This is a genomic window from Bacillus sp. GW823-FHT06B01, assembly GCF_058952315.1.
Genome location: NZ_JBXAHR010000002.1, coordinates 337832 through 395502 on the forward strand (window position 1 = coordinate 337832; position 57671 = coordinate 395502).

Genomic DNA, 57671 nt, shown 5'->3' on the forward strand with positions numbered 1-57671 from the left:
CGATAACCAAGGCGGAAACGATAACCAAGGCGGAAACGATAACCAAGGCGGAAACGATAACCAAGGCGGAAACGATAACCAAGGCGGAAACGATAATCAAGGTGGAAACAACAACCAAGGCAACAACACAACCATTGATCCAAAAGCCCTTAAAGATGGTGAATACAGTATTGGCTTTAAAGTTTTAAAAGATAAAACAGAAGAAATTTCAATGATGAACACATATACAAAGAGTCCAGCTGTACTAAAAGTGAAAGATGGCAAGAAGTATGTATCGTTTACATTAACGAATAGTGCATGGATTACAAAATTTGAGTTTGAGAAGAATGGTTCTTTTGTTAACGCAAAAGTCTTAAGTGAGAATAAAGAGAAAAATACAAAAGTAGTAGAGTTAGAAGTAGATGATTTATCGAAAAAATTAAATGCAAAAGTAAAAGTAGATATTGATGCAATGAATTATCACCATTTCTACGATGTTCAATTTGTATTTGATGAAAATAGTATTAAAGCTTTAGGTAATCAAGGCGGAAATGATAACCAAGGTGGAAACGACAACCAAGGTGGAAACGACAACCAAGGCGGAAACGATAACCAAGGTGGAAACGACAACCAAGGCGGAAGTGACAACCAAGGCGGAAATAATCAACCAAAAGTAATAGTTGATCCGAAAAATTTAGTGGATGGTCAATATGATATTCCGTTTAAAGTGTTAAAAGATAAAACAAATGAGCTTTCAAAGATGCATGACTATACTGTACATCCAGCAAAATTAATCGTTAAAGATGGTAAAAAGTACATTGAGATGACGTTAAAAAATAGTGCATGGATTACAAAATTCCAAACGGAAAATAACAGTCTTTTTGCTGATGCGAAAGTAGTAAGCAAAGATACAAATGCAAATACGAGAGTAGTGCAATTTGAAGTAAGTGATTTATTTGCAAAATTAAATGCAAAAGTAAAAGTTGATATCAACGAAATGAACTACCATCATTTCTACGATGTCCAAATTCAATTTGATACAAATAATATTGGTGCGTTAGGAACGATTAAAGAGGATCCAAAAAAAGATCCGAAAAAAGATCCGAACAATCCAGTAATTACACCGAAAGTAGATAATGTGAAAAAAGTAGATAATCCTGATTTTAACCGAAATGCAGATGATAAGAAGAAAAAAGAAGATCAAAAAAATGATTCAAAAAAAGAGAAAAACTCAAAAACGGCAGATACAGCACAACTAGGTTTATACATGGTGCTATTGCTTGGGTCACTTGCTTTACTAGTTCGTAAATATAGAGCAGGAAGATTGTAATTTTTGGAGTCTTGATGCATGTTCGCATGCATCAAGACTTGTTTCATATTATTTGGAAAGGAGTGGTGATTGAGAGTGAAGAAAATTGCTAGTGTACTAATGGCTATCATTCTATTAGTGAGTATAGCTGGATGCTCGGCGCCTAAAAAAGAAGCAGCAAAACAGGTAAAGAGTGAGAGTAAAGAGAGAATTGTTGCAACGACAGTTGCTGTTACTGAAATTATGGATGCGTTAGAAGTAGATTTAGTTGGTATTCCAACAAGTACGAAAGATTTACCAAAGAGATATAAAGGTTTACCTGAAGTCGGGAATCCGATGAGTCCTGATATGGAAAAGGTAAAATCGTTAAAGCCGTCAGAAGTATTATCCGTGACAACACTTGAATATGAATTAAAGCCAGTTTTTGATGGTGTGGGCACGAAAGCAAACTTTTTAGATTTAACAAGCTTGAAAAATATGCAAAATTCCATTAGCGATTTAGGTAAGCAATATGGACGTGAAAAGCAGGCTGAAGCAGTTGTAACGAAGTTAGATAACAAGGTTACAGAGATTAAAACAGCAGTAAAGGGAAAGAAAGAACCGACAGTGCTTATTTTATTAGGTGTACCAGGGAGTTATTTAGTAGCAACAGAGCATTCTTATATTGGAGATTTAGTGAAACAACTAGGTGGTAAAAATATTGTGCAAGGTGAACAAGTAGAGTATTTAGCTTCTAATACAGAGTATTTGAAAAAAGCTGATCCGGATATTATTTTACGAGCAGCTCATGGTATGCCTGAAGAAGTTGTGAAAATGTTTGATAAAGAATTTAAAACAAATGATATTTGGAAGCACTTCGCTGCAGTTAAAAATAACCGTGTTTACGATTTAGAAGAGCGTTTATTTGGAACAACAGGTAATTTAGCAGCAATGGAAGCTTTAGATGAATTGAAAAAAATGATGTATCCGTGATGCATTTTAATATAAAGGAAGAGTGGAATGAATAAAAAAACTTGGAGTTTCCTCATTGTTACTGCATTGCTTATTGTTATGACATCATTGTCAGCGATGAAAGGGAGTTTAGAAATAGGTATTGTTGAGCTTGTGCAAGGGATATTTACAGGGGGGAATGAAGATGTTGAAGTGATTAAAGATTTACGTTTCCCACGTATTATTATTGCACTATTTACTGGAGCAGCTCTGGCCGTTTCAGGTGTGCTTTTTCAAGCTGTTATGAAAAATCCACTTGCTGATGCTGGGGTAATCGGGATATCTTCTGGGGCAAGTTTTATGACACTTGTTATTATTACGTTATTCCCGCAATTCTTTTTCTGGACACCCGTATTCGCCTTTTTAGGTGGTGCGTTTGCATGTTATCTCGTTTATGCATTTTCATGGAAGTCAGGGTTAAGTCCGCTTCGCATTATTTTAGTTGGTATAGCTATTAATGCAATGTTCACTGGATTAAATGAATCGTTCATTACGATTTGCGGATACTTCATTAAGAGTATTAAGCAAACGACGACTTCTAACATAACGATGAAGACGTGGGGCGATGTAGAAATAATGGTTACATATGGAACAATTGGTCTTATTCTTGCTCTGTTTGTAGGAGCTTGGTGTAACTTATTATCGCTACAAGATAAGACTGCGAAAAACTTAGGTTTGCACGTGACGAGAGTTCGTCTTATTATTTCTGCTATTGCAGTACTTTTAGCAGCAGTATCAACAGCAATTGCAGGTGTTATTGCTTTCGTAGGATTACTCGTTCCGCACATTTCAAGACAACTAGTCGGTTCGGATCATAAAGTATTAATTCCATTTTCTGCTCTTGCAGGAGCGTTATTAATTTTGACGGCGGATACGATTGGAAGGTTAATTGTGCCACCTAACGAAATTCCAGCGGCGACGATTATGGCAGTGATTGGTGGCCCATTCTTAATATTCTTGCTTAGAAAGAGTGATAAAGTTCATGGAAATTAAAAATGTAACCTTTTCGTATGATAATGTAACGGATCGATTAAAGTCGGTTAGTAGTGAAATAGAAATTGGTAAAATTACAACAATTATTGGTCCAAACGGTTGCGGGAAATCGACATTACTTGGCGTCATGTCAAGAAATCACGACCCTCGTAGCGGAGAGATAATACTGGATGGAAAGGCGATTAGTCAATATAAACCGAAAGAGTTTGCTAGAAAGTTAGCCGTTGTCCATCAACAAAATGAAGCACCGGCAGATATGACGGTAGAGAAATTAACAAGTTATGGTCGTATGCCTCATAAAAATATTTTTTCCTCGCAAACTGATGAAGATAGAGAAGCAATCGAAGGGGCTTTAGCATGTACGAATTTACTAAGTAAACGTGATAAAGAGATTCATGCTTTATCTGGTGGAGAAAGACAACGTGTTTGGATTGCTATGACGTTAGCTCAGAAAACACCAATGCTCTTTTTAGATGAACCGACCACCTATTTAGATATTTATTATCAACTTGAAATATTAGAGCTAGTAAAAGAGTTAAATGAAGTACATGGATTGACAATCGTTATGGTATTACATGATATCAATCAGGCGATTCGCTATAGTGATCATATCATCGTTATGAAAGACGGCGAAATTGTTACGAAAGGTAAGCCGAAAGATGTTGTGACAGAAAGTATGATAAAGACGATATACGGTGTAGATGTCGTTGTAAAGCAAGATGAAGATACAGGGTTGTATATGGTCCCAATGGGTATTTAAATATGCGAACAATCCGTTTTGAGGTGATGATTTGAGTAGTAAAAAAGAACGGAAGCAGAATTCTTTTTTTCAACGAATACTTACAGTTGTTTTTTTAGGTACCTTTTTCTATTCAGTATATGAATTAGGTGATATTTTCATGGATTACTATGAAAATCGTAAAGTAATGGCCGAAGCACAAAACATTTATGAAAAGAGTCCGATGGAAGAGCAATCACAAGACGGGGAAGTACGTAAACAGTTCAAAGCTCTGCAGCAAATTAACCAAGAAATAGTTGGATGGATTACGATGGATGATACACAAATTAATTATCCAATCGTTCAGGCGAAAGACAATGATTACTATTTATTTCGTAATTATAAAGGTGAAGATATGAGAGCAGGAAGTATTTTTATGGACTATCGTAATGATGTGAAATCTCAAAATCGAAATACTATTTTATATGGTCACCGTATGAAAGATGGTTCTATGTTTGGAAGTTTAAAGAAAATGTTAGATGAAGAGTTCTTCATGTCGCATCGTAAATTATATTACGATACATTATTTGAAGGATATGATCTTGAAGTGTTCTCGGTGTATACAACAACAACTGATTTTTATTACATTGAAACGGATTTTAGCAATGATACGGAATACACATCATTTTTGGAGAAAATTCAAGAAAAATCGCTGTACAAAACGGATACAAAATTGACAGCGAGTGATCAAATCGTAACACTTTCGACGTGTGACTATGCACTTGATCCGGAAGCAGGAAGGTTAGTCGTGCATGCGAAACTAGTAAAGAGACAGTAAAAAAAGTATAGAATATGAGAAGTGGTAACGCTTCTCATATTCTATACTTTAAAAAAGAAATATGTTTACTGTGCTGCAGCCATTGGCATACGTACAACTTCAACATTGTAGTAAGTGATCTTATTATCAAGAATATATTCTGGCATCCCGCCTTGATGTGAGTGAGCATCTTTAAATGCTGAGCTCTTCGTCCAACCTTGGAAATCTTCTTTTGCATTCCAGCGTGTGCTAATTGTTACTTCATCATAATCAACTGTATTTTGCGTTAAAAGAACTTCTAATCCTAAAAAGCCTGGCATCGTTTCGACTTGACCTACTTTATTAAAACGCTCAATTAATTTATGTCCATTTCCCTTTGTAATTTTAGCTGTATTTGTAACAATAATCATGTTTTATTCCTCCTATAAATGTAGCCTTTATTTTCGAGAACTCACATACATTAAATGATAATGAAAATCATTATCATTGTCAATGGTAAATGTGAAATAAATAAGTTTTTTTATTATTTTGGACAGTAAGATTTCCATTTCAAAATGTAGTAAATATGTGGCGGTTAAGCGAGTTGTACTAGCAAAGCGATAATATGGTATAGTGAAACGAGGTTATTTTTTAGCCTCGTTTTTTATATGCTTCCTACGAATTAGAAAGCATGCAAATGGAAAGGAAGTTATTATATGCGATCAGAAGTAACTGTAAAAATAAAACCGAAATTTATAAAAGAAATTAAAAGTGGATATCCGCTTATTTTAAAAGATGCAATTCAAAATTTAAATGATGTTCAGGAAGAAGGAACAATCATTAAAGTAGTAGATGAGAAGAACAATTTTATCGGAAAAGGTTATTATGGAAAACAAAATAAAGGATACGGCTGGATTTTAACGAGAAAAGAGAGTGAACAAATTAATCAATCTTTCTTTGAAAGTAAAATAAAATCTGCCTTACATAAACGAAAGCAATTTTACAAATCAAGTGATACGACAGCATTCCGTGTCCTAAATGGTGAAGGTGATGGCCTTGGAGGCTTAATTATCGATTATTATGACGGCTATTATGTAGTAAGTTGGTATAGTGAAGGGATTTATACTTTCAGAGATGAGATTATAGCAGCTCTTCAAAAAGTAGCAAACTTTAAAGGGATTTATGAGAAAAAGCGTTTTGATACGAAAGGGAAATACATTGAAGGCGATGATTTCGTAGCAGGAGAGCGCGGCGAGTTCCCACTTATCGTAAAAGAAAATGGTGTGAACTTTGCGGTGTATTTAAACGACGGAGCGATGGTTGGTGTATTTTTAGATCAGCGTAACGTTCGAAAACAAATTCGTGATAAATATGCGACAGGGAGAACAGTGTTGAATATGTTCTCTTATACAGGTGCTTTCTCTGTATTTGCAGCGCTTGGCGGAGCGAGCAAAACGACGAGTGTGGACCTGGCAAATCGTAGTTTAAGTAAAACGATTGAGCAGTTTAGTGTAAATGAAATAGATTATGAAGCACAAGGCATTATTGTAGAAGATGTATTTCTTTACTTCAAATATGCAGCTAAGAAAAAGATGAAATTTGATATGGTTGTACTTGATCCTCCAAGCTTTGCACGCTCAAAAAAATATACATTTAGTGCAGCGAAAGATTATAAAAACTTATTAAAAGAAACAATTGCGATTACAGAAAATAATGGAATTATTGTTGCCTCTACAAATTGTAGCGCATTTGATATGAAAAAGTTTAAAGGATTTATCGATACGGCATTTAAAGAAATGAATGGCAAATATAAAATATTAGAAGAACATTCTTTACCAGAAGATTTTCGTACCATTGATCAATTCAAAGAAGGAGACTATTTAAAAGTAGTTTTCATTGAGAAAATTAAAGGGTAATAAAGAAAAAGGAGCTCGAGTTTACTTGAGCTCCTTTTCTTATTGAACGATATTTTGTACTCTACCGACTTGCCCGTCCTGCAATCGCACTTTAATGCCATGAGGATGGGAAGGGGAGTTTGTTAAAATATCTTTTACAATTCCACGTGTTAATTTGCCTGTTCGTTGATCTTGTTTTAATACAATATCAACTTCAAGACCGGGTGCGATATTAGAACGTTTTTGTCCGTTCATTTATACACCTGTACGTCTACGCTGGTTGTTTGTTTTCTTCGTTTGTTGGTTTTGTAATTTTTTCGTTGCTTGGCTTTGATTTGTATTATTTGCACCATTTCCATTTCCTTGCTTTTTCTTTGCAAGTTGTTCACGCATTAAATCAGCTAAGCTTACTTTTTTATTTTCTGACATGATAAGTCTCCTTTATATAAAGTTAATTATGAACAATAGTAGTGAATTTTATCATATCATTGTTATGGAAGGAAGGGAAGTTGGTTTGAAAATTCATATAATTGTTTCCAGTCTGTAGTAGTTACGATACAATTGAATTGTTAACGTTTGTAAAAAGGGGATAGACATATGTCACATCATATTTTATTAGTTGAAGACGATATTTCAATTCAAGAGATGGTGGAAAAGTATTTAATAAAAGAGGGCTTTCAAGTTACAATCGCATCTGATGGAGAAGAAGGCGTGAACACATATTTAAAAGGTTCATTTGATTTGATTATCCTCGACATTATGATGCCAAAGCTAGATGGCTTAGAGGTTGTGCGAATCATTCGGGAAAAAAGTGCAGTTCCGATTTTAATGATGTCGGCAAAAGATACAGATGTTGATAAAGCTGTTGGATTAGGACTGGGAGCAGATGATTACATTTGTAAGCCATTTTCTATGATTGAATTGGCTGCACGTGTAAAAGCGGGTATTCGGAGGTCTACGAAATATTCGGCTACAGAAACAACAGAAAAGATGATTCAAATTGGTGATTTAGCAATTGATCCAATTAATTTTACGGTTGAAAAAAACGGAAAGCCCCTCAAGCTTACTTTAAAAGAATTTGAGATTTTAAAGCTATTCGTAAAGAATCAAAATCGTGTATTTACGAAAGCGCAAATATATACGTTAGTTTGGAACGAAGAGTATTACGGTGATGATAATGTTATAAATGTTCATATGAGGAGATTGCGCGAGAAAATTGAAAGTGATCCATCTAATCCAGAGTATATTAAAACGTTATGGGGCATCGGCTATAAGTTGGAAGTGATGTAATATGGTCAATTTGTTAATAGGTATTATTTTTACATTGTTATGTGTCATTTACATACAGTATAAAATGAGGAAAAACAGTAGCAAAAATTTACGATACACATACGAAAAGTTAGAAAGTATTGTAAATGAACAAACAGGCGAGAAGTTACTCGTTATGACAGATGATATACAATTGCAAAAATTATTAGTGGCAATTAATCAATTATTAGCTGCAAAACAGAAAACGAATGCAGATCATGCGAAAGTAGAAATTTCGATGAGAAAAATGCTTTCCAATATTTCACATGATTTAAAGACGCCACTAACAGTTATTCTTGGATATACAGAAATGTTAAATAAGGATAAAACGATAAATAAAGAAGAACAGCAAATATTACTTGAAAAGGTGCATGTGAAAACACTAGAAGTAATGGAACTGATTCATAAGTTTTTTGATTTAGCAAAATTAGAATCTGGTGACAAGGCAATTGAGATGACAAAAGTATATATGAATGAAGTTTGTCGCGAGAAGATTTTATCTTTTTATGATTTGGTGACGACGAAAGGGTTTCAAGTTCATATTGATATACCAGAAAGAAATATATATGCACTTGGAAATGTAGAAGTATTAGGTAGAGTATTGAATAATTTAATATCAAATGCGATTACATATGGAGACGATGGAAAGACACTCGGTATGACGTTAAGAGACGATGAAACGAGTGTGTATATAGATGTATGGGATACAGGAAAAGGAATTGATGAATCTCACATTAATAAAGTGTTTGAGCGTATGTACACACTTGAAGATTCCAGAAATAGATTGTATCAAGGAAGCGGTTTAGGATTAACGATTACGAAAAGGCTTGTGGAAGCGATGGACGGAGAAATACATCTTTCTAGTAAGCCGTATGAAAAAACAATTTTTACAGTGGTATTAAAAAAGATGCTGTTTTAGCTTGTAGAGAAGTAGATTCTACAAGCTTTTTTTCAGCGTAAGGAATTTGTAAGGAACGGGTAAGAAAAAAGAGATTTCCGTTGTCTATTATAGAAGTATAAAGTAGTGCGAAAGGAGAAAATGACATGACATATATATTAAAAACGAATCAGCTAACGAAAGTGTTTAAAGGGAAAGAAGTTATTTCTAGCGTTAACATGCATGTGAAAAAAGGAGAGATATACGGTTTCTTAGGACCGAATGGTGCAGGTAAAACAACGATTATGAAAATGATCACAAATTTAATAAAACCGACGAGCGGTGATATTGAAATTTTCGGTGAGAAGTTAAAGGATACATCTTATGAATTGTTAAAGCGCATGGGGACAATTATCGAATATCCAATCTTTTATGATAAATTAACTGCGAAGGAAAACCTAGAATTACATTGTGAATATATGGGGTATTACGATAAAAACGCAATTGATCATGCTTTGCATTTAGTGAAATTGCACGGTATAGATGATAAAAAAGTAAAAGATTTTTCATTAGGTATGAAGCAACGACTTGGTATTGCAAGGGCAATCATGACAAAGCCAGAATTACTCATTTTAGATGAACCGATTAACGGTTTAGATCCAATTGGTATTAAAGAATTACGAGACTTATTTAAAATGCTCTGCAAAGAATATGGCATTACATTATTAGTCTCTAGTCATATTTTAGGCGAGATGGAACAAATGGCGGATACAATTGGTGTAATTCAAAATGGAAAACTAATAAAAGAAGTTTCAATGAAGAGTATTAACGGAAAACAAACAGAGTACATTGAAATTACTGTTCCAGATGTGAAGCGTGCAGCTTATATTTTAGAAGATAAACTCGGTATAAAAAATTACAAAATAATGAGTGGAAATATGATTCGTGTGTATGAATTGGCGGCGACACAGCAAGCCATTTCAAAAGCACTTATTATGAACGATGTAGAAATAGAAAGTATTAATAAGAAACATAGTTCCTTAGAAGAGTATTTCTTAAATGTAATGGATGGAGAGGGCATTCATGCTTAATGGGGTGTGGCTGAACCTGGTAAGTGGATTAATCGTGCTGTTTATAAGTGGAATTTTATATTATAGGAAACCAGAGCGGAAATGGTTGCTAATTCTACTAGTGATAGGAATGTTAAGCGTAATTACTGCTGGAATTAGAATGTTAACAGCGTAGAGAGAGTTATATAAAGAATGGAGGAGTGGTTTGTATGCTTAGATTAATGAAGCTCGAGTGGAAGAAACATCAATTATCTAGTTACTTTAAAAGTGTAGCAATTTGTATTATAGCAATTTTCGTTGCAGTAAGCCTTATGGCATTAGGAATGAAAGCTGAGGGAGACGTGCTCTTCTCTGACTTCACACAGAACATGGCTTTAGCAAATATTTTTATTAGGATAACATTCATTATTTTTAGTTCGGTCATTTTATCACGTTTAGTAATTGATGAGTATAAGAACAAAACGATACAACTATCATTTATGTATCCACTGCAAAGGAAAATGTTAATGAGAGCGAAATTAACAATTGTTTTTTGTTTTTGTTTTGTGAGCACGATTATCGCTACTTTCATTATTAGTTTGCTCGTATATTTTGTGAGTCCAATGATGGGACTGATTGAAACGCCAGCTACGATAGGTGAAATAATAGCTATCGTTCCAGCTACTATTATAAGTGCATTTATGATATCTGGTATAAGTTTAATTTCTTTATTTTTTGGGATGAGAAAGAAATCGACACCGACAACGATTACTTCGGCAGTAATAATTGGTATGCTGATTAGTGGTAACGTTGGGGCTGAAAGCAATCAAGTAAGTATGTTTGATTTTATAGCTATCCCAATAGTGCTCTGTTTATTAGGGATTTTCATTAGTTATCTATCGTTTCGTAAAATCGACAAAATCGATGTGGCGTGAAGCAAGCCTAAAACAAAAACGAACTGGGGTATGAATGGTGAAAAAAATAATAGTAATTGCAATATTATTTTTGACAATTGCTAGTGTGGTTTTTGGCTTTAAGGTATTTCAGGGGAAAGATTTTAAGAAAGAAAAGTCTTTTGAGATAAATCATATAAAAGAAATAGAAGTGGACAATGAAAACTGGGATATTGAATTTAAAAGTACAGACTCTAATAAAATAGTAATTTTGGCTCAAGGTAAACGAGTAGATAAAGAGATAGATCCCGTCGAAATAGAGCAGGCAGGGAATAAAGTTATAGTTAAGCAAAAACAAAAGGCGACCAGATTTTTTAATGGTTTTACGTTTAGGAAGAAAAATAGTATATCTATAGCTATTCCGAAGAAAGAAATAGATACAATTGTATTAAATAATAAATCGGGTGATGTGAAAATAAGCGATATAGTAGTAAAAAGTATCGTGACAAAAAGCAAGTCTGGAGATGAAATGGTTATAGGACTATCAGCTGAGAAAGGCGAATTCATATCGCAAAGTGGAGAGTTAGCTGTAAAAGATAGTTCAGTACAAGAATTAAATATAAAATCTACGACTGGTGATAACTATATAACAAATGTAAGTAACGCAAATATGAACATCACTTCAACATCCGGTGAAGTATTACTGAAAGATATGAAAGAAGGAAAATCATTATTTGTAGAAACAAAGTCAGGAGATATTGGCGTACGGTATAAAGGTGTTCCGATATCTTTAAAACTTACGGCTAAAAGTAATTCGTCTGACGTAATGGTGAATGTAAATGGACTTAAGAAAGATAAAAATACAGAAAAAATAAAAGAGGGAACTATTGGTGATGCAAAAAACGAAGTGAAGATTTTAAGTAAAACAGGAGTAATTTATATTGATTAAGTCTTATGAGGAAGGAGGACTATCATGCTACGTTTAATGAAGCTAGAACTGAAGAAATTTAAGATTGGATGGTATGTGAGGGGAGCGATTATTGCAAATATCGCTATACTGGCATTACTGATCTTTACGAGCATCGTTTCTCAAATAGAAGGAGATCCAGAAATGAGAGATCCACAGATGGTTTTGTTAATGGCTAGTGCATTAGTAAGAGCAACATTTATTATTTTTGGTAGTGTGTTAATCGCAAGGTTAATAATTAGTGAATATAAAAACAAAACAATACTACTTATGTTTTCTTATCCAATTAACCGAAAGAAAATGATGGTTAGTAAGTTGGTTATTACAGCAACATTAACATTTATAACAGTTATTTTATCTAACATTTTAGTAGTAGGAATGTTCTTTGGGATAGATAGCTATTTTTCAATTCTTCCTAATTCATTCACAGTAGATCAATTGATGCAAGAAGGGATAAACCTTGTTCCTTTAGCCGTCGCAACTGCGGGAATAAGTTTAATCCCACTATATTTCGGAATGCGTAAACGTTCAGTGCCAACTACAATTGTTTCATCCCTTATCGTTGTATCAATTGCAATGAATAGCACTACGTTTTCTGTAGCAACTTTTCTTCCTCTTCAACTAGCATTGGCAGCAATTGGAGTTGTGATTGCATGTTACGGAATTAAAAATATAGAGAAGGAAGATATAACAGTATGACAAAAATAAGAAAAAAGAGTTGGCGTTACAGTAACTCTTTTTTTGTATATGTATGCTTCGTTACTACTCTGTAAATTTGGAGTGTTTGCTTAAATACGCTTGCACTCCTGGAGAAATATTAAAGTTATTAGGACTTTTATATTCGATAGTAAACTCTCCGTCTTTACTTGTCTCAAATGAGATAGCTATTCATTTTAGCATCGTAAGAAGTATTTTTGACTTCTGCATCTAGATCAAAGTATTTTGTAATATATTCTTTTGATTCCGTAACTGCTGTTTGTTTTCCCCAAGGGGTACCATAACTTGTGAAATAAAGAGATGCGCTGATAACTCCAATAATAGAAGTTAGTAAAACAGTTCCCATAACTATTTTTTTATTTTTTGTATTCAATTTGGTTGCTCCTCTTCATAATATGTATTCATTTTAACGTATTTTTCCATAAAACAACCATTTGGTAAAAATAGTTTCACATGAAACAAGTTACAGAAAAAGACAAGATGTGTAAACACCTTGTCTTTTTCTGTAGTTACATTTTAGGAGCTTCCATTCCAGCTGCAGCCCATTCTTCTTTTGCAGGACCATATACGCCAGGGACTGTTAAGCCGGCTTGTCGCATTAAAACCGTCATTTGTCCGCGATGGTGATTTTGATGATTAATAAGTGTCATTAAAAATATAGAATTCGGCATAGGACGACCAAAGAAGTCATTAATAGTAGCTAAGTCTTTATCCGTCCATTCGCCTTGAAGAGCTTCAACAAAAGCTGCATTCACTTTACGGTATTGATCAGCAATTGTTGTTGCAGAAGTTGGTACAGGATAATCTTTCGTTTCTCCTTCAAACTTAAGCCCTGTGCCAGATAGTATAACTGGAATTGCCGTCACGATATGCCAAGCAACTCTGCCTAACGTCCAGTGTCCAGGTGCAATTTCTTGTGACAAAGATTCATCTGTTAATGCATTGAGCATCTTTTGAGTAGACTCAGCCTCGTATGTCCATGATTGCAAGAAGCCTTCAATAGTTTGGTACATGTTATCCCTCCTCGTTATGTTCATAGGTTACATTCGTGAAAAAAAGATAGTTTCCTTTTGACCTTATAAGAATGAATAAAAAAGGAGACTCCCAAGAAGCTCCTTTTTAACTTTCTTCCAACTCTTCCTCACCAACCATAAGAAATAAGGTGCTCCAAGTACAGCAACATTCAAATTTGTGCTAACGATAAAGAGTTGAATAATTGTTGAGCCGAGAGCTGAAATACCGATTTCTATTAAAGCAAGGGCTGTTGAGCTAAATCCTAATTTCCATGAAAAAAGGACAATTTTAACTGCAAGTAGTCCGCCGATGAATACACCAATTGGATTGAAGTTTATATGTATATGCAAAATAGAGAAAAAGAATTTCGTTTGAGCAAGAAGGCGAAAGTACAAGCAAAAAGAGAGCAAATCGCATGTAATAATTACTAGAATGTATGGAATAAATCTGTGTTTATCCCCACTAGGTAAAGTGTTTTTTGTTATTTAGATAGGTGTTTTCTAACTTGGTGATTTTACTTAAAAGATCGAACGTAAAGGAAGTGATCAACATGTCTTCATGGAGCAATAATATAAATGGATATTGTGGGTGTAATAATCAAAATGGTGTACATGTTGATTCATGCTGTTTTAGTTGTGATGGGACAGTTCCTAAGCTGGGTCCAACAGGTCCGACGGGAGCAACGGGCCCAACAGGTGACACAGGCCCAACGGGAGCAACGGGCCCAACAGGTGACACAGGTCCAACGGGAGCGACGGGAATAACAGGTTCAACGGGTCCGACGGGAGCAACAGGAATAACAGGGGCAACAGGTCCAACAGGAGCGACGGGAATAACAGGTTCAACAGGTCCAACAGGTCCAACAGGTCCAACGGGAGCGACGGGAATAACAGGTTCAACAGGTCCAACGGGAGCGACGGGAATAACAGGTTCAACGGGTCCGACGGGAGCAACGGGAATAACAGGTTCAACGGGTCCGACGGGAGCAACGGGAATAACAGGTTCAACGGGTCCGACGGGAGCAACAGGAATAACAGGTTCAACAGGAGCGACGGGAATAACGGGTCCAACAGGAGCAACAGGTTCGACGGGAGTAACAGGAGACACAGGGGCAACTGGCACAAGTATAACTGCAACATACGCTTTTGCAAATAATACATCGGGAACAGCGATATCGGTACTTCTTGGTGGAACGAATGTCCCGCTTCCGAATAATCAAAATATTGGTCCAGGTATTACTGTTTCTGGGGGGAATACAGTATTTACGGCTGCAAATGCGGGGAATTATTATATTTCATATACGATTAATATAACGGCTTCATTATTAGTCAGTTCGCGGATTACAATTAATGGTGCACCTCTTGCTGGAACGATCAATTCTCCTGCGTTAGCAACTACATCATTTAGTGCAACAATTATTACGACTCTTGCGGCTGGAAGTGCCATTAGTTTGCAACTATTTGGTTTGTTAGCTGTTGCAACGTTATCAACAACTACACCAGGAGCTGTGTTAACGATAATAAGATTAAGCTAAATAATAACTCTCTTACTTTTTTAAGATTAGGAGAGTTTATACATATAATAAGAAGTTAATGAAGTAAAGCATAGTTATACAAAAGTCAGAATATTATGATTGTAACGTTATGGTGACTATAATATAATGAAAACAACTTCATGAATGAACATTCATTTATTTTTATGTATTTGAAGGGGGAATGAAGGTGGAAAAACCATGGTTGAAAAGTTATCCAGAAGAAATTCCAAGTGCGATTTCTTATGATATTCAGCCGCTTCATGGATATGTGGAACAGGTGGCTTCACGTTATCCAGAAAAGAAAGCGCTTCACTTTTTAGGGAAGGATATTACATTTTCAGACTTCCACGATAAGGTGAAGAGGTTTGCAAATTATCTTCAAAAACTCGGTGTGGAAAAGGGTGATCGAGTTGCTATTATGTTGCCAAACTGTCCGCAATCTGTAATTGGTTATTATGGTACATTACTTGCGGGAGGTATCGTAGTACAAACAAATCCGCTATATACAGAAAGAGAATTAGAATACCAGCTTCATGATTCGGGAGCAAAAGTAATTCTTTGTCTCGATTTAGTGTTTCCAAGAGTAACGAATGTTCAATCTGCTACAAAAATTGAACATATTATCGTAACTCGGATTGCGGACTTTTTACCCTTCCCTAAAAATTTACTTTATCCATTTGTACAAAAAAAGCAGGCAAATCTTGTTGTGGATGTGTCGGAAAGCGAAACGATTCATCTATGGAAATCAGTAGAACGAGAAAGTAATGTTAATGTTGAAGTGCCTTGTGATCCTGAAAATGATCTAGCTCTTTTACAGTACACTGGAGGAACAACTGGATTTCCGAAAGGCGTTATGTTGACGCATAAAAACCTTGTTTCGAACACTTTAATGGGAGCTCATTGGCTATATAATTGTAAAGAAGGGGAAGAAGTAATTCTTGGTGTCCTTCCGTTCTTTCATGTGTATGGGATGACAGCTGTAATGAATTTAAGTATTATGCAAGGATATAAAATGGTGCTGATTCCGAAGTTTGATATGAAAATGGTTTTTGAAGCGATAAAAAAACATAAAGTCACACTATTTCCAGGGGCACCGACCATTTATATTGCTCTATTAAATAGTCCCCTCTTAAAAGAATATGATATTTCTTCCATTCAAGCTTGTATTAGTGGATCTGCCCCGCTTCCTGTAGAAGTACAGGAAGAGTTTGAGAGAGTTACAGGTGGGAAATTGGTAGAAGGTTATGGATTAACGGAGTCGTCGCCAGTTACACATGGGAATTTTTTGTGGGAAAAACGCGTGCCAGGAAGTATTGGTGTGCCGTGGCCAGATACAGAGGCAAACATTATGTCGCTTGAAACTGGAGAGGCTTTACCTCCGGGTGAAATTGGTGAAATTGTTGTAAAGGGTCCTCAAATTATGAAAGGGTATTGGAATAAGCCAGAAGAAACAGCAGCTGTATTACAAGACGGATGGCTTCATACAGGGGATGTTGGTTACATGGATGAAGATGGATTTTTCTATGTGAAAGATCGTAAGAAAGATATGATTGTTGCGAGTGGATTTAATGTGTATCCTCGCGAAGTAGAAGAAGTATTATATGAGCATGAAAAAGTGCAAGAAGTAGTGACGATTGGAGTTCCCGATCCGTACCGGGGAGAGACAGTTAAAGCATTTGTTGTGTTAAAAGAAGGTGCGGAGTGTTCTGAGGAAGAATTAAACCAGTTTGCGCGTAAATATTTAGCGGCTTATAAAGTGCCGAAGGTATATGAGTTTAGAGATGAACTGCCGAAAACGACTGTCGGAAAAATTTTACGCCGTGTCCTAATAGATGAAGAGAAAAGAAAAAATGAGGATGAGCAAACGGGCTAAGGCCCTTTCTTTTTGAAAAAATAGGATTGACACTTTTCTAAATAGTCAGTATTATAAGAATATGAATGACTATTCATTCAGTCATCTTCTTGAAGGGGACAGTAAAGTGAAGAAAAATAGACCGAAATACAATCAAATTATTGATGCGGCAGTCATTGTGATTGCGGAGAATGGGTACCACCAAGCGCAAGTTTCTAAAATAGCAAAGCAAGCTGGGGTAGCTGATGGCACGATTTATTTATATTTTAAAAATAAAGAAGATATATTAATATCCTTATTCCAAGAGAAGATGGGAGATTTTGTCGAAACAATTCGTCAAAAAACAGCAGGAATTGAAAGCGCTGTATCGAAGTTATTCATGTTGGTAGAAACGCACTTCTTGCTGTTATCACAAAATGATCCTCTTGCTATCGTTACGCAATTAGAGCTAAGACAGTCCAATCAAGACTTACGCCTGAAAATAAATGAAGTATTAAAAGGCTACTTACAAGTTATGGATGAGATTTTGGAGACAGGTATAAAGCAAGGTGAATTCCAAGCGGATTTAAATGTTCGTGTGGCAAGACAAATGATCTTTGGAACAGTAGATGAAGTTGTGACCAATTGGGTAATGAGCGATCATAAGTATGATCTGGTCGCACTTTCAAAAACGGTACATGGGCTACTTATTGCAGCTTGTGGTTATCGTCAATAATGGGAGGGATCATGTTGAAATTCCTATCTGTAAGAGTTGAAGATCATATCGCGGTGGCGACGTTAAATCATGCGCCGGCAAACGCGATGTCTTCACAAGTTATGCATGACGTTACTGAATTAATTGATCAAGTGGAGAAGGATGATAACATTCGTGTTGTTGTTATTCACGGTGAAGGGCGCTTCTTCTCGGCGGGAGCAGATATTAAAGAATTTACATCTGTTACTGAAGCGAAGCAAGCGACAGAATTAGCGCAGCTTGGACAAGTTACGTTTGAGCGTGTTGAAAAATGTTCAAAACCAGTTATCGCGGCAATTCATGGAGCGGCACTTGGCGGCGGCCTTGAGTTTGCTATGTCTTGCCACATGCGCTTTGCAACTGAAAGTGCAAAACTTGGTTTACCTGAATTAACACTTGGATTAATTCCTGGATTTGCAGGTACACAGCGATTACCACGTTATGTTGGGAAAGCGAAAGCCTGTGAAATGATGTTAACAAGTACACCGATTACTGGTGCAGAAGCATTAAAATGGGGACTTGTTAACGGAGTTTTTGCTGAAGAAACATTTTTAGATGATACGCTTAAAGTTGCAAAACAGATTGCTGGAAAAAGCCCAGCGACGACTCGTGCTGTACTAGAGTTATTGCAAATGACGAAATCGTCTCATTATTATGAAGGTGTACAACGCGAAGCTCAAATCTTTGGTGAAGTATTTACGGGTGAAGATGGAAGAGAAGGTGTAGCAGCGTTTTTAGAAAAACGTAAGCCTTCATTTAATGGCAGGTAGTTCAATTATTTTTTTAATATAAATTAACAGAAAATTAAAATTGATAGAATCTTTCTGAAAAACAAGGGGGTAAATGGAATGAACATCTACGTACTCATGAAACGAACATTTGATACAGAAGAAAAAATCGTAATTAAAAACGGTGCAATTTACGATGGCGAAGCGGAATTCATCATCAACCCTTACGACGAATATGCGATTGAAGAAGCAATTCAAGTAAGAGACGCACAAGGTGGCGAAGTTACTGTTGTAACAGTCGGTGGCGAAGATAGTGAGAAAGAACTTCGTACGGCATTAGCGATGGGCTGCGATAAAGCTGTATTAATTAATATTGAAGATGATGTGGAAAATGGTGACCAGTTCACGACAGCAAAAGTACTTGCTGAATATTTAAAAGATAAAGATGTAGATTTAATTTTAGGCGGGAACGTTGCAATTGATGGTGCATCTGGACAAGTTGGTCCACGCGTAGCAGAAGCGTTAAATATTCCGTACGTAACGACAATTACAAAACTTGAAATTGACGGTACAAACGTGAAGATTGAGCGTGATGTTGAAGGTGATACGGAAGTGATTGAAACTTCATTACCAGTTTTAGTAACAGCACAACAAGGTTTAAATGAACCTCGTTATCCATCGCTTCCAGGTATTATGAAAGCGAAGAAAAAGCCACTAGAAGAAGTAGAATTAGATGATTTAGATTTAGAAGAAGATGATGTGGAAGCAAAGACAAAAACAATTGAAATCTATTTGCCTCCTAAGAAAGATGCAGGAAAAGTGTTACAAGGCGAGCTGCAAGATCAAGTAAAAGAACTTGTATCGTTGCTCCATACAGAAGCGAAAGTAATCTAATAAAATACGAAATTATATATGCAGGAGGGAAAATCTATGGCTCGTAAAGTATTAGTAATGGGTGAGGTTCGTGATGGATCGCTACGTAACGTTTCGTTTGAAGCGGTAGCAGCAGCAAAAACAATTGCAGAAGGCGGTGAAGTAGTAGGTCTTCTAGTTGGAGACAGCGTTGCCTCTTTTGCAAATGAATTGATTCATTACGGTGCAGATCGCGTTGTGACAGTTGAAAATGATAAATTAAAATCATATACATCTGATGGTTATGCACAAGCATTTTCAGCTGTATATGCTGAAGAAAAGCCAGAAGGTATTGTATTTGGACATACAGCACTTGGTAAAGATTTATCACCAAAATTAGCAGCGAAGCTCGAAGCTGGTCTAGTTTCTGACGTAACTGCTTTAGAAGTTGAAGGTGGAAATGTTATCTTTACTCGTCCAATTTACTCTGGTAAAGCATTTGAGAAGAAGATTGTAACGGACGGTATCTTATTTGCGACAGTACGTCCAAATAACATTGCAACGCTTGAAAAAGATGAGTCTCGCAGTGGTGACGTATCTTCTATTACAGTAGATGTGAAAGACCTACGTACAATTATTCAAGATGTCGTCCGTAAGACGGCAGAAGGTGTTGACCTTTCTGAAGCAAAAGTTATTATCGCTGGTGGACGCGGTGTGAAGAGTGAAGAAGGGTTCAAGCCATTAAAAGAGTTAGCTGACGTATTGGGCGGCGCTGTTGGAGCATCTCGTGGTGCTTGTGACGCTGAGTATTGCGATTACTCATTACAAATTGGTCAAACTGGTAAAGTTGTTACGCCAGACTTATACATTGCATGCGGTATTTCTGGTGCGATTCAGCATTTAGCTGGTATGTCTAACTCAAAAATAATCGTTGCAATTAATAAAGACCCAGAAGCAAGTATCTTCAAAGTAGCTGACTATGGTATTGTTGGCGATCTATTTGAAGTCTTACCTCTTTTAACAGAAGAGTTTAAAAAGTTAAAAGTACATTCATGATTTGAGTACCCTTGAGTTCCAAGTGAAGTACCCCTATATATAGAAAAGGTGAGAGATCCCCTGTCTCTCATCTTTTTAGTATTTAATCCGTATTTTTATATAGTATAAAGGAACACTTTTTTGTTACAATACATAACGATACATATTATTCGCCACGTATATAAGTTAATGATATACTCTTGGTAGAATATACTTGAAGGAGGAAATAAAATGGCAATTGTAAATGCAAATGACCAAAGCTTCGCAGCTGAAACTAGCGAAGGTGTTGTATTATTAGATTTCTGGGCACCTTGGTGTGGACCTTGTAAAATGATCGCTCCTGTATTAGAGGAAATTGATGCAGAATTAGGCGAAAAAGTAAAAGTAGTAAAAGTAGACGTGGATGAAAACCAAGAAACTGCTCGTCAATTCGAAGTAATGAGCATTCCAGCTCTTTTCGTATTAAAAGACGGTAAAGTAGTTGATCAAGCGTTAGGTTACAAACCGAAAGAAGCGTTAGTAGAATTAGTTTCTAAACACTTCTAAAATAAAGGGCTACCATTTGGTAGCCTTTTTTATTTTCCTTTTTTACACCTTTCCGTTACAATAAAAGAACGTATGTTGGGTGTTTTGGCATAGTATGTTTTCATGTGAAAATAAAGATGCTAAGCATGTAGAAATGGAGGGTAACGAGTGCACGAACATTTAAAAGAAAAATTGGCTATTTTACCAGATCAACCTGGTTGTTATTTAATGAAAGATAAGCAAGGAACGGTTATATATGTCGGAAAGGCAAAAGTGCTTAAAAATCGTGTGCGCTCGTACTTTACTGGTTCGCATGATGGAAAAACACTGCGGCTTGTAGGAGAAATTGTAGATTTTGAATATATTGTAACTTCCTCAAATCTAGAGGCTCTCATTTTAGAGTTAAACTTAATAAAAAAACATGATCCAAAATATAATATTCAATTAAAAGATGATAAAACATATCCTTTTATTAAAATTACAGCTGAGAAACAGCCGCGATTACTTATTACGCGAAATGTAAAAAAGGATAAGGGAAAGTATTTTGGTCCTTATCCGAATGCACAATCAGCTCATGAAACGAAAAAGCTGCTAGATCGTATGTATCCGCTTCGTAAGTGCTCAAATATGCCAGATAAAGTTTGTTTATATTATCATATGGGTCAATGTTTAGCGCCTTGTGTGAAAGAAGTGACGGAAGAACAAAACAAAGAAATTGTAGATGAAATTATTAAGTTTCTAAATGGTGGGCATAAAGAAGTTCGTTCAGAATTAGAAACAAAGATGTATGAAGCTTCAGAGAAACTAGAATTTGAACGTGCAAAAGAGTTGCGGGATCAAATTGCTCATATCGATGCGATTATGGAAAAACAAAAGATGATTATGAGTGACTTAGTGGATCGTGATGTGTTTGGGTATGCAGTTGATAAAGGATGGATGTGTGTTCAAGTTTTCTTCGTTCGAAAAGGAAAGTTAATTGAACGTGATGTTTCTATGTTTCCAATCTACGATGAACCAGAAGAGGGATTTTTAACGTTTATTGGTCAATTTTATGAGAACAGCAGTCATTTTAAGCCGAAGGAAATTGTCGTTCCAGGAAGTATAGACTCAGAGTTAGTAGAGCGCTTTTTAGAAGTTGAAGCGACACAGCCGAAACGTGGTAAGAAAAAAGATCTTGTAGAATTAGCAAATAAAAATGCGAAGATTGCTCTTGAAGAGAAATTCTACTTAATTGAACGTGATGAAGAGCGAACGATTAAGGCGGTAGATCATTTAGGGAAGCAGCTCGGGATTGAAACACCTTATCGTATTGAGGCGTTTGATAACTCAAATATTCAAGGGACAAATCCTGTTTCTGCAATGATTGCTTTTATCGATGGGAAACCAGCTAAGAAAGAATATAGGAAATATAAAATTAAAACGGTTCAAGGGCCAGATGATTATGAGTCTATGAGAGAAGTTGTGAGACGCCGTTATACAAGGGCGCTGAAAGAGAGTTTGCCTTTACCAGATTTAATCATTATTGATGGTGGAAAAGGGCATCTGGCAGCTGTAAGTGATGTTCTAGAAAACGAACTCGGTTTATATATTCCGATGGCAGGGCTTGTAAAAGATGACAAACATAAAACTTCCCATTTAATTATTGGAGATCCACCTGAACCTGTGATGCTTGAGCGAAATAGCCAAGAATTTTATTTATTGCAGCGCATTCAAGATGAAGTGCATCGATTTGCGATTACATTCCATCGTCAATTACACGGGAAATCTGTCATTCAATCAGCACTGGATGATATTCCTGGAATTGGAGATAAACGAAAAAAGATATTGTTGAAACATTTTGGTTCATTAAAGAAGATGAAAGAAGCTTCTTTAGCTGAATTTGTCGAAGCGGGTATGCCGAAAAATGTCGCAGAGACGATTTATACTTATTTAACAGATAAGAAGACGTTGTAGTTTACAACGTCTTCTATTTTCTGGTATAATTTCTGAAGATTTAAAATAAACCTAACTAAATGAAAATACAAAAAAGTCAACTAAACTTATATGTCTAGTTGACTGTAGGTAATGCTACACTTCAATGAGATCTTTTATATCCCATTTCACAAGAAATGTAATAGAGTCTGAACGTTTTTTCTTTTCTTCATAGGACTCTGCAACGACGTTTCGTTGCTTTTGAATTTGTTCAGCGATGAATCCAGCTTCTAATTGATAAGAAGAATGTCTGTTTTGTTTTTGACGTTCAGCGATGAGTGTGCCTTTAAGTTGGAACTGCATTTCACGACGCTTATGTTCAATAATGCTTAAAGTGCCCCAGCCAGCTTTTTCAAAGAACTGAATGACTTCTTCAATTGTTTCTAGTGGATATTTTCTTGCAAGGTTTCTACCAGACCAGTATAAAATACCATCTAAATCGTTACCGATTAAATCAGGTAGTAATTCTTCACGTAGCAATTCATAAGCGAAGGCGTTCAATGAAACATCTTCTAAAGATGTTGTATCGATTGTATTTTTACTCACAATATTCCCCTCTTTCTATAGGGATTATTATATAACATTTCTCATTTATAAAAACAGATTTTTCTTTGGGGAAATCTGAATATATAAGAAGGGAAAAAGAATTGGCAAATTATATGCAAATTATGTATACGTTTTCTTGACGCTTCGACAAAAATAGGGGTAAAATGAACTTGTTATCAAATTATGCTGAAATATTTCGAATAATTTTTTCAGTTTTTCTTATGCCAATAGTGAAAAAACATTATTGTTGTAAATTAATCTGAAAACAGCAGTCAAACATTCAAGGGGGTAATGGGGACATGAAAGGCCGCGAGTATACGTTTCGTAAGTGGCACTCATTAATGGGGGTCATCCCGGTTGGTGTCTTTTTGACGCAACATCTAATTGTAAACAACTTTGCAACAAGAGGAGCAGAGGCTTTTAACAAAGCTGCAGGCTTTATGGAGCTCCTTCCATTCCGGTATGCGCTAGAGATTTTCATCATCTTTTTACCGATACTGTACCATGCTATATATGGCTTATATATTGCATTTACAGCTAAGAACAATGCGGTTTCTTACGGTTATTTCCGTAACTGGATGTTCGTCTTCCAAAGAATTTCAGGTATCGTTACACTGATTTTCATTTCTTGGCACGTCTGGGAAACTCGTATTCAAGCAATGCTAGGTAAAGAGGTAAACTATGATATGATGGCAGATATTTTAAACAATCCAGCTATGTTTGCATTCTACTTAGTTGGTGTTGTTTCAACAATTTTCCACTTTGCAAATGGACTATGGACATTCTGCATAAGCTGGGGAATTACAGTATCTCCACGTTCACAAAGAATCTCTACTTATGTAACATTAGCTATTTTCTTAGGTCTATCTTATGTAGGTGTGAGTGCATTATTAGCGTTCATCGATCCACAGCTAGCAAACCAGTAAGGAGTGGGAGAGCATGAAAGGGAAACTTATAGTAGTCGGCGGTGGCTTGGCCGGCTTAATGGCAACGATTAAAGCGGCGGAAGCAGGAGTAAATGTTGAACTATTTTCTTTAGTACCAGTAAAACGTTCACATTCTGTATGTGCCCAAGGTGGAATTAACGGTGCCGTAAATACGAAAGGTGAAGGGGATTCTCCATGGATCCACTTTGACGATACAATTTATGGTGGGGACTTCTTAGCGAACCAACCGCCAGTTAAAGCAATGTGTGAAGCAGCACCTGGTATTATTCATTTAATGGACCGTATGGGTGTTATGTTCAACCGTACGGAAGAAGGACTTCTTGATTTCCGTCGTTTTGGTGGAACACAACATCACCGTACAGCATTTGCTGGTGCAACAACTGGACAGCAATTACTATACGCATTAGATGAGCAAGTACGTCGTCACGAAGTAGCAGGACTTGTAACGAAATATGAAGGTTGGGATTTCTTACGAGCTGTTGTTGATGACGAAGGTGTGTGCCGAGGAATCGTTGCACAAGACTTACAAACAATGGAGATTAAAAGTTTCCAAGCTGATGCCGTAATTATGGCAACAGGGGGCCCTGGTATCATCTTTGGAAAATCAACTAACTCTATTATTAATACAGGTACAGCAGCTTCTGCTGTATATCAACAAGGCGCATATTATGCAAACGGCGAGTTCATTCAAATTCATCCAACGGCAATTCCTGGAGACGATAAATTACGTCTTATGAGTGAATCGGCACGTGGTGAAGGTGGCCGTGTTTGGACATATAAAGATGGTAAACCATGGTACTTCCTAGAAGAAAAATATCCGGCTTACGGAAACCTTGTACCTCGTGATATTGCAACGCGTGAAATCTTTGACGTTTGCGTAGAGCAAAAACTAGGTATTAACGGTGAAAACATGGTGTACTTAGATCTTTCTCATAAAGATCCGAAAGAACTAGATATTAAACTTGGTGGAATTATTGAAATCTATGAGAAGTTTACAGGTGATGATCCTCGTAAACTACCAATGAAAATCTTCCCAGCAGTTCACTATTCAATGGGCGGACTATGGGTTGATTATAAGCAGATGACAAGTATTCCAGGTTTATTTGCAGCAGGTGAGTGTGATTATTCTATGCATGGTGGTAACCGTCTAGGTGCGAACTCACTATTATCAGCAATTTACGGTGGTATGGTAGCAGGACCGAACGCGATTGAGTATATGAAAGGTCTTTCTAAATCGTCTGATGCTGTTTCATCTACTGTATATGAGCAAAATGAATTAATCGAAACAGAGAAATTTAACAATATTTTAATGCTTGATGGTAACGAAAATGCATATGTTCTTCATAAAGAGCTTGGAGAATGGATGACAGATAACGTTACAGTAGTTCGTGAAAATAAAAAGCTACTAGAAACTGATGCGAAAATTGAAGAGTTAATGGCGCGTTACAAACGCATTAACATTAACGATACAGCGAGATGGAGTAACCAAGGTGCTTCATTTACACGCCAACTTGCAAATATGTTTGAGTTAGCACGTGTTATTACAATTGGCGCATATAACCGTAATGAGAGCCGCGGGGCGCATTACAAACCTGAATTCCCAAATCGTGATGATGCAAACTTCTTAAAAACTACGATGGCGAAATTTGAAGGAGAAGGAAATGCACCAGCATTCCATTACGAAGAAGTGGATGTTTCATTAATTAAACCACGTAAACGTGACTATTCCTCAAAACATGATGTAGCTGCTAAGGGTGAAGAGAAGGGGGATAAGCAACATGTCTGAGAAAACAATCCGCCTCATCATTACGAGACAAGATGGACCAGACGCTCAAGCGTTTGACCAAGAGTTTGAAATTCCATATCGTCCAAATATGAACATTATTTCGGCACTGATGGAAATTCGTCGTAATCCTGTTGATTCAAAAGGAAACCAAACGACTCCGATTGCATGGGATATGAACTGTTTAGAGGAAGTATGTGGCGCATGTTCGATGGTGATTAACGGAAAACCACGTCAATCATGTACAGCTCTTATTGATCAGTTAGAACAACCAATTCGCTTAAAGCCGATGAAGACATTCCCAGTTGTACGTGACTTACAAGTTGACCGTAGTCGCATGTTTAACGCTCTAAAACGCGTTAAAGCTTGGATTCCAATTGATGGTACGTATGACTTAGGACCAGGACCAAGAATGCCTGAGAAGAAACGTCAATGGGCTTATGAGCTTTCAAAATGTATGACATGTGGTGTTTGCTTAGAATCATGTCCAAACGTAAATAGTAAATCTGACTTTATTGGACCAGCACCGTTATCACAAGCTCGTTTATTCAACTCACATCCGACGGGTGAAATGCATAAAGCAGATCGCTTACGTGCAATTATGGGAGATGGAGGACTTGCAAACTGTGGTAACTCTCAAAACTGTGTGCAATCATGTCCGAAGGGTATTCCATTAACAACTTCAATTGCGGCATTAAACCGTGATACAACAATTCAATCGTTTAAAGATTTCTTTGGTAGCGACAATAACTATTAATAAATATTGCCTCTTCATGTTGAAGAGGCAATATTTATAACTTTATTTTTCTGTTTATTCTGTTTATTTTTAGAGCGAAAAGGAGAGGAAACAATGAAGAGGATTTCTTATATTGAAGACTTTGAGCGATGGGAAAGTGGTTTTTCATTTTACAATCCTGTAAAAGTTCGTTTTGGTGAAGTAGATATGTTTGGGCATGTAAATAATGTCGTTGCCTTTACCTATTTTGAAGAAGCACGTATCGCATTGTTTAAAGAACTTGGATTTATGCAAGAATGGACGCATGAATCTTCAGAAACGATGATCGTTGTTGCAGATTTACAATGTAATTTTATTAAGCAAATATATTTTGATGAACAGTTGAAGGTGTATGTAAAAGCGGGATCGGTTGGGAATTCTTCTTTAGATTTGCATTACATGGTGAAGAATGCAGAAGGAGAAGCTTGTTTAGTCGGCCGTGGAATGATGGTTCAAGCATCGAAAAAAACGGGAAAAGGCGAACCGTGGCCTGAAGAATGGAAGAAAAAATTACTACAATGATAGAGTGAAAGAAAAATAAGAGAGCAATTTGCTCTCTTATTTTTTGTCTTTCATTGCTTCTTCTAATGTTAAATGATGTTTATATATGTATGTAGCGTATGGATTACCAACGTAGCGCAAATGCCACGGTTCATATGAATATTCTGTTGTTTCTGTTTTATCTTCTAAATAACGAATGACAAAGCCAAATTCATGGGCATGTTTTGCAACCCATTTTCCTTCGGCTGTCTCTCCAAAAATAGGCTCTAATTGGAATTTAGCAGATTTTGAACTAATATCCATTGCTAAACCAGTTTGATGTTCACTCGTACCAGGAATGGCACTTACTGAATCAGCTTCAGCTTTTCCTTGACGTCTAACGTATGTATCATGTAATGATTTTTGGCGTTTGTATGAACGATAACCAGATACAGCTGTAAGTTCAAGGCCTTCTTTCTTTGCCGCTTCAAACATATTTTCAAGCGCATCTGCAGCATCTTTACGCAGCAATGTTTTTTCTTTATCTTTTGGACTAGTAAATGGTACGTTTGGTCTTGTTAAGTCTTCAGGTATGTATCCGTCTGGTAGTTTTCGATGTTTATTCACTAAGACAAGATTAGACTCTGGATTTGTTACAACGGAAAAATCATTTTCTAGCTTCTTTGCAGTATGATCAGCTTTTGGAAAAGCAGGAATCTCTTCTTTTTGGTGATTACTATGCTGTTGACTTTCGACAGCTTTCGCCTCATTTTGTAGTGGTGATTTAGAACTAAAGTAAGCGAAAGAAGTGATACCGATTACAATAGTAGTGGCAGAAATAATGATTATCTTTTTCATGATACCTTGTAATCACAGTCCTTTCTTAATAAAATATGTATCGTTTTTTATTATAAGTCTAGTTTACTGAAAAAGAAATATAAGAGTCGTAACGTAATAGAAATGCAAAGAAAATGTCAGAAAATGTGTGAAATTGTAGTATTTTTTCATATAATTCATTTCTTATCTTTCATGAAATTCATTTTTTATGTAATATATATACATAAGAAGATGTAGCGATTATCGAGAATGAAGAACTTCTTGTATAGACTAGGAGTGAATGGGAATGGATTTTGCAACAATTATTGGGCTCATTTTAGGATTTGTAGCGGTAGTAGTAGGGATGGTCGTCAAGGGCGCTGACATAACAGCCTTATTGAATCCTGCCGCAGCATTAATTATTTTTATCGGTACATTTGCTGCAGTATGTATAGCATTTCCGATGAATCAACTAAAAAGGGTTCCAAAATTATTTAAAGTTCTTTTTGGTTCAAATAAAAAGGATTTAAGTTATGAACAGTTGCTAGAATTATTTGTTCATTGGACATCAGAAAGTAGAAAATACGGTATTTTGTCTTTAGAGCAACAATTAGACAAAATTCAAGATGAATTTCTTTTGCGTGGTATGAAATTTGTGATTGATGGCGTATCCGCAGAAGATCTAGAACAGATTTTAGAAGCTGAATTAGAAGCAATTGAAGAAAGGCATGCAAAAGGAGCGGCAATTTTTTCTCAAGCTGGTACATATGCACCGACATTAGGGGTTTTAGGTGCTGTTATTGGTCTTGTAGCTGCACTTGGCAATTTAACTGATATTGAAAAGTTAGGTCACGCTATTTCGGGTGCTTTTATTGCAACGATTTTTGGTATTTTTTCAGGCTATGTATTATGGCATCCATTTGCAAATAAACTAAAGCAAAAATCTGCAGCTGAATTAGAGAAAAAACGTTTAATTATTGATTGTTTATTAATGTTACAAGAGGGTACATATCCGTTTATTATGAAGAACCGCATTTTAGGTGCACTTTCTGCAACTGAGCGTAAAAAGCTAGAAAAAGGAGCAGAAAAAAATGCGGAGTAAAAAAAATAGAAGAGGCAAAAAGAAAAAACACGAAGAACATATCGATGAAACTTGGTTAATCCCTTATTCTGATATGTTAACGTTGTTATTTGCATTGTTCATCGTTTTATTTGCGATGAGTAGTATAGATGCTGCGAAGTTCAAACAGATGGCAGTAGCATTTCGAAGCGAATTAGCAGGTGGAACAGGAAATAAAGAGTTTTTAAGTGATCAGAAGCCAAATGATGAAAAGGAATTATCAGCAAGTAGCCTTGAGGCAGAACAAGCAAAAAAACAAGAAGAAGCTAGAGAAAAAGAAAAAAAAGAAATGGATGAATTGAAAGCATTACAAAAAAAGATTGATCAATATATTAATGAGAAACAATTATCCTCTTCTTTTCAAACTAAATTAACTGAAAAGGGATTAATGGTGACAATATTAGAGAATGTGCTGTTTGATTCGGGGAAAGCAGATGTGAAGTTAGAATCACTAGGGATTGCAAAAGAGATGTCTAGCTTACTTGTTTCAGCGTCACCTCGTGAGATTACAGTATCTGGTCATACGGATAATGTCCCTATTGCCAATGCGCAGTTTGCATCGAACTGGGAATTAAGTACGCAGCGTGCAGTTAATTTTATGCAAGTATTACTCCAAAATAAAGAATTACAACCAGAAAAATTTAGTGCGATTGGTTACGGAGAATACCGTTCAATTGCTCCAAACGATACACAAGAAGGAAAGGCAAAGAATAGGCGTGTGGAAGTGTTTATCTTGCCTTTAACAGAGAAGGGAAAATAAAGAGGATGGCGAATGCCATCCTCTTTATTTTGCATCAAATGATTTTAAGTTGTCGCGACGGATTTTATCTTTTTCTGCATCTGATTTTTTGAAATCATAATCATATAAAGCGCCTTCCCAATCGCCATACATTGGATTCGGGAAAACAATAAATTTCTCACCAAATTGTGCTTTCGAATCTGATACTGCTTGATTGCGGTCTTTTACAGACTTTCCATCAAAACCAGTGAAATCAGATAAGTTATCACCGAAGAATAAGAAGATATCATGTGTTTGCGAAACGAGTTCACGGCGTTTTTCTTTTCCTTTCTCTTTCGGATCTTGTAGTAATATATGTTCTTTCGTTGCTTGAGGAGCACCTACACGCTCAAGATTTTTAATTGTTGCATCTAGTTGGTTCGTTTTACGATTTGAGATGTAATAAATATCTACACCTTTAGACTCCGTATATTTTAAGAAATCAATTGCGCCTGGAAGGGCTTCAGCTTCGGCCTTATTAATCCAATCATCCCATTTGTAAGGATAGCCTTTTCCTGTTTTTACGCTCATTGCTTGATGAGGGCTGTTGTCTAAAACAGTTTCGTCTAAATCAAGTACGATAGCAGGCTTTTTCTCTGTCCCTTTTGCAAGAGCTGCATCAAGCTTCAATTGACCGATATTGTACCCTTGGTAGTAAAGTGCTTTCGTTTCACCGGCTGTTTGATACCATAAATCAGCCATTAATTGCTGTTCTGTTAATTTTACTTTTTCTTCTTTTGCCACTGTTTTCTCTGGTGTTCCTGAACATGCTACAAGCGATGTAGATAGAACCGCTACAGATAATAAAGTGGTAATACCCCTCTTCATCTTCATATGTATCCTCCTTGATGTTAGAAAATCATCTTATATTATATATTAAAATATAAAAATTTTTTATGAACATTTGCATATTATCTTTTGTATATATAGTAGTATGTCCTATATTAGAAAGATGAGAAAAATAATGGAAATCGTTTTGACAACTTTTATTGTCGAAATGACAATTATAATTGACAAATGACATGATATTATTTACAATTTTAACTAAATAGAACAAATGATGGATTAAGGAGATGTTACATACTAAGAGGATGAAGTGTAGTGCTATATTTTATCCTGAATAAACATAGTCTTTGAAAGAGAGTATGAATGATATTAAAGGGGAGGCTTTATACTTTGAGTTTACAAATTCAGAACTTAACGAAACTATTTGGGGAATCAAAAGCAGTGAACGGTTTGCAAATTTCGTTACCAAGAGGTGAAGTACTAGGATTACTTGGACGTAATGGTGCAGGGAAAACAACGACAATCAAAATGCTTCTCGGATTATTAACGCCAAATGAAGGCTCTATTACATGGGATGGAAAAACATTTGGGACTAGTGGGGTAACGATTGGGTATTTACCAGAAGAAAGAGGTTTATATACAAAAAGTAGAGTAATAGACCAGTTGCGATATTTTGGTAGATTAGAAGGAATGTCGAAAAAAGAAGTAGATCTTGCTATTGATCACTGGTTAGAGCGATTAGCAATACCGGAATATAAATTTAAAACGGCAGGAGAGCTTTCAAAAGGAAATCAGCAAAAAATCCAATTAATTGCTGCTCTTCTTCATAATCCTGAACTTCTCATTTTAGATGAACCATTTAGTGGACTGGACCCAGTTAATGCTGGAATGTTAGCTAGCATTATTGAAGAACAAGTACAGAGCGGAAAGACCATTATTTTATCTAGTCATCGTATGGAACAAGTAGAGGCTTTTTGCCAACATGTATGTATTTTGAAAAAAGGCGAAGCAGTCGTAAAAGGCCAGTTAAGTGATATTAAAAAAGAGTACGGTTTCCGTAATTTAACGATTGAAGATACAGAAGAGAACGCGAAGGGATTAGAAGCTATTCATGTATCCTATGAAAAACAACAAGGCCTTCTTTATGTGCAAGTACAAGATGATGCAGAAGCTCTAAAGATTTTACAACAGTTGCAAGAACAAGGTGTTACCTTACGACAATTTAAAATGTTAGAGCCGACGTTAAACGAAATCTTTGTAGAGAGGGCGAAATAACGATGCGTAAATTTTCTCACGTATTTTCATTTTATTTCAGGGAAGCATTTTTATCTAAAAAATCATTAATTACGAGTGCGATTTTATTTTTAGTTGTGTTTGGACTTTTCGCATTTAATCATTTCACTGCTGATAACGATAAAGGAAAAGATAAATTTGCGGTAGTAACGGAAAGCGATACTTATAAAGTGCAAGAAAGTGATGTAACAAAGTTACTTCCGTCTGCTAAAGTAACTGTAGAAAATAAGGATAAATTTAATGAGCTACGTAAGCAAGTGGAAGATGGGGATTTAGACGGTTTATTCCATATTACAGAAAAGAATGGTATTCCGGAAGTGACGTATATGTATAGTGGTTTTCCGAGTCAATCAACTGCTACACTTATGGCAAGTTATTTAAAGGAACAGTATACAGCGGTAATGATTGAAAAAAATAATGTATCTGCCGAAGTAGCAAAACAGTTACAGATGGAAATTCCGTTAAAACAAGAAGCAGTAAAGGATCATGCATCTTCCTTTGGAATTGGTTATGTTTTCTCCTTTGCTTTATATATGTTTATTATTGTGTTTGGAACTGCAATTGGGACGACGATAGCCTCTGAAAAGTCATCTCGTGTTATGGAGTTAATGCTTCCGAAAGTAAAACCATTAACAATGCTACATGCCAAAATTTTAGCAATTGTTTCTAGCGCTTTACTATTACTAGTTATTGCTTCCTTCGGTTTTCTTGTACCATATTTATTAGGTTGGGTAGATTTAGAAAACGCATCTTTAATAGGACTTACACTAGACTTTTCTAAATTGGATGCGGTAGTAATTAGTATGTTCGTTGTATATTTTGTTACGGGCTACTTACTATATGCAATGTTATATGCAGCGGTTGGGGCTGTTGTATCAAAAATTGAGGATGTGCAATCTCTTTCGTTCCCAATTACTATGTTAGGTATAGCAGCATTTTTCATTAGTATTAAATCATTATTTGATCCTAATAGTACATTAGCTGTAGTTAGTTCATATATTCCATTCTTTACACCTATGGTTACATTTTCAAGACTTGTAGCTGGTGAAGCAGGTGCTGTAGAAATTGGTGTGACATTAGTAATTTTATTGGTGACTATCGTTATCATCAATATGCTTACAAGTCGCATTTACGTAAATGGCGTAATGAATTACTCAGATAAAGTGAAATTTAAAGATTTAGCGAAGTTTATAAAGCGTCAATAATGAGAGAAAAGTATGATTTCCTATTGGAATCATGCTTTTTCTTTATGTATAAATTAAAAATAGTATATAATAATAAGAGTCGTCTTTTAATAGAATGAATACAAAGGAGGGTGTGCAGATGGGGATTAGTAGTCGTTTTACAGTAGGTGTTCATATGTTAACGTTACTTGCGATAGATCGAAACTCTCGCTGTACCTCTGAATGGATTGCTGGTAGTGTGAATACAAATCCAGTTGTGATTCGTCGCATTACAGGAATGTTGAAGAGAGCAGGACTTGTTGATGTACAAGCTGGTAAAGGTGGTACGACACTTGCTCGTGATTTAGAAGAAATTACATTACTTGATGTATATAAAGCAGTGGAAGTTGTAGAAGAAGGACAACTATTTTCCTTCCATGAAAATCCCAACATTGAATGTCCAGTAGGAGCTAATATTCAATCAGTATTAGAAATTATTTTAATGCAAGCGCAAGAAGCGATGGAAAACGTACTTGCAAATGTAACGGTAGATCAATTAGTTACAAACTTAAAGTCTAAAATGAAAGAGTAAAAAAGCGAGCAACCTCATAATGAGGGCTCGCCTTTTTTTATTCAGAAATATTGAAAATTCTATTTTTCAGTATTTAAAATGAATTTACCAACAATAGCTGCTACGATACCACCAAGAATTGGTGCTACGATGAATACCCATAGTTGAGAAAGTGCTTCTCCGCCAGCGAATAGAGCTGGTGCGATACTACGAGCTGGGTTAACAGAAGTTCCAGTTAACGGAATTCCTAATAAGTGAACTAAAACTAATGTGAAACCAATTACTAATCCTGCTAGAGAAGAACTTCCTTTTTTACCTGTTACAGCAACGATAACTAAAATGAATACGAAAGTTAAAATAAATTCAACTAGAAATGCTCCAGATAAACCAAGAGTTCCAAAACCATTTTGTCCTAAATTATCTAAAGGTGTTTTAGCAGAGCGTAAAATCGTTACTAACGTTGCAGTTCCTAATAAACCACCTAAAATTTGAGCTAATACATAATAACAAAGTTCCATAGCGTTCATTCTTTTGTTGATGAACATAGCTACTGATACTGCTGGGTTAATGTGACATCCAGAAATTGTTCCGATGCTATATGCCATAGCCACAATAGATAGACCGAAAGCCATAGCGATTCCTAATGTTCCAATTCCTTCAATTCCGCCGCCAATGACAGCTACTCCAGTTCCGAATAATACAAGTACAAATGTACCAATAAATTCAGCGATTGCTTTTTTTAACATAATTTACCTCCTAATATTGCGCATGAAACGTATTATAACATAGGTTTTAGTATAAACAGCTAATGAAATACTATTCTGATAAGGCGAAATAGGGGGACAATAAAAAAAGAGTATAGTTCTTTGTTAGAGAACTATACTCTTTTTTATGCAGTTTTTTTCTGCTTAATGACTGGAGCAGAACGGTTTAAAACGCTATTTGCAACCATTCCTAACATAATAATAATCATTCCTAGTAGGGAAAGACCACCAGGAAATGAACCATTCAAGAAAACAATTTCGCCAAGCACGGTAAAGACCATCGTTCCAGCTTGCGTTGCTTCAACAGCTCCAAGTAGAGAGAGGTTATCTTTGGCTAAGTCAGTAGCAAAGAAAAATGTCATCGTCGCAATCACGCCAGAACATAATGCTAACAAAAATCCTTGCAACATTTGGCTGGATGTTGGAATACCAGTAGTAGAAAATCCGTATATACCAAGTAAAATTGTTATAGGTAGACTTCCTATTGCCATTCCTAATACACGTTGGAACGTATCAAGACGTCCGCCAACAAGTTCCATCATTTTTCGGTTGCCGAATGGATATAAGAAGGCTGCTACTACGACAGGTAAAAAACCTGAAATGAACTGAGTCATTGTAATATGACCTGCTGCAGTCGCTTGCATACAAATTACACCAAGTAAAATAAATAATGCGACATATAAACTACGAAGTGGAATTTTTCCGCGTACAAGTTTTGTGCCTGATTTCGTTTCTAATTTAACGAAGAATAATGGTGATAAAAGTAAACCTGCTAATATAGTAACTTGCCAAGTTCCAGCAACGAGCCAAGCTGGAGAAAAGACAGCTGCGAAACTTAATAAAGAATAGAAACCAATACCAGCAACGGAACCCCATCCGATCCACGCTAATGGATGTTTCTTTAATTCTTCCCATAAACCCCTTAAGTTTTTGCGAAATAAAACGATAAGGAATAAAATAGGGAGAGCAAATAAAAAACGGAAGGAAGCTGTCCAGGCCCAGCTCGTTCCAGATACATTCATCGCTCGATTAATAATAAAGGTTGCGGAAAAAAAGGCTGATGATAAAAGGCCTAATAAAATTGCGCGCATGAAGTATAGCACTCCTTTCGAAATTTGATGATTATGTATAGTATAATATACTTAAAAATAATAAAAGTAAACTATTTTATACTTTAAGGTGGTTTTATAGATGAAAGAACATGAAGATATGCAAACGAAAGAAGTCATTCAGCAAGTAGGTCAGCTGTTAAGACAAATTCGAAATGAACAAAAATTAAGTTTAGAAGAATTAGCCCAAAAAACTGGGGTTAGTAAATTAACATTAGGAAAGATTGAAAGAGGCGAAACGAATCCGACGCTAGCTGTCATTTGGAAAATAACGAAAGGGTTATCGATTCCTTTATCGAGATTGATGGTTGTTGGAGAACCTGTAGCTGTGGCGCGCTGCGGAGAAGGATTTGCAGTAGATGTAGGACAAGCATGGCATTTAGAAACGATGTTCCGCTATACGAAAGAAACGGGGATGGAAATGCACCGTGCTTGTTTAAGATCGAATAGTATATATGAACCGGAAGCTCATCATGAAGGTGCTATTGAGCTTGTAACAGTAATGAAAGGGAAAGTATCGATTCAAGTAGAAAGCGATGTATACGAATTAAATGAGTTTGACTCTATTCAATTTGAAGCGAATAAAAAACATAGTTATAGAAATGAAGAAGATGAAGTAGCAGTATTACATTTAACGATGAAATATTCTTCATAAAAAAATCACCTATAGGATTCTATAGGTGATTTTTTATATTTAGATTAAGTATATGCAGGATGCCACTAGTACGAACGTGGCATAAGTAATAAACAAATAAAATAAACTAAAAACCCCGTCCCAAAACATAAAATAGCAATGACCCAAAGTATGCGAATGAGAGTAGAGCTAATATCAAAATATTCCCCTAAACCACCGCATATACCAAATAGCATTTTATCAGTTTCGGATTTACATAACCTTTTTGACATCTTCCAATCCACTCCTTTTTATCCCGCTTTAACGAGCAGTAAGAACTCCACCTAAAAATTCAGCGAAAGCAAAGAAGTTAGGTGGGGGTTAACTACCCGTAAAAGCCCGATTGGTTTAACTAATAATCAGTGGGGGGATGAACAACCCCCCACTGATCAAAGTTTCACTTTATAGCAAGCTATATACTTCTATTCTATATGGAAATTTATGAGAAGACTATGCGGTTGTATTACATTTTTTTTAGGGAACAGTCGTATTAATTGTCTTAATTTTCAGTTGATATTAAAATTATAGTAAGAGGTAACTTTTAATAAAGGGTGGGGGAAATAGAGATGACAGTATATTGGCTGACTAATGTAATGCTTGAATCGGGGTATACATATGAAGAGGGGAGAATTTCCCAAACAGAAACAGAGTTATGTAGTTTACTCATTGAAGATGGACGAATTAAAAAAATGATAGCAGGGGCTGTTCAAGAGGAAGGAGTATTAATTCTTGATGCTAATCGTTTATTGATTTTGCCAGCTTTCGAAGAGATGCATATTCATATTGATAAGACATATTATAGTGGCCCTTGGAAAGCTTGTATGCCAGCAGAGAATATTTTTACGCGTTTTAATGAAGAAGAAAAAATTCTGCCGAAGCAATTAGCAACTGCTCAAGATAGGGCGGAAAATATGTTAGCGTTATTGCTTCGAAATGGTGCAACGAATATAAGAACGCATTGTAATGTTGATCCGATTATTGGACTTGGTAATTTGGAGGCGACGTTATCGGCGTTGGAAACGTATCAAAATCAGGTTTCTGGTAGAATTGTTGCTTTTCCGCAACATGGATTATTGCGTAGTAATTCTGTACAACTTGTGAAAGATGCGATGCGTATGGGTGCGCATCTAGTCGGTGGAGTGGATCCAGCTACAGTGGATAATGATATTGAAAAATCATTACATACCATTATGGATATCGCAGTAGAATTTAATGCGGATGTTGATATTCATCTGCATGATGCGAATAATCTTGGGACGTTTACGATGAAGCGATTGGCAAGTTTAACAGAAGAAGCGGGATGGCAAGGTCGCGTAACAATTAGTCATGCACTTGGACTTGGTGGTGTTACGGATAAAGAAGTTGAAGAAGTGGCGGAAAGACTAGCTGCTTTAAATATTGATATTACTTCAACGGTGCCAATTGGGAAACAAGTAATCCCAATTCCGTTATTAGATAAAAAAGGTGTGAAAGTTTCATTAGGAAATGATAGTATTACTGATCATTGGTCACCGTTTGGCACAGGTGATATGCTGCAAAAGGCAAATCGATTAGCGGAACGTTTTGGCTGGAGTGACGAAAGGTCTTTAGGAAAAGCCCTTCGCTTTATTACGGGAGGAAAAGAAACGTTAAACAATGAAGGGAAGCGAGCATGGCCGAATGTAGGAGATGAAGCGAGTTTTGTTTTGACGAATGCAACATGTACTGCTGAAGCGGTAGCGCGTCAAACAGAGAAACGTTTAGTCGTGCATAAAGGGAATATTGTTGTTGGAAGTTTAAATGAGGTGGAATTAAATAATCTTGTGTAAAAGAATCGTGTAAATGTTTTGAGGAGGGTTCTAATTGTGAGTGTAGAACCCTTCTTTGTTATGCTTGCAATATATTTCTTATAGGGAAGCTAGAAAGGATGAAAAATTTGGACAATCAACATAACCAAAATCATATTATGGGAACTTTGCAATGGTTTATATTTTTATTAGCGAATTCAATCGCACTACCAATTGTCGTTGGCGGATTATTTCATCTTACAACGGAAGAAATATTTTATTTAATGCAGCGTGCGTTTTTTGTAGTTGGTATATCTTCTTTTTTACAAGGGTGGCTTGGACATAGACTACCAATTGCGGATGGACCAGCTGGATCGTGGGTTGGAGTATTTACCGTACTTGCTTATGCAACGGCCGGGCAAGATCAATTACATAGTACGTTGCAAACTTTAGAATTAGGAATGATAATTTCCGGTGTTATTTTAATAGGATTAGGAGTCACTGGTTTTATCGGACGTATTTTATTTTTATTCACGCCGCTTGTGACAGGGACGTTTTTACTTTTATTATGTTTACAATTAAGCGGTGTATTTCTAAAAGGAATGCTAGGAATTACTGCTACTGTTTCTCAAATCGATGGATTTACAGCGATAATTGCGTTTAGCATATTTCTTTTCGTTATTATACTATCTAACTTCGGAAAAGGTTTTGTCAAAAGTTATGCGGTTTTAATAGGATTAATTAGTGGGTGGATTCTTTTTCTCATTGCAGGAAAAATGACGATTCCATCTCAAGTAACTCATTTTGTGCAACTTCCGCAAATATTTGCTTGGGGACTTCCAAAGTGGAATACAGGTATGGCTGTATCGAGTTTCGTTATGGTATGTATTTTAGTTTCAAATACAGTGGCAGCTATTATAGCAATTAATCAAGCTACCATTCAAAAGGGGACTATTGAACAAAAACAGTTGAAGGGTGGTACGTGGGTTGGAGGGATTTCGCATATCATTTCTTCTGTATTTTCAACTGTAGGTGTCGTGCCGTTACCAGCAACGGCAGGATTTATACGTTTAACGAAACAAAAATATATACGATCGTTCTTACTAGCATGTTTGTTACTAGTCGTAATGTCGTTACTTCCAAATATTATTCGTTACTTAGCATCGTTACCACCCGCTGTCGCATCTGCGGTTTTAATGGCTTCGTTCGTACAGTTAATTGGAATTGGGTTTCATAATATAAAACAAGTGCCAATGAGCGAAAGGAATGTAACGGTTTTAGGAGTTTCTGTATTATTTGGAAGCGGTGTTATGTTTTTACCGTCTGGAGCACTCCAATCACTGCCGTCTGTTATGCAATATATATTCGGAAATGGTTTGTTCGTAGGTACAGTTGTCAGCATATTACTAGAACAAATATGGCGTAATGAAAAGTGAGTGGATACAAAGAGTGTCTGCACTGTATAAAAGTCTAAAATAACATGTGAAATAAAGCCTATTTTCATTCACCACCCGCACATTTCGTTCATACAATATCTTGACTAAATAAACACCCAACTTACACATACACGGCTCTGGCTTAAGCAAGGAGGTTTATACCAGTTGAAGGAAAAAGCGTATCAATCTAAACCGTTACTCACAAAGAGAGAGAGAGAAGTATTTGAATTACTGGTTCAAGATAAAACAACGAAAGAAATTGCAGGTGAACTTTTTATCAGTGAAAAAACAGTGCGCAACCACATCTCAAACGCAATGCAAAAGCTAGGAGTTAAAGGACGTTCACAAGCAGTTGTTGAGCTTCTTCGCATGGGAGAGCTCGAACTATAAAAAGAAAGCCGACTTTTATATGAAGAGTCGGCTATTTTTTTGTTTATATTTTGAACTTAAAAAGGTATCTCAGACTTTGAGAAGGAAGATATGTTTAAGAAAGAAACGTTAAAAATAACTACTTTATAATATGATGAGGCATTCAGGGTAGGTATCTTTGTCATTTATGAATAAGAAGGTGCAAATATGAAGTTGTATTTTAAGGATATGGAGATAGGTGAAATTAAAGATGTTTTTGGAGACATGCCATGGATGTATGGAACAATTCGTCTATCTGAAAACAGTAAACCGTTCCAAAAATATTTTCGTGAGATGGTAGACGAAGATAGTGGATTTGATTTTGAAAGCATAGATCCTGAATTTTTATATGAAGGAAATTGGTCTGTTTTTGATGAGGATAATCAGCAGTATTTAGGGATTGATATACCTGCTATTCATATGGAGGATAAAACGATTGCGTGGCGTTGGAGATAAAAGCTATCAGATTGTGAACATCTTTGTACGAAATAATTCAAACGATAACAACAAGCAGAATTTTATACAAAAGGTCAGCTTGTTGTTATCGTTTTTTCCGCTTGCTATATGAATGATAAGAACATTTCATACATAAATAGGTAGTAAGGAGGGGATATGTTGAAAAGGATATTGTTAGTTTCAACAAGCGCTCATGATATGAATGGACACCCGACTGGTTTGTGGTTGGAAGAGCTCGCAGCTCCTTATAATGTGTTTAAAAAGGCTAAGTTCGATGTTGATATTGTGTCGATAAAGGGCGGTAAAGTACCTATTGATAGAGTGTCTATTCCAAATGGCATACCTCGTGAATTTAAGTATGTCGCTTCTTTATTGCAAAATACGAAGCCGATCTCAAATGTTCATTTTTCGGATTATGATGCAGTTTTATTTGGTGGTGGGCACGGGGCGATTGTAGATTTTCCAGGTAATCCATATGTTGCAAATTTAATTGAGAATATGTATAACAATAACAGAATTGTAGCGGCTGTTTGTCACGGAGTAAGTTCTTTAGTCGGTGTGAAAAATAAGGATGGCTCGTTTTTTAGTGCCGGTAAGCGTTTAACAGGTTATACGAATGATGAGGAAAAAGCTGTACATTTAGAAAAGCGAGTGCCGTTTTTATTAGAAAGTAAATTGAAAGAAGAAGGAGCTTTGTTTTATGTTGCTCCAAATTTCACACCGCATGTAGTAGTAGATGGGCGTTTAATTACAGGGCAAAACCCGCAGTCTAGTATGGAAATAGGGAAAGCTATAAGAAGAGCTGTAAATAAATTACAGAAAAGGTGCTCGCTTTAATTTCTGCTCATTTCTTCTTATTAATAGGAATGTCTTCTTTCCAAAAAAAGATGGAGCAATAAATACGCACTTTATTATAGAAGAAACCGACTTTCATATAGAAGGTCGGTTATTTTTCTGTCTTGCAAATTATGAAAAAAAGGAGCAAAATAAAAAAGGTCCTAGTCTATACAGGTACAAATGAAAATTTTCATACAGAAGCAGTTTAAGTTAGCGAACTTAAAGTGTGTAAAATATAATGATTAAAATAAGATGATGAATGAGAAAACGGGTGATGAAGTTGAATAGAGCAATCGGTGTTATCGATTCAGGAGTTGGCGGTTTAACAGTAGCGAAGGAATTAATTCGTCAGTTGCCGAAAGAGCGTATTATATATTTAGGGGATACGGCACGTTGCCCTTATGGTCCACGTTCTCGAGAAGAAGTGCGTCAATTTACGTGGGAAATGACGGAGCATTTACTAGATTTAAATATCAAAATGTTAGTTATTGCGTGTAATACAGCAACTGCGGTTGTATTAGAAGAGATGCAGAAACAATTACCAATTCCAGTGGTAGGAGTTATTCACCCAGGATCACGTACAGCTTTAAAAGTGACAAACACGTATCATGTTGGGATTATTGGAACGATTGGAACGGTGAAAAGTGGTGCATACGAAGAAGCGCTAAAGTCTATTAATAACCGTGTTATGGTAGAAAGTTTAGCGTGTCCGCCTTTCGTTGAGCTTGTAGAGAGTGGGAATTTTGAAAGTGAAATGGCGTATGAAGTTGTACGAGAAACGTTGCAACCGCTGAAAAATACTGATATTGATACACTTATTTTAGGTTGTACACATTATCCAATTTTAGGTCCTGTTATTAAAAAAGTAATGGGAGATAAAGTACAACTCATTAGTTCAGGTGATGAAACAGCGCGCGAAGTAAGTACAATTTTATATCATAGTAAAATGTTGAATGAGGGAGAGGAACAAAGTGATCATCTCTTCTTAACGACAGGAAAAATAGGCCTATTTAAAGAAATTGCATCAAAATGGTTCGGTCAACCGATTGAAAATGTGAAACATATTCATTTAGAAAAAGAATAATAGTAGAATGCATATAAGTGAGCTTCTGAGAAATCAGGAGTTTTTTTGTTTATAGGAAGCACAGCTTGTTCTAAAAAGTGAAACAGCTCGTATACATAATAGTACAAACTTAGATTTTAGGGGGGAATGGCATGCCTAAATCCACTTTTAAATGGGTTGTTGGTGCTACTGTGAGCGCTGTTTTACTAACAGGGTGTGGCTTTATAAATCAGGAGAAAGCAACGGAACAAATTGATCCGCCAAAACAAGTTACGTATACAGAGGGTGGAAAGAAAGAAGTAGCTAAGAAAGATAAGCAAGGACAAACGGTGAATAGAGAACTATACCTTGTTGATAAAAATGGTTATGTTGTACCGCAAACGTTAGCTATACCTACTCCGAAAGCGAATGAGGTCATTCAGCAAACGTTAGAGTACCTTGTGAAAGATGGACCGGTAACGAATTTATTACCGAATGGGTTCCGTGCAGTCATTCCAGCGAATACATCGATGACCTTAAATTTGAAAAAAGATGGGACGGCAGTCATTGATTTCTCTAAAGAAATGAAAAACTATGCAAAAGAAGAAGAGCGTCAAATGGTTGAGTCAATAGCGTGGACGTTGACGCAATTTAAAGAAATAAAACAAGTGCAGTTCCAAATAAATGGTGAGAAATTGGCGAAGATGCCTGTTGGTGGTACACCGCTTGGTGAAGGGGTGAGCCGTGCTAATGGTATCAACTTCGATGATGAACAAGTAGCGGATGTAACAAATACAAAACCAGTTACACTTTATTTTATGGCACAAAATAATAATAAACAGCAATACTACGTGCCAGTAACACGCCGCGTTGTAGAAGGGAAAGAAAGTGATTATGCAGCAATTATAGATGAACTTGTAAAAGGACCGATTCATCAATCGCTTCTGAATGATTTTAATCCAGGAGTTAAGTTGATTACGAATCCGAAGTTACAAGATGGAAATCTTACATTAAACTTTAATGAAAATATATTTATAAACCCAGATAAAAATATGGTTTCAAATTACGTATTGAAGTCGTTAGTTTTATCTTTAACAGAAAAGAAAGGCGTGAAAAGTGTTTCTATTGAAGTAAATGGTAAAGCGAATCTTATAGATGAAAAGGGCGGAAAGTTAATAAAACCTGTCGATCGTCCAGAAAACGTGAATACAGGTAGTTTTTAATCTTCAATAATTTGATATACTTAAGTAAGAAAGGGGAATTGCTTTTTGGGTTCCTCTTCTTTTATTGTATACATATCATACATTTAAATTTGGCTATACTAACAAGTAGTTATGAGGAGGTTATTTTTATGCGAGTAGATGGTAGAGAGAAAACAGAATTACGCCATATACATATTCATACGAATTATTTAAAAAATCCAGAGGGATCAGTATTAATTGAGGTTGGGGATACAAAGGTAATTTGCTCGGCGACAATTGAAGAGCGTGTCCCACCGTTTATGCGTGGAGAAGGAAAGGGCTGGGTAACAGCTGAATATGCGATGATTCCACGTGCAACAGAACAACGTACAATTAGGGAATCAAGTAAAGGGAAAGTAACAGGACGTACAATGGAAATCCAGCGCTTAATTGGACGAGCATTACGTGCGGTAGTTGACTTAGAAGCACTTGGTGAGAGAACGGTTTGGATTGATTGTGATGTTATTCAAGCGGATGGTGGAACGAGAACTGCTTCTATTACAGGTGCATATGTAGCAATGGTATTAGCATTTGAGAAGTTATTACAAGCAGAAAAAGTATCTAAAATTCCAGTAAAAGATTATTTAGCAGCAACGTCAGTAGGAATTGTTGAAGAGCAAGGTGTTGTTTTAGATTTAAACTACGCAGAAGATTCTAAAGCAGACGTTGATATGAACGTAATTATGACTGGAAAAGGTCAGTTTGTTGAAGTGCAAGGAACTGGAGAAGAGGCGACGTTTAGCAGAGCGCAGTTAAATGAATTACTTGATGCTGCGGAACAAGGTATCTTCCAACTAATCGACATGCAAAAAGAAGCGTTAGGTGACATCGTATCTCATATAGAGTAGAGGTGGAAAGTATGAAACAAGTTGTTGTAGCGACAAAAAATATGGGGAAAGTACGTGAATTTGCTGAGTTATTTGAGCGATTTGATTTAGAAGTAAAATCATTGCACGATTTTCCTTATATTGAAGAAGTCGAAGAAACTGGTGAAACATTTGAAGAAAATGCAATCTTAAAAGCGGATAGTCTGAGTAGACAGCTGAATGCGATCGTAATCGCGGATGATTCAGGTCTTATTGTAGATGCTTTAAATGGAAAACCAGGCGTGTATTCAGCTCGTTTTGCTGGAGAGCCGAAAGATGATCAAGCGAATATTGATAAAGTGTTACAAGAATTAAATGAAATAGCGTTTGAAAAGCGTAAAGCTCGTTTCTACTGTGCATTAGCAGTGGCTTTCCCTGAAGGTGATAAAAAGCCTGTCATTGTAAACGGGACGTGCGAAGGGTATATTTTAGAGCAGCGCCGCGGGGAAAACGGCTTTGGATATGATCCGATTTTTTATGTGGAAGAATATAAAAGAGCGATGGCGGAACTAAGTTCAGATGAGAAAAATGCCATTAGCCACCGTGGACGTGCTCTTCGTAAGCTAGAAGAAAAAATCCCTGAATGGTTTTTAGGAGAATAAGGGAGAGAGATTGATGAAAGCTTTAATCGTAAGCGATAGTCATAGCTCCGTGAAGGAATTACAGCAGTTGAAAGAAAACTATGAAGGAAAAGTAGATGTCATGATTCATTGCGGTGATTCAGAGCTAACGCCTGCTCATGAAGAGCTGCAAGGTTTCCATGTTGTAAAAGGGAACTGTGATTATGCTAACTTTCAAGACGAAATTGTAACTGATGTAGATGGCATTCGTTTCGTAGTTGTGCACGGACATCGTCATAACGTGAAAATGACATTACAAACATTAGCGTACCATGCGGAAGAGGTAGGGGCGCAAGTTGCATGCTTCGGACACTCTCACGTATTAGGTGCAGAATTAATCGACGGCGTATTATTTATTAATCCAGGCAGTATTTTATTGCCACGTCAGCGTGTAGAAAAGACATTTGCTTTATTAGAAATGGATGAAAATCAAATGGAAGTTCGTTTTGAAACATTAGACGGACAACTAGTTGAACAAGCAGTTTTTAAAAGAGGATAAGAAAAATTATCCTCTTTTAAAAAAGGTGTTGACTTTATGTATGGTTATACATATAATAAATATTGTCGATAGGGCAACAGCGCTAACGAAGAAAAATAAAATAACATATGCGGGTGTAGTTTAGTGGTAAAACAAGAGCCTTCCAAGCTCTGGTCGAGAGTTCGATTCTCTTCACCCGCTCCATGTCCCAGTAGCTCAGCCGGATAGAGCATACGCCTTCTAAGCGTACGGTCGGGAGTTCGAATCTCTCCTGGGACGCTAAAAAAACCTTGTTATCTTTTGATAACAAGGTTTTTTGTTTGTTTAAAAATTGATGTATGTGCAAGAGGTGTAAAAAATATAAAGTAAAATATGATAATTATTATATACAACAGATTAAAGTGCATTAAGAAAGAGCGCTATTTATGCGCCCTATTTCTCTTGTTTAATTTAAAGAATCAATAGGCTTATGAGGAAACTTCATATCTATATTATCCCAATGGTTCACTTAGAATGTTATAAAACTTTTTACCATTCTAGTACGATTAAGCAGCCGTTATCGGAACTTATCCCCGACAGTGTGTTACAATTAATAGAAGCGGAAAACGAGAATCTCCAATTGACTGGACGTGTGATTGGTTGGACAGTTTAAGAAGGTTGTATAAAAAAGGGAGATGGCGCAAAGATGGCGAGATCAAATGAGAATGATTTAACGGAGAAATTGGCAGAAGGTCACCGGAAATATGGTGATGGCAACTTTACAGTACAGAACATCGGTGATGAAACTAACCCAGATTGGACTGTCGTAAAAAATGTGAGGAAGGGATCGGCAGGCATTCGTGAAGGAGAAGATATATTAAGACTGCGATCAAAATATATAAAATAGTACGGAAATGAGCGGGCTGAGAGTTCGAACCTCTCTTGGGACGCTAAGAAAACCTTGTTATCTTTTGATAACAAGGTTTTTTGTTTGTTTTAAATTAATTATTAATAAACTTCTCAAAGACAAAACCATAATCTTTCACGTTATATTGTTTCTTCGTATCAACGAGCCAGTTAAAGGCGATCTCGTTCATTTCTTTAAATTGTTCTGCTAAATTTACTTGTGCGTTTGAAATATGGCTGAAAGCGTTAGATGCCATATCTAGACTTTTATGTGCATACTGCAATGTAATATCGTTGTCGTATGAAATTTCTTCTATTTTAAGTAAAGCCTTATATAAATCTTTTAATTCTTCAATATGTTTTTTATGAACATCAATTGAATAATGCTCATCCCCCATCTGGAACTTAATTTCTACGTCTAAATCAATCGTTCCTGCAGTTTCAAGTGCTACGTTTTTAATTTGATACTTACTATAACTAAAGCGGCGTAGTGTACGTTTTTTACTTGTTGCGCTTGTACCATCTAGGTGGATTAATCCTTTGTTTGTGAAACAATATTCATCTGATTTTGATTTGATTAGAAAATAAATTTTCTCCCCATCTTCATGCATCACGTAATCATCAGCATCAACTTTATCGTAATCTTTCGGTGTAATGACAGAACCTACATCGCTTAGCCCTAATACATCTGCAGCCATTTTTTTAAACATACATAATCCCCCTTGTAAAATAAATTCTTAATTGTATAAAAATATATTAACATGATTTTCATCGGTTGTTTTCTTGTAATACGAAAATATATGAAGGTAAGTTAAGAAAAGTAACGAATAATTATTTCAACCCTAAGTTATTTAGTAAATCTATCAGTTTAAGAGTGGATTCTCCGAAAAATAATCAAGAGAAAAAAGTTAATTTTGCAAGTAATTATAGAGAAATTCCGTGAAAACCTCTCAAGTAATATGAGGTTTTTTTCTATCCATTTTGAAATCTTACAATTCTGTAAGGTAACTGTAAGGAAGTTCGATGGTAACAAATTGCTAATCCTCTATAATGAAGGTAACAACGATAAAACGAGGAGGAAGAAATGATGAAAGGGTTAATCGTAACGGGTTTAACAGTTGCTTTTGGATTTGTAGCATATGAGAAATTAACGTATGTAGTTGATGTTGTAAAACATTTAATCGCTTAGTAAAAAAACTGCCGTGAGAGGGAAAGGGAATGAGTGAATGAATGGAATGGTTATTTGGAATTATAGGTACTTGTAGTGTAGTGTTATTGTTCTTTGTCCCGAGCGGTATACTTAGTTCGACAACGAGTTTGTTCTTCTTAAGTTTGTTTGCTTGTACGATGCTTATTATTATGTTTTTAATGAAGCGAAGTAAACCAATCTTCTATTTTAGCATGATTGTTATGGCAATTATTGTTCTCCAAATTATTACCCTTGTTATATACCCCACTATTATAAAAGCTTTCCATTAATGATGAATCCTCTGCTTTAATTGCTGAGGATTTTTATTTGTACATTTTTAATTTTTAGTAAGGATTTGTTTATATCGAAATATAAAAATTAAATATTTCCATATTTCAAACAAAGGGTTTTGGGATGTTGTGTTCTTATTACTCATTTGATATATTTACTTTAAAGATAATTAAAATCTAGAAAAAGAGGCGGACGTATGGATAAAAAAGAAAATACGGTCGTATTGTTTCCACAACTATCAGAGCGATATATTGATGAAGGTTTTTTAGCACTGAAAGAGCGGAAATTCGAAGATGCATTGCGCTGCTTTGAAATATTACGTCAGTATAATGCAGAAACGGAACAAACGGAACTCGCTTCTGTTATTTGTTTGTTAGAATTAAAACATATGGAAGAAGCGAAAGACAAATGTGAACAGTTACTTGAAACAGGAGCTGTATTATTTGGTGATATTCTTGAAACATATGTGACGATTTTAGTTCAAACAAATGATTATGAAGGTGTCATTGAAATCGTTGAAAAGGTTTTGCAAACGAAAGATGTAATGCCTGAGCAAAAGGAAAAATTAGCACAGCTCGCTTTATTTGCAGAAGGTATGTTAAGTGAAGTAGATACGTCACTAGTCGATTCGAATTTTGAATTGGATGAGTTTACTAATGAAATGTTTGGAGAAAACTTTGGGCAAAAGCTAAGAGCGATTCAGCAACTTTCGTTAAAAGACTTGGATCTTGCATTACCTATTTTAAAGAAATTTTTAATAGACGAAAAACAGCACCCTTATTTGAAAACTTCTATTTTATATAAAATGATAGAAAATCAAATAGAAGAAGAGATAGAGGTAGAAAAGTTTGGAAATACGATCAAGGTGATTCCAGCATTTACAGGTCATAATGAGGAGCAATCCAATAACATTATACATACATTATCAAGCCGATTAGAGCAAAATTATCCCGATATATTTGATGCGATGGTTACATATTGGAAAGAATTGCGAATTAGCGTTTTCCCATTCGCTCTATTAATGGATAAAGTGGAGATTTGGGCTGCTGTTTTAGAGAGAATTGGAAGAAAGCGTTTCGGATTGACTATTGATGAAGAAGAGCTTATGACAGCGTATAATATTGAATTAGAAGAGTTTCATATTGCCTATCAATGGTTATTACGTGTTGAAAGAGAAGGATATTTGCCCGTATAATTATGAAAAAGAATCGTTCGGTTCTTGAAACGAGCATATTCTATGTTATAATGTAAGGGTTGCAAAAGGCAGAAATCTGCCTGTTTGTAAGAGAAGAGAAGTGTAATTCTCTTACTTAATATGTTTCATATTATTCTCGAACAAAATATACCGTAGTTGTCTTTTAGGCAATTAGTAGATTGGAACATTATATCTGAAAGCTTTTGCTAGAGGATTATTTGTACTTTTGTTATTTCAAAAAAGAGATAATGAAGATTTTAATCTATAGAGGTATGTGCATACATTATTATAGTTGGAGGGAAAGAATAAATGGCTGCAAAATGGGAAAAATTAGAAGGTAACGTAGGCGTTTTAACAATCGAAGTTGATGCTAAAGAAGTAAACAACTCTATCGACGCTGCGTTCAAAAAAGTAGTACAAACAATTAACGTACCAGGTTTCCGTAAAGGGAAAATGCCTCGTCCGTTATTCGAACAACGCTTTGGTATCGAATCTTTATACCAAGATGCTTTAGATATCATCTTACCAAAAGCATACGGTGAAGCGATCGATGAAGCTGGTATCTTCCCAGTTGATCATCCTGAAATCAACATCGAGAAGTTCGAAAAAAATGCTAACCTTATCTTCACTGCAAAAGTTACAGTGAAACCTGAAGTTAAATTAGGTGAGTACAAAGGTTTAGCAGTAGAAAAAGTTGAAACAACTGTAACTGACGAAGATGTAGAGAACGAATTAAAATCTTTACAAGAGCGTCAAGCTGAACTAGTTGTTAAAGAAGAAGGAACTGTTGAAAACGGTGATACAGCTGTAATCGACTTCGAAGGTTTCGTTGATGGCGAAGCATTTGAAGGCGGAAAAGGCGAAAACTATTCTCTTGCAATCGGTTCTGGTACTTTCATCCCTGGTTTCGAAGAGCAAGTAATTGGTCTTAAATCTGGTGATTCTAAAGAAGTTGAAGTATCATTCCCAGAAGAGTACCACGCTGCTGAATTAGCTGGTAAACCAGCTACATTCAAAGTAACAATTCACGAAATCAAAACAAAAGAACTTCCTGAGTTAAACGACGAGTTCGCTAAAGAAGCTGACGAAGAAGTTGCAACTCTTGATGAATTAAAAACAAAACTTCGTACAAACTTAGAAGAAGGCAAAAAGCACGAAGCTGAGCACAAAGTACGTGACGAAGTAGTAGAATTAGCTGCTGCTAACGCTGAAATCGAGATTCCAGAAGCTATGATCGACACTGAGTTAGATCGTATGGTTCGTGAATTCGAGCAACGTTTAAGCCAACAAGGTATGAACCTTGAGCTTTACTACCAATTCACAGGTACTGACGCTGACAAGTTAAAAGAGCAAATGAAAGAAGACGCTCAAAAACGCGTAAGAATCAATCTTGTTCTTGAAGCTATCATTGAAGCTGAAAACATCGAAGTTACTGAAGAAGAAGTAACTGCAGAAGTTGAAAAAATGGCTGAAATGTACGGTATGCCAGTAGACGCTATCAAGCAAGCTCTTGGAAGCGTAGACGCTTTATCTGAAGACCTTAAAGTGCGTAAAGCTGTAGACTTCTTAGTAGACAACGCTGCATAATAAAATAACAAGGCGCGATTTTAATCGTGCCTTGTTTTATAAATATAGAAATATATTTATAAAACTTTTCGATGAAGAAGGAAAACTTCCTTTACAAGTCGAATATACATATTTCAAAAGTTTTAAAATTTTTTTATTTGTACATAACTAGTCATATTATTTGTATTTCTCGCCACGTAGTGACATAATATGTATTTACATACGATACATTTATCGTGTACATACGAAGGCAAGAGGTTAGCACTTTGTAAGGGGTGTGAAAATATGTTTAAATTTAATGATGAAAAAGGTCAATTAAAATGTTCTTTCTGTGGTAAAACACAAACGCAAGTTCGAAAGTTAGTTGCAGGTCCAGGTGTTTACATTTGTGACGAGTGTATCGAACTTTGTACTGAAATTGTACAAGAGGAGCTTGCGAAGGACGAAGAAGTAGAATTCAAAGATGTACCGAAACCGGTAGAAATTCGTGAAATCTTAGATGAGTATGTCATCGGACAAGATAACGCGAAAAAAGCACTAGCGGTAGCGGTATATAACCATTACAAACGCATTAATTCTAACAGTAAAATTGATGATGTAGAATTAGCGAAGAGTAATATTTCACTTATTGGGCCAACTGGTAGTGGTAAAACATTATTGGCACAAACATTAGCGCGTATTTTAAATGTTCCATTTGCAATCGCGGACGCAACATCTTTAACAGAAGCTGGATATGTAGGGGAAGATGTAGAAAACATCTTACTAAAATTAATCCAAGCAGCTGATTATGATGTAGAGAAAGCGGAAAAAGGAATCATTTATATTGATGAGATTGATAAAGTGGCACGTAAGTCCGAAAATCCATCAATTACACGTGATGTATCTGGTGAAGGTGTACAGCAGGCACTTCTGAAAATTTTAGAAGGTACTGTAGCGAGCGTTCCACCTCAAGGTGGTCGTAAGCATCCGCATCAAGAGTTCATTCAAATTGATACAACGAACATCCTATTCATTTGTGGTGGAGCGTTTGATGGCATTGAGCCAATTATTAAACGTCGCCTTGGTGAGAAAGTAATTGGATTTGGTGCTGAGAAGAAAAATGCTGATGTAAATGAGAAGCATGTTTTATCTCACGTTTTACCAGAGGATCTTTTAAGATTCGGTTTAATTCCGGAGTTTATCGGTCGTCTTCCAGTTATTGCGAACCTAGAGCCGCTTGATGAAGATGCTCTTGTAGATATTTTAACGAAACCGAAAAATGCACTTGTTAAGCAATTCCAAAAATTATTGGAGCTTGACGATGTTGAGTTAGAGTTTGAAGAAGGTGCACTAGTTGAGATTGCGAAAAAAGCAATTGAACGTAAAACAGGTGCTCGTGGACTTCGTTCTATTATTGAAGGCTTAATGCTTGATGTAATGTTCGAACTTCCATCTCGCAAAGATATCGAGAAGTGTATTCTGACGAAAGAAACAGTAGCTGATAATGAACCGCCGAAATTGGTGTTACAAGACGGTACTGTACTTGATACAAAAACATCTGCATAGTGCGAAGAAGAAACAGCAATTTTTATAATTGCTGTTTTTCTTTATGTTTAGCTATGTTCCTCCGCGGAAATACTAAGTGATAAAACATTGCGGGAGGAAATAAATTATGAGCTGGACAAATATATTTTTACTTGTTCAACTTGTTTTTGGTGTAATTGTCGGATTGTATTTTTGGCATTTACTTCGAAATCAGCGAACACAAAAAGTTTCAATTGATCGAGAATCGAAAAAAGAATTAGAACAGCTTCGTAAAATGCGTGAGATTTCTTTAACAGAGCCCCTTGCGGAGAAGGTACGTCCTACATCCTTTTTAGATATTGTAGGGCAAGAGGACGGGATTAAGTCGTTAAAAGCGGCTCTTTGTGGTCCGAATCCGCAACATGTAATTATATATGGTCCGCCAGGTGTTGGGAAGACAGCGGCAGCACGTCTTGTATTGGAAGAAGCGAAACGCAATCCGAAATCTCCATTTCGTACGAATGCAACATTTATCGAACTTGATGCGACGACAGCAAGATTTGATGAACGTGGTATTGCAGACCCATTAATTGGTTCAGTCCATGATCCGATTTATCAAGGGGCAGGTGCAATGGGGCAAGCGGGTATCCCACAGCCGAAAAAAGGGGCTGTAACAGATGCGCATGGTGGTATTTTGTTCATTGATGAGATTGGTGAATTACATCCAATTCAAATGAACAAAATGTTAAAGGTGCTAGAAGATCGGAAAGTATTTTTGGAAAGTGCGTACTATAGTGAAGAAAATTCGATGATTCCAACGTATATACATGATATTTTTCAAAAAGGTTTGCCAGCCGATTTTCGCTTAGTTGGGGCGACGACACGTTCGCCAGAGGAGATTCCTCCTGCTATTCGGTCACGCTGTTTAGAAGTGTTTTTCCGTGAGTTAGATACAGAAGAGATTCAAAAAGTAGCGAAGAATGCAGCTGATAAAGTGGAAATGCAAATAGGTAAAAATGGTGTTGAAATGATTGGGATGTATGCAAGAAATGGACGAGAAGCGATTAACCTTGTACAAATTTCTACTGGTATGGCAATAAATGAAGAACGTTCTTTCATTAAAGATGAGGATATAGAGTGGGTTGTTCACTCTAGTCAACTTACACCGAAATATGAAAAACGTATTTATCCTATTCCGAGAATCGGTCTTGTAAATGGACTTGCTGTATACGGACCAAATACAGGCGCGTTATTAGAAATTGAAGTAACAGCAATCAAGGCGAAAGATAAAGGGTCGGTAAATGTTACCGGGATCGTGGAAGAGGAAAGTATTGGTAGTCAAACGAAATCTATTCGCCGTAAAAGTATGGCGAAAGGTTCTGTAGATAATGTATTAACAGTACTTCGTTCTCTAGATGTGTTGCCAGAAGGTTACGATATACATATTAATTTTCCAGGTGGTATCCCAATTGATGGGCCTTCGGCAGGTATTGCTATGGCAACAGGTGTATATTCAGCGGTGCATCGTACGTATGTGAATAATGAAGTAGCGATGACCGGTGAGATAAGTATACACGGGGAAGTGAAACCTATTGGTGGTGTGTACGCAAAAATAAAAGCCGCGAAAAAAGCAGGTGCTAAGAAAGTCATCATTCCTGCTGAAAACATGCAACCGTTTTTGTATACAATAAAAGGAATTGAAATCATTCCTGTTCGTAAGTTAAAAGAAGTATTTGAGCTAACATTTATGCAGGAAAATATGCATCGAGACCTTGATATACATACTACTGTAGACGAAACAGATGCACAATCAATGTGAGAATGAGCGATAATAAAATTTGCCAGACTTCGTTTAAGTTTGTATGCTTAAGCGGAGTCTTTTTTCCTTTTTAAAAGGGAGAAAAAACGAGGGATTTACAATTGCGGAAAATCTCTGCAATTGCATCTAGATGTATTGTAATATAAAATAGTTGAACAGGAGTTTAATTTATTATGGAGGTGCTATGTCTAGTATGAATACGAATGAAAGAATCGTACCCCTCCTACCATTAAGAGGCGTTCTCGTATATCCAACGATGGTTCTGCATCTTGATGTAGGACGTGATAAATCGATACAAGCACTAGAGCAGGCGGCAATGGATGAAAATATCATCTTTTTAGCGATGCAAAAAGAAATGAATATCGATGATCCGAAAGAAGATGACATATATAGTGTAGGTACAGTGGCGAAAGTGAAGCAAATGTTAAAATTGCCGAACGGTACGCTTCGTGTCCTTGTAGAGGGTTTACATAGAGCTGAAGTAGTAGAGTTTATCGAAGAAGATAATGTAGTGCAGGTTTCTATCAAAACGGTAACGGAAGAAGTGGAAGATAATCTAGAAGAGAAAGCTCTTATGCGTACATTACTGGAGCATTTCGAACAATATATTAAAGTTTCGAAAAAAGTTTCAAATGAAACATTTGCAACGGTAACTGATGTGGAAGAGCCAGGGAGATTAGCTGATTTAATTGCTTCTCACTTGCCGATTAAAACGAAGCAGAAACAAGAAATATTAGAGATTGTATCTGTGAAGGAACGATTACATACACTTATTTCAATTATTCAAGATGAACAAGAGTTACTTAGTTTAGAAAAGAAAATTGGACAAAAAGTGAAACGTTCAATGGAGCGCACGCAAAAAGAATATTTCTTACGTGAGCAAATGAAGGCGATTCAAACTGAACTTGGTGATAAAGAAGGTAAGGGCGGGGAAGTTGAAGAACTTCGTGAGAAAATTGAACAATCAGGAATGCCTGAAGAAACAATGAAGGCTGCACTGAAAGAATTAGACCGTTATGAAAAGTTACCAGCAAGTTCTGCGGAGAGCGGTGTTATTCGTAATTATATGGATTGGTTATTAGCACTTCCGTGGACAGAAGCGACAGAAGATATGATTGATCTTGCTCATTCTGAAGAGATTTTGAACAAAGATCATTACGGGCTTGAGAAAGTAAAAGAGCGAGTACTTGAATATTTAGCTGTGCAGAAGTTAACGAATTCATTAAAAGGACCTATCCTTTGCTTAGTAGGACCTCCTGGGGTCGGGAAAACATCGTTAGCGCGTTCGATTGCAACATCATTAAATCGTAATTTTGTCCGTGTATCCCTTGGTGGTGTACGTGATGAATCTGAAATCCGTGGTCACCGTCGTACGTATGTTGGAGCGATGCCAGGACGCATTATTCAAGGTATGAAAAAGGCGAAAACAGTTAATCCAGTCTTTTTATTAGATGAGATTGATAAAATGTCTAACGACTTCCGTGGAGATCCATCAGCGGCATTACTTGAAGTGTTAGACCCAGAACAAAACCATAACTTCAGTGATCACTACATTGAAGAACCGTATGATCTATCGAAAGTTATGTTTGTAGCAACTGCGAATACACTTTCAAGTGTTCCAGGTCCGTTGCTTGACCGTATGGAAATTATTTCAATTGCTGGCTATACAGAACTTGAAAAAGTTCACATTGCCCGTGAACATTTATTGCCGAAACAATTAAAAGAGCATGGCTTACGAAAAGGTAATTTACAAGTACGTGATGAAGCGCTTCTTGAAATTATTCGTTATTATACACGTGAGGCCGGTGTTCGTACGCTAGAGCGTCAAATTGCAAAAGTTTGTCGTAAAGCAGCAAAAATTATCGTTACAGCAGAACGTAAGCGTATTGTAGTAACAGAGAAAAACATTGTTGATTTACTTGGTAAGCACATATTCCGTTATGGGCAAGCTGAAAAAACAGACCAAGTTGGTATGGCAACAGGGTTAGCGTATACAGCAGCAGGCGGTGATACACTTGCGATTGAAGTGTCTGTAGCGCCAGGTAAAGGGAAATTAATTTTAACAGGGAAACTTGGGGATGTTATGAAAGAATCCGCACAAGCAGCGTTTAGCTATATTCGTTCTCGTGCAGAAGAACTTCAGATTGATCCGAATTTCCATGAGAAAAATGATATTCATATTCATGTTCCAGAAGGAGCAGTTCCAAAAGATGGACCGTCAGCAGGTATTACGATGGCAACGGCACTTATTTCTGCACTAACAGGTATTCCTGTAAGTAAAGAAGTGGGGATGACAGGTGAAATTACACTTCGTGGTCGTGTATTACCAATTGGTGGTTTAAAAGAAAAAACATTAAGTGCTCACCGCGCAGGCTTAACAAAAATTATTTTGCCAGCAGAAAACGAGAAAGATTTAGATGATATTCCAGAAAGCGTAAAAGAAAACCTTACGTTTGTGCTTGCATCTCATTTAGATGAAGTATTGGAGCACGCATTAGTAGGAGTGAAACAATGAAAGTAACAAAAGCAGATATTGTAATTAGTGCTGTTAAACCAGAACAATATCCAGACAGTGATTTACCAGAAATTGCATTAGCAGGTCGTTCAAATGTCGGGAAGTCTTCCTTTATTAATAAAATTTTAAATCGTAAAAAGTTAGTACGTATTTCTTCTAAACCAGGGAAAACGCAAACGTTGAACTTTTTCTTGATCAATGAGATGATGCATTTTGTTGACGTTCCAGGTTATGGATATGCGAAAGTATCTAAAACAGAGCGCGCAGCATGGGGCAAGATGATTGAGACTTACTTTACAACACGTGAGCAATTAGACGCAGCTGTATTAGTAGTTGATTTACGTCACCAACCAACAAATGATGACGTGATGATGTATGATTTCTTAAAGCATTATGAAATCCCAACAATTATTATTGCGACGAAAGCCGATAAAATTCCGAAAGGGAAATGGCAAAAGCATTTAAAAGTTGTAAAAGAAACGCTTGCTGTTGAAATTGGCGATGAAATCGTTCTATTCTCTTCTGAAACAGGACTTGGAAAAGAAGAAGCGTGGAAGGCAATTCATAGAATGACAAAAACAAAAAACGCGTGACGAATGTCGCGCGTTTTTTTTATTTACTAAATTTTTTTATCGTACGTTTAATGTAACCTCAATATTACCTCTTGTTGCTTTTGAATAAGGACATACACCGTGAGCGGCTTCTACAAGTTCTTGTGCTTCGTCATGAGAGACGCCAGCAACATGTACATCAAGTACAGCAGATAGGCCGAAACCACCATCTGTATCTTTTCCAATAGAAACGTGAGCAGTTACTTCTGTACTTTCTACTTTCACACGTTTTGTACGAATGACAAGTTGTAATGCACTATCAAAACAAGCGGCATAACCAGCAGCAAATAGTTGTTCTGGATTCGTTGCCTCTCCGCCTGCACCACCTAGTGCTTTCGGCATTTTTACATCAAGATTTAATATGCCATCATCTGAAATTACTTTTCCGTTTCTTCCACCTGTAGCAGTTACTGAAGCAGTATATAATTTATCCATGTTTATTCCCCTTTTCTATCATTAATTGTTTTCATTGTTTCAATTAGTTTATTTAATTGAATTAATAAAGAACGATATTCTTGTTCTGTAATTCCTAAATTTGTTGCCATTGTTGTCGGCAATGAACAAGCCTTTTCTTTTAAACCTTTACCTTGTTCTGTTAATTTAATACA

General features: G+C 36.3%; 64 protein-coding genes, 2 tRNA genes and 1 pseudogene (1 of these 67 cut by a window edge). 52 read left to right on the forward strand and 15 right to left on the reverse strand.

The features are described from left to right. The 5 genes from AC1Q8N_RS08755 to srtB all read left to right on the forward strand — a co-directional run. Positions 1-1309 (forward strand): NEAT domain-containing protein (locus tag AC1Q8N_RS08755; RefSeq protein WP_493521167.1); only part of this gene is annotated, 1309 nt, incomplete at its 5' end. A 69-nt stretch (positions 1310-1378) separates the two neighbouring features. Then, a complete protein-coding gene (gene isdE / locus AC1Q8N_RS08760) occupies positions 1379-2260 on the forward strand; it encodes a heme ABC transporter substrate-binding protein IsdE (protein ID WP_048544305.1) in 882 nt (293 codons plus the stop codon). Between the two features lie 27 nt (positions 2261-2287). Then, complete coding sequence (locus tag AC1Q8N_RS08765; protein WP_001036828.1) at positions 2288-3271, forward strand: FecCD family ABC transporter permease; 984 nt, start codon at positions 2288-2290, stop codon at positions 3269-3271. After that, positions 3261-4031, forward strand: coding sequence for an ABC transporter ATP-binding protein (locus AC1Q8N_RS08770; RefSeq protein ID WP_098078820.1), 771 nt, complete (start codon positions 3261-3263; stop codon positions 4029-4031). Before AC1Q8N_RS08765 ends, AC1Q8N_RS08770 begins: the two co-directional genes overlap by 11 nt. A gap of 31 nt (positions 4032-4062) precedes the next feature. Continuing rightward, positions 4063-4827, forward strand: coding sequence for a class B sortase (gene srtB, locus AC1Q8N_RS08775; protein ID WP_098078823.1), 765 nt, complete (start codon positions 4063-4065; stop codon positions 4825-4827). Between the two features lie 65 nt (positions 4828-4892). On the opposite strand, the gene isdG is transcribed toward srtB, so the two are convergent. Next, positions 4893-5216 carry a heme oxygenase gene (gene isdG / locus AC1Q8N_RS08780; RefSeq protein WP_000587825.1) on the reverse strand — a complete coding sequence of 108 codons (324 nt, stop codon included), beginning with the start codon at positions 5214-5216 and terminating at the stop codon, positions 4893-4895. A 285-nt stretch (positions 5217-5501) separates the two neighbouring features. Here isdG and AC1Q8N_RS08785 point away from each other — a divergent pair, with 285 nt between their 5' ends. After that, on the forward strand, positions 5502-6701 hold the full coding sequence (locus AC1Q8N_RS08785; protein ID WP_493521168.1) for a class I SAM-dependent rRNA methyltransferase: 1200 nt from the start codon (positions 5502-5504) through the stop codon (positions 6699-6701). A gap of 39 nt (positions 6702-6740) precedes the next feature. Here the strand turns inward: AC1Q8N_RS08785 and AC1Q8N_RS08790 are convergent, their stop codons facing one another. Then, positions 6741-6935 (reverse strand): YwbE family protein, encoded by a 195-nt coding sequence (locus AC1Q8N_RS08790; RefSeq protein WP_001014310.1) that lies wholly within the window; start codon positions 6933-6935, stop codon positions 6741-6743. Then, positions 6936-7109 carry a hypothetical protein gene (locus tag AC1Q8N_RS08795; RefSeq protein WP_048544295.1) on the reverse strand — a complete coding sequence of 58 codons (174 nt, stop codon included), beginning with the start codon at positions 7107-7109 and terminating at the stop codon, positions 6936-6938. Between the two features lie 168 nt (positions 7110-7277). Between AC1Q8N_RS08795 and AC1Q8N_RS08800 the strand changes: the two genes are divergently transcribed. The 7 genes from AC1Q8N_RS08800 to AC1Q8N_RS08830 all read left to right on the forward strand — a co-directional run bounded on the left by AC1Q8N_RS08800 (position 7278) and on the right by AC1Q8N_RS08830 (position 12473). Continuing rightward, the gene (locus tag AC1Q8N_RS08800) at positions 7278-7970 is read left to right on the forward strand and encodes a response regulator transcription factor (protein ID WP_000018032.1); all 693 of its coding nucleotides are present in this window, start codon (positions 7278-7280) and stop codon (positions 7968-7970) included. 1 nt (position 7971) lies between these two features. Next, entirely contained in the window at positions 7972-8907 is a 936-nt protein-coding gene (locus tag AC1Q8N_RS08805) for a HAMP domain-containing histidine kinase (protein WP_098078826.1), read from the forward strand. A 125-nt stretch (positions 8908-9032) separates the two neighbouring features. Then, positions 9033-9956, forward strand: a complete 924-nt coding sequence (locus AC1Q8N_RS08810) for an ABC transporter ATP-binding protein (RefSeq protein WP_098078828.1) — start codon at positions 9033-9035, stop codon at positions 9954-9956. Continuing rightward, the gene (locus AC1Q8N_RS08815) at positions 9949-10110 is read left to right on the forward strand and encodes a hypothetical protein (RefSeq protein ID WP_176519570.1); all 162 of its coding nucleotides are present in this window, start codon (positions 9949-9951) and stop codon (positions 10108-10110) included. The genes AC1Q8N_RS08810 and AC1Q8N_RS08815 overlap by 8 nt, the downstream gene beginning before the upstream one ends. A gap of 34 nt (positions 10111-10144) precedes the next feature. After that, a complete protein-coding gene (locus AC1Q8N_RS08820) occupies positions 10145-10849 on the forward strand; it encodes an ABC transporter permease (RefSeq protein ID WP_098078834.1) in 705 nt (234 codons plus the stop codon). Positions 10850-10883: 34 nt separating this feature from the next. Then, a complete protein-coding gene (locus AC1Q8N_RS08825) occupies positions 10884-11756 on the forward strand; it encodes a DUF4097 family beta strand repeat-containing protein (RefSeq protein ID WP_141520020.1) in 873 nt (290 codons plus the stop codon). Positions 11757-11780: 24 nt separating this feature from the next. After that, complete coding sequence (locus tag AC1Q8N_RS08830) at positions 11781-12473, forward strand: ABC transporter permease (RefSeq protein ID WP_098078839.1); 693 nt, start codon at positions 11781-11783, stop codon at positions 12471-12473. Positions 12474-12536: 63 nt separating this feature from the next. Here the strand turns inward: AC1Q8N_RS08830 and AC1Q8N_RS08835 are convergent. The 3 genes and pseudogenes from AC1Q8N_RS08835 to AC1Q8N_RS08845 form a co-directional block, all read right to left on the reverse strand. Then, positions 12537-12864, reverse strand: a pseudogene (locus AC1Q8N_RS08835) (YfjL-like protein). A gap of 136 nt (positions 12865-13000) precedes the next feature. Further along, on the reverse strand, positions 13001-13504 hold the full coding sequence (locus AC1Q8N_RS08840; RefSeq protein ID WP_046958777.1) for a DinB family protein: 504 nt from the start codon (positions 13502-13504) through the stop codon (positions 13001-13003). Between the two features lie 63 nt (positions 13505-13567). After that, complete coding sequence (locus AC1Q8N_RS08845; protein WP_180236015.1) at positions 13568-13855, reverse strand: hypothetical protein; 288 nt, start codon at positions 13853-13855, stop codon at positions 13568-13570. A gap of 200 nt (positions 13856-14055) precedes the next feature. Here AC1Q8N_RS08845 and AC1Q8N_RS08850 point away from each other — a divergent pair, with 200 nt between their 5' ends. From AC1Q8N_RS08850 to uvrC, 8 genes are all read left to right on the forward strand, one after another. Further along, positions 14056-15039 (forward strand): BclA C-terminal domain-containing protein, encoded by a 984-nt coding sequence (locus tag AC1Q8N_RS08850; protein WP_493521169.1) that lies wholly within the window; start codon positions 14056-14058, stop codon positions 15037-15039. 187 nt (positions 15040-15226) lie between these two features. Then, positions 15227-16912 (forward strand): long-chain-fatty-acid--CoA ligase, encoded by a 1686-nt coding sequence (locus AC1Q8N_RS08855; protein WP_046958779.1) that lies wholly within the window; start codon positions 15227-15229, stop codon positions 16910-16912. A gap of 106 nt (positions 16913-17018) precedes the next feature. Continuing rightward, a complete protein-coding gene (gene fadR / locus AC1Q8N_RS08860; protein ID WP_000742213.1) occupies positions 17019-17606 on the forward strand; it encodes a fatty acid metabolism transcriptional regulator FadR in 588 nt (195 codons plus the stop codon). 11 nt (positions 17607-17617) lie between these two features. After that, entirely contained in the window at positions 17618-18394 is a 777-nt protein-coding gene (locus AC1Q8N_RS08865) for an enoyl-CoA hydratase (protein WP_431097675.1), read from the forward strand. Positions 18395-18472: 78 nt separating this feature from the next. Further along, complete coding sequence (etfB, locus tag AC1Q8N_RS08870; RefSeq protein WP_001029035.1) at positions 18473-19246, forward strand: electron transfer flavoprotein subunit beta; 774 nt, start codon at positions 18473-18475, stop codon at positions 19244-19246. A gap of 36 nt (positions 19247-19282) precedes the next feature. After that, positions 19283-20260 carry an electron transfer flavoprotein subunit alpha gene (gene etfA, locus AC1Q8N_RS08875; RefSeq protein ID WP_000101968.1) on the forward strand — a complete coding sequence of 326 codons (978 nt, stop codon included), beginning with the start codon at positions 19283-19285 and terminating at the stop codon, positions 20258-20260. A gap of 210 nt (positions 20261-20470) precedes the next feature. After that, positions 20471-20785: a thioredoxin gene (trxA, locus tag AC1Q8N_RS08880; RefSeq protein ID WP_001018943.1), complete on the forward strand. Its 315-nt coding sequence runs from the start codon at positions 20471-20473 to the stop codon at positions 20783-20785. A gap of 147 nt (positions 20786-20932) precedes the next feature. After that, a complete protein-coding gene (gene uvrC / locus AC1Q8N_RS08885; protein ID WP_000544268.1) occupies positions 20933-22717 on the forward strand; it encodes an excinuclease ABC subunit C in 1785 nt (594 codons plus the stop codon). Positions 22718-22831: 114 nt separating this feature from the next. Here uvrC and AC1Q8N_RS08890 read toward each other — a convergent pair whose 3' ends face one another. Then, entirely contained in the window at positions 22832-23281 is a 450-nt protein-coding gene (locus AC1Q8N_RS08890; RefSeq protein WP_000042225.1) for a YslB family protein, read from the reverse strand. 299 nt (positions 23282-23580) lie between these two features. Between AC1Q8N_RS08890 and sdhC the strand changes: the two genes are divergently transcribed. From sdhC to AC1Q8N_RS08910, 4 genes are all read left to right on the forward strand, one after another. Next, entirely contained in the window at positions 23581-24207 is a 627-nt protein-coding gene (sdhC, locus tag AC1Q8N_RS08895; RefSeq protein ID WP_000678354.1) for a succinate dehydrogenase cytochrome B558, read from the forward strand. Between the two features lie 13 nt (positions 24208-24220). Beyond that, the gene (sdhA, locus tag AC1Q8N_RS08900; RefSeq protein WP_048541272.1) at positions 24221-26014 is read left to right on the forward strand and encodes a succinate dehydrogenase flavoprotein subunit; all 1794 of its coding nucleotides are present in this window, start codon (positions 24221-24223) and stop codon (positions 26012-26014) included. Next, on the forward strand, positions 26007-26768 hold the full coding sequence (sdhB, locus tag AC1Q8N_RS08905; RefSeq protein ID WP_001291827.1) for a succinate dehydrogenase iron-sulfur subunit: 762 nt from the start codon (positions 26007-26009) through the stop codon (positions 26766-26768). The genes sdhA and sdhB overlap by 8 nt, the downstream gene beginning before the upstream one ends. 93 nt (positions 26769-26861) lie before the next feature. Then, a complete protein-coding gene (locus AC1Q8N_RS08910; RefSeq protein ID WP_000822749.1) occupies positions 26862-27308 on the forward strand; it encodes an acyl-CoA thioesterase in 447 nt (148 codons plus the stop codon). Positions 27309-27344: 36 nt separating this feature from the next. Here AC1Q8N_RS08910 and AC1Q8N_RS08915 read toward each other — a convergent pair whose 3' ends face one another. Continuing rightward, positions 27345-28124 (reverse strand): M15 family metallopeptidase, encoded by a 780-nt coding sequence (locus AC1Q8N_RS08915; RefSeq protein WP_048541274.1) that lies wholly within the window; start codon positions 28122-28124, stop codon positions 27345-27347. Positions 28125-28389: 265 nt separating this feature from the next. Between AC1Q8N_RS08915 and motA the strand changes: the two genes are divergently transcribed. Beyond that, complete coding sequence (gene motA / locus AC1Q8N_RS08920) at positions 28390-29184, forward strand: flagellar motor stator protein MotA (protein WP_048541276.1); 795 nt, start codon at positions 28390-28392, stop codon at positions 29182-29184. Beyond that, positions 29174-29962 carry a flagellar motor protein MotB gene (gene motB / locus AC1Q8N_RS08925; RefSeq protein WP_001256743.1) on the forward strand — a complete coding sequence of 263 codons (789 nt, stop codon included), beginning with the start codon at positions 29174-29176 and terminating at the stop codon, positions 29960-29962. The genes motA and motB overlap by 11 nt, the downstream gene beginning before the upstream one ends. Before the next feature lie 24 nt (positions 29963-29986). Here the strand turns inward: motB and AC1Q8N_RS08930 are convergent, their stop codons facing one another. Next, entirely contained in the window at positions 29987-30814 is an 828-nt protein-coding gene (locus tag AC1Q8N_RS08930; RefSeq protein ID WP_098079517.1) for a 5'-nucleotidase, lipoprotein e(P4) family, read from the reverse strand. Between the two features lie 342 nt (positions 30815-31156). Between AC1Q8N_RS08930 and AC1Q8N_RS08935 the strand changes: the two genes are divergently transcribed. From AC1Q8N_RS08935 to AC1Q8N_RS08945, 3 genes are all read left to right on the forward strand, one after another. Continuing rightward, a complete protein-coding gene (locus tag AC1Q8N_RS08935; protein ID WP_048541284.1) occupies positions 31157-32041 on the forward strand; it encodes an ABC transporter ATP-binding protein in 885 nt (294 codons plus the stop codon). 2 nt (positions 32042-32043) lie between these two features. After that, positions 32044-33264, forward strand: a complete 1221-nt coding sequence (locus AC1Q8N_RS08940; protein WP_048541286.1) for an ABC transporter permease — start codon at positions 32044-32046, stop codon at positions 33262-33264. A 118-nt stretch (positions 33265-33382) separates the two neighbouring features. Then, the gene (locus AC1Q8N_RS08945; RefSeq protein ID WP_000512998.1) at positions 33383-33814 is read left to right on the forward strand and encodes an Rrf2 family transcriptional regulator; all 432 of its coding nucleotides are present in this window, start codon (positions 33383-33385) and stop codon (positions 33812-33814) included. A 59-nt stretch (positions 33815-33873) separates the two neighbouring features. On the opposite strand, the gene AC1Q8N_RS08950 is transcribed toward AC1Q8N_RS08945, so the two are convergent. Next, positions 33874-34539 (reverse strand): MIP/aquaporin family protein, encoded by a 666-nt coding sequence (locus AC1Q8N_RS08950; protein ID WP_000913204.1) that lies wholly within the window; start codon positions 34537-34539, stop codon positions 33874-33876. Positions 34540-34682: 143 nt separating this feature from the next. Next, positions 34683-35648 (reverse strand): DMT family transporter, encoded by a 966-nt coding sequence (locus AC1Q8N_RS08955; RefSeq protein ID WP_098079519.1) that lies wholly within the window; start codon positions 35646-35648, stop codon positions 34683-34685. A 100-nt stretch (positions 35649-35748) separates the two neighbouring features. Between AC1Q8N_RS08955 and AC1Q8N_RS08960 the strand changes: the two genes are divergently transcribed. Then, positions 35749-36321: a helix-turn-helix domain-containing protein gene (locus tag AC1Q8N_RS08960; RefSeq protein ID WP_000658052.1), complete on the forward strand. Its 573-nt coding sequence runs from the start codon at positions 35749-35751 to the stop codon at positions 36319-36321. Positions 36322-36386: 65 nt separating this feature from the next. Here AC1Q8N_RS08960 and AC1Q8N_RS08965 read toward each other — a convergent pair whose 3' ends face one another. After that, positions 36387-36572 (reverse strand): PspC domain-containing protein, encoded by a 186-nt coding sequence (locus tag AC1Q8N_RS08965; protein ID WP_000044335.1) that lies wholly within the window; start codon positions 36570-36572, stop codon positions 36387-36389. A gap of 333 nt (positions 36573-36905) precedes the next feature. On the opposite strand from AC1Q8N_RS08965, the gene AC1Q8N_RS08970 reads away from it, so the two are divergent. The 14 genes from AC1Q8N_RS08970 (at position 36906) to AC1Q8N_RS09035 (ending at position 46375) form a co-directional block, all read left to right on the forward strand. Next, positions 36906-38147: an amidohydrolase family protein gene (locus AC1Q8N_RS08970; protein ID WP_098079521.1), complete on the forward strand. Its 1242-nt coding sequence runs from the start codon at positions 36906-36908 to the stop codon at positions 38145-38147. A 98-nt stretch (positions 38148-38245) separates the two neighbouring features. Continuing rightward, complete coding sequence (locus AC1Q8N_RS08975) at positions 38246-39541, forward strand: purine/pyrimidine permease (RefSeq protein WP_098642469.1); 1296 nt, start codon at positions 38246-38248, stop codon at positions 39539-39541. A 165-nt stretch (positions 39542-39706) separates the two neighbouring features. Then, positions 39707-39931 carry a spore germination transcription factor GerE gene (gerE, locus tag AC1Q8N_RS08980; protein WP_000659484.1) on the forward strand — a complete coding sequence of 75 codons (225 nt, stop codon included), beginning with the start codon at positions 39707-39709 and terminating at the stop codon, positions 39929-39931. A 186-nt stretch (positions 39932-40117) separates the two neighbouring features. Beyond that, a complete protein-coding gene (locus AC1Q8N_RS08985) occupies positions 40118-40405 on the forward strand; it encodes a hypothetical protein (protein ID WP_000780756.1) in 288 nt (95 codons plus the stop codon). A 156-nt stretch (positions 40406-40561) separates the two neighbouring features. Further along, positions 40562-41242, forward strand: coding sequence for a type 1 glutamine amidotransferase domain-containing protein (locus AC1Q8N_RS08990; protein ID WP_098681305.1), 681 nt, complete (start codon positions 40562-40564; stop codon positions 41240-41242). A gap of 274 nt (positions 41243-41516) precedes the next feature. Continuing rightward, positions 41517-42326, forward strand: coding sequence for a glutamate racemase (racE, locus tag AC1Q8N_RS08995; RefSeq protein WP_000774000.1), 810 nt, complete (start codon positions 41517-41519; stop codon positions 42324-42326). Between the two features lie 131 nt (positions 42327-42457). Beyond that, entirely contained in the window at positions 42458-43507 is a 1050-nt protein-coding gene (gene gerM / locus AC1Q8N_RS09000; protein ID WP_088048059.1) for a spore germination protein GerM, read from the forward strand. A gap of 128 nt (positions 43508-43635) precedes the next feature. Beyond that, entirely contained in the window at positions 43636-44373 is a 738-nt protein-coding gene (gene rph / locus AC1Q8N_RS09005; RefSeq protein WP_097993737.1) for a ribonuclease PH, read from the forward strand. An 11-nt stretch (positions 44374-44384) separates the two neighbouring features. Then, positions 44385-44993 (forward strand): XTP/dITP diphosphatase, encoded by a 609-nt coding sequence (locus AC1Q8N_RS09010; RefSeq protein WP_048541335.1) that lies wholly within the window; start codon positions 44385-44387, stop codon positions 44991-44993. A 13-nt stretch (positions 44994-45006) separates the two neighbouring features. Then, a complete protein-coding gene (locus AC1Q8N_RS09015) occupies positions 45007-45510 on the forward strand; it encodes a metallophosphoesterase (protein WP_000645521.1) in 504 nt (167 codons plus the stop codon). A 109-nt stretch (positions 45511-45619) separates the two neighbouring features. Next, positions 45620-45693: transfer RNA gene (locus AC1Q8N_RS09020), tRNA-Gly, on the forward strand. Between the two features lies 1 nt (position 45694). Next, positions 45695-45768: transfer RNA gene (locus AC1Q8N_RS09025), tRNA-Arg, on the forward strand. Between the two features lie 190 nt (positions 45769-45958). Beyond that, a complete protein-coding gene (locus AC1Q8N_RS09030; RefSeq protein WP_098048055.1) occupies positions 45959-46141 on the forward strand; it encodes a hypothetical protein in 183 nt (60 codons plus the stop codon). Between the two features lie 33 nt (positions 46142-46174). Beyond that, positions 46175-46375, forward strand: a complete 201-nt coding sequence (locus AC1Q8N_RS09035; protein ID WP_000124458.1) for a hypothetical protein — start codon at positions 46175-46177, stop codon at positions 46373-46375. Positions 46376-46469: 94 nt separating this feature from the next. Here AC1Q8N_RS09035 and AC1Q8N_RS09040 read toward each other — a convergent pair whose 3' ends face one another. Then, the gene (locus AC1Q8N_RS09040; RefSeq protein ID WP_431097688.1) at positions 46470-47084 is read right to left on the reverse strand and encodes a PH domain-containing protein; all 615 of its coding nucleotides are present in this window, start codon (positions 47082-47084) and stop codon (positions 46470-46472) included. A 520-nt stretch (positions 47085-47604) separates the two neighbouring features. On the opposite strand from AC1Q8N_RS09040, the gene AC1Q8N_RS09045 reads away from it, so the two are divergent. The 7 genes from AC1Q8N_RS09045 to ysxC all read left to right on the forward strand — a co-directional run bounded on the left by AC1Q8N_RS09045 (position 47605) and on the right by ysxC (position 57045). Beyond that, entirely contained in the window at positions 47605-47853 is a 249-nt protein-coding gene (locus AC1Q8N_RS09045; protein WP_001983650.1) for a hypothetical protein, read from the forward strand. 197 nt (positions 47854-48050) lie between these two features. Beyond that, positions 48051-49049 carry a hypothetical protein gene (locus AC1Q8N_RS09050; RefSeq protein ID WP_046956273.1) on the forward strand — a complete coding sequence of 333 codons (999 nt, stop codon included), beginning with the start codon at positions 48051-48053 and terminating at the stop codon, positions 49047-49049. A 309-nt stretch (positions 49050-49358) separates the two neighbouring features. Further along, positions 49359-50636 carry a trigger factor gene (tig, locus tag AC1Q8N_RS09055; protein ID WP_000729261.1) on the forward strand — a complete coding sequence of 426 codons (1278 nt, stop codon included), beginning with the start codon at positions 49359-49361 and terminating at the stop codon, positions 50634-50636. Positions 50637-50900: 264 nt separating this feature from the next. Next, complete coding sequence (gene clpX / locus AC1Q8N_RS09060) at positions 50901-52160, forward strand: ATP-dependent protease ATP-binding subunit ClpX (protein WP_000472285.1); 1260 nt, start codon at positions 50901-50903, stop codon at positions 52158-52160. Between the two features lie 106 nt (positions 52161-52266). Beyond that, positions 52267-53937 (forward strand): ATP-dependent protease LonB, encoded by a 1671-nt coding sequence (gene lonB / locus AC1Q8N_RS09065; RefSeq protein WP_048541340.1) that lies wholly within the window; start codon positions 52267-52269, stop codon positions 53935-53937. 184 nt (positions 53938-54121) lie between these two features. Continuing rightward, positions 54122-56452 (forward strand): endopeptidase La, encoded by a 2331-nt coding sequence (lon, locus tag AC1Q8N_RS09070; protein ID WP_098079529.1) that lies wholly within the window; start codon positions 54122-54124, stop codon positions 56450-56452. Further along, positions 56449-57045 carry a ribosome biogenesis GTP-binding protein YsxC gene (gene ysxC / locus AC1Q8N_RS09075; RefSeq protein ID WP_000869124.1) on the forward strand — a complete coding sequence of 199 codons (597 nt, stop codon included), beginning with the start codon at positions 56449-56451 and terminating at the stop codon, positions 57043-57045. Before lon ends, ysxC begins: the two co-directional genes overlap by 4 nt. Positions 57046-57081: 36 nt before the next feature. Here the strand turns inward: ysxC and AC1Q8N_RS09080 are convergent, their stop codons facing one another. Then, positions 57082-57498: an organic hydroperoxide resistance protein gene (locus AC1Q8N_RS09080; RefSeq protein ID WP_048541345.1), complete on the reverse strand. Its 417-nt coding sequence runs from the start codon at positions 57496-57498 to the stop codon at positions 57082-57084. A gap of 2 nt (positions 57499-57500) precedes the next feature. Beyond that, positions 57501-57671 carry the 3' portion of a MarR family winged helix-turn-helix transcriptional regulator gene (locus tag AC1Q8N_RS09085; RefSeq protein ID WP_098642471.1) on the reverse strand. Its footprint extends 282 nt past the window's final position, so 171 of the gene's 453 nt are visible here — the last part of the coding sequence; its start codon lies off the right edge, out of view; it ends in the stop codon at positions 57501-57503.

Coding starts and splice junctions, on each gene's coding strand:
- AC1Q8N_RS08810 (WP_098078828.1), top strand. CDS start 9,033: ATGACATATATATTAAAAACGAATCAGCTAACGAAAGTGTTTAAAGGG.
- AC1Q8N_RS08915 (WP_048541274.1), bottom strand. CDS start 28,124: ATGAAAAAGATAATCATTATTTCTGCCACTACTATTGTAATCGGTATC.
- AC1Q8N_RS08930 (WP_098079517.1), bottom strand. CDS start 30,814: ATGAAGATGAAGAGGGGTATTACCACTTTATTATCTGTAGCGGTTCTA.
- AC1Q8N_RS08795 (WP_048544295.1), bottom strand. CDS start 7,109: ATGTCAGAAAATAAAAAAGTAAGCTTAGCTGATTTAATGCGTGAACAA.
- AC1Q8N_RS08945 (WP_000512998.1), top strand. CDS start 33,383: ATGGGGATTAGTAGTCGTTTTACAGTAGGTGTTCATATGTTAACGTTA.
- AC1Q8N_RS08770 (WP_098078820.1), top strand. CDS start 3,261: ATGGAAATTAAAAATGTAACCTTTTCGTATGATAATGTAACGGATCGA.
- AC1Q8N_RS09030 (WP_098048055.1), top strand. CDS start 45,959: ATGAGGAAACTTCATATCTATATTATCCCAATGGTTCACTTAGAATGT.
- motB (WP_001256743.1), top strand. CDS start 29,174: ATGCGGAGTAAAAAAAATAGAAGAGGCAAAAAGAAAAAACACGAAGAA.
- isdG (WP_000587825.1), bottom strand. CDS start 5,216: ATGATTATTGTTACAAATACAGCTAAAATTACAAAGGGAAATGGACAT.
- ysxC (WP_000869124.1), top strand. CDS start 56,449: ATGAAAGTAACAAAAGCAGATATTGTAATTAGTGCTGTTAAACCAGAA.
- trxA (WP_001018943.1), top strand. CDS start 20,471: ATGGCAATTGTAAATGCAAATGACCAAAGCTTCGCAGCTGAAACTAGC.
- AC1Q8N_RS09040 (WP_431097688.1), bottom strand. CDS start 47,084: ATGTTTAAAAAAATGGCTGCAGATGTATTAGGGCTAAGCGATGTAGGT.
- rph (WP_097993737.1), top strand. CDS start 43,636: ATGCGAGTAGATGGTAGAGAGAAAACAGAATTACGCCATATACATATT.
- AC1Q8N_RS08955 (WP_098079519.1), bottom strand. CDS start 35,648: ATGCGCGCAATTTTATTAGGCCTTTTATCATCAGCCTTTTTTTCCGCA.
- AC1Q8N_RS09010 (WP_048541335.1), top strand. CDS start 44,385: ATGAAACAAGTTGTTGTAGCGACAAAAAATATGGGGAAAGTACGTGAA.
- AC1Q8N_RS08940 (WP_048541286.1), top strand. CDS start 32,044: ATGCGTAAATTTTCTCACGTATTTTCATTTTATTTCAGGGAAGCATTT.
- AC1Q8N_RS08975 (WP_098642469.1), top strand. CDS start 38,246: ATGAAAAATTTGGACAATCAACATAACCAAAATCATATTATGGGAACT.
- AC1Q8N_RS08840 (WP_046958777.1), bottom strand. CDS start 13,504: ATGTACCAAACTATTGAAGGCTTCTTGCAATCATGGACATACGAGGCT.
- AC1Q8N_RS08830 (WP_098078839.1), top strand. CDS start 11,781: ATGCTACGTTTAATGAAGCTAGAACTGAAGAAATTTAAGATTGGATGG.
- lon (WP_098079529.1), top strand. CDS start 54,122: ATGTCTAGTATGAATACGAATGAAAGAATCGTACCCCTCCTACCATTA.
- AC1Q8N_RS09080 (WP_048541345.1), bottom strand. CDS start 57,498: ATGGATAAATTATATACTGCTTCAGTAACTGCTACAGGTGGAAGAAAC.
- AC1Q8N_RS08965 (WP_000044335.1), bottom strand. CDS start 36,572: ATGTCAAAAAGGTTATGTAAATCCGAAACTGATAAAATGCTATTTGGT.
- sdhC (WP_000678354.1), top strand. CDS start 23,581: ATGAAAGGCCGCGAGTATACGTTTCGTAAGTGGCACTCATTAATGGGG.
- AC1Q8N_RS08800 (WP_000018032.1), top strand. CDS start 7,278: ATGTCACATCATATTTTATTAGTTGAAGACGATATTTCAATTCAAGAG.
- AC1Q8N_RS09050 (WP_046956273.1), top strand. CDS start 48,051: ATGGATAAAAAAGAAAATACGGTCGTATTGTTTCCACAACTATCAGAG.
- AC1Q8N_RS08990 (WP_098681305.1), top strand. CDS start 40,562: ATGTTGAAAAGGATATTGTTAGTTTCAACAAGCGCTCATGATATGAAT.
- tig (WP_000729261.1), top strand. CDS start 49,359: ATGGCTGCAAAATGGGAAAAATTAGAAGGTAACGTAGGCGTTTTAACA.
- racE (WP_000774000.1), top strand. CDS start 41,517: ATGAAGTTGAATAGAGCAATCGGTGTTATCGATTCAGGAGTTGGCGGT.
- AC1Q8N_RS08960 (WP_000658052.1), top strand. CDS start 35,749: ATGAAAGAACATGAAGATATGCAAACGAAAGAAGTCATTCAGCAAGTA.
- AC1Q8N_RS09015 (WP_000645521.1), top strand. CDS start 45,007: ATGAAAGCTTTAATCGTAAGCGATAGTCATAGCTCCGTGAAGGAATTA.
- AC1Q8N_RS08820 (WP_098078834.1), top strand. CDS start 10,145: ATGCTTAGATTAATGAAGCTCGAGTGGAAGAAACATCAATTATCTAGT.
- AC1Q8N_RS08790 (WP_001014310.1), bottom strand. CDS start 6,935: ATGAACGGACAAAAACGTTCTAATATCGCACCCGGTCTTGAAGTTGAT.
- AC1Q8N_RS08805 (WP_098078826.1), top strand. CDS start 7,972: ATGGTCAATTTGTTAATAGGTATTATTTTTACATTGTTATGTGTCATT.
- gerM (WP_088048059.1), top strand. CDS start 42,458: ATGCCTAAATCCACTTTTAAATGGGTTGTTGGTGCTACTGTGAGCGCT.
- lonB (WP_048541340.1), top strand. CDS start 52,267: ATGAGCTGGACAAATATATTTTTACTTGTTCAACTTGTTTTTGGTGTA.
- AC1Q8N_RS08950 (WP_000913204.1), bottom strand. CDS start 34,539: ATGTTAAAAAAAGCAATCGCTGAATTTATTGGTACATTTGTACTTGTA.
- AC1Q8N_RS09035 (WP_000124458.1), top strand. CDS start 46,175: ATGGCGAGATCAAATGAGAATGATTTAACGGAGAAATTGGCAGAAGGT.
- AC1Q8N_RS08815 (WP_176519570.1), top strand. CDS start 9,949: ATGCTTAATGGGGTGTGGCTGAACCTGGTAAGTGGATTAATCGTGCTG.
- etfA (WP_000101968.1), top strand. CDS start 19,283: ATGGCTCGTAAAGTATTAGTAATGGGTGAGGTTCGTGATGGATCGCTA.
- AC1Q8N_RS08785 (WP_493521168.1), top strand. CDS start 5,502: ATGCGATCAGAAGTAACTGTAAAAATAAAACCGAAATTTATAAAAGAA.
- AC1Q8N_RS08910 (WP_000822749.1), top strand. CDS start 26,862: ATGAAGAGGATTTCTTATATTGAAGACTTTGAGCGATGGGAAAGTGGT.
- AC1Q8N_RS08985 (WP_000780756.1), top strand. CDS start 40,118: ATGAAGTTGTATTTTAAGGATATGGAGATAGGTGAAATTAAAGATGTT.
- sdhA (WP_048541272.1), top strand. CDS start 24,221: ATGAAAGGGAAACTTATAGTAGTCGGCGGTGGCTTGGCCGGCTTAATG.
- AC1Q8N_RS08865 (WP_431097675.1), top strand. CDS start 17,618: ATGTTGAAATTCCTATCTGTAAGAGTTGAAGATCATATCGCGGTGGCG.
- AC1Q8N_RS08765 (WP_001036828.1), top strand. CDS start 2,288: ATGAATAAAAAAACTTGGAGTTTCCTCATTGTTACTGCATTGCTTATT.
- etfB (WP_001029035.1), top strand. CDS start 18,473: ATGAACATCTACGTACTCATGAAACGAACATTTGATACAGAAGAAAAA.
- sdhB (WP_001291827.1), top strand. CDS start 26,007: ATGTCTGAGAAAACAATCCGCCTCATCATTACGAGACAAGATGGACCA.
- clpX (WP_000472285.1), top strand. CDS start 50,901: ATGTTTAAATTTAATGATGAAAAAGGTCAATTAAAATGTTCTTTCTGT.
- AC1Q8N_RS08970 (WP_098079521.1), top strand. CDS start 36,906: ATGACAGTATATTGGCTGACTAATGTAATGCTTGAATCGGGGTATACA.
- AC1Q8N_RS08825 (WP_141520020.1), top strand. CDS start 10,884: ATGGTGAAAAAAATAATAGTAATTGCAATATTATTTTTGACAATTGCT.
- AC1Q8N_RS08850 (WP_493521169.1), top strand. CDS start 14,056: ATGTCTTCATGGAGCAATAATATAAATGGATATTGTGGGTGTAATAAT.
- motA (WP_048541276.1), top strand. CDS start 28,390: ATGGATTTTGCAACAATTATTGGGCTCATTTTAGGATTTGTAGCGGTA.
- AC1Q8N_RS09045 (WP_001983650.1), top strand. CDS start 47,605: ATGGAATGGTTATTTGGAATTATAGGTACTTGTAGTGTAGTGTTATTG.